Annotated in this window: 53 protein-coding genes and 1 tRNA gene (2 of these 54 only partly in view); 11 read left to right on the plus strand and 43 right to left on the minus strand. The window is 64.0% G+C overall.

Going from position 1 to position 57671, the window contains the following annotated elements:
* The 23 genes from rplI to AC1PPK_RS00145 all read right to left on the minus strand — a co-directional run.
* Positions 1–172, minus strand: partial view of a 50S ribosomal protein L9 gene (rplI, locus tag AC1PPK_RS00035; RefSeq protein ID WP_481115802.1) — the 5' portion only. Its footprint begins 278 nt before the window's first position; the window shows 172 of its 450 coding nt (coding positions 1–172); the start codon lies at positions 170–172; its stop codon lies beyond the left edge, outside the window.
* Between the two features lie 15 nt (positions 173–187).
* Entirely contained in the window at positions 188–457 is a 270-nt protein-coding gene (gene rpsR, locus AC1PPK_RS00040) for a 30S ribosomal protein S18 (protein WP_153162030.1), read from the minus strand.
* Positions 429–773: a primosomal replication protein N gene (gene priB / locus AC1PPK_RS00045; RefSeq protein WP_481115803.1), complete on the minus strand. Its 345-nt coding sequence runs from the start codon at positions 771–773 to the stop codon at positions 429–431. The genes rpsR and priB overlap by 29 nt, the downstream gene beginning before the upstream one ends.
* A gap of 1 nt (position 774) precedes the next feature.
* Entirely contained in the window at positions 775–1158 is a 384-nt protein-coding gene (gene rpsF, locus AC1PPK_RS00050; protein WP_481115804.1) for a 30S ribosomal protein S6, read from the minus strand.
* A gap of 156 nt (positions 1159–1314) precedes the next feature.
* Entirely contained in the window at positions 1315–2112 is a 798-nt protein-coding gene (locus AC1PPK_RS00055; RefSeq protein WP_481115805.1) for an aldolase/citrate lyase family protein, read from the minus strand.
* 362 nt (positions 2113–2474) lie between these two features.
* Positions 2475–2906, minus strand: a complete 432-nt coding sequence (locus AC1PPK_RS00060; protein WP_481115806.1) for a tautomerase family protein — start codon at positions 2904–2906, stop codon at positions 2475–2477.
* A 24-nt stretch (positions 2907–2930) separates the two neighbouring features.
* Positions 2931–3686, minus strand: a complete 756-nt coding sequence (locus tag AC1PPK_RS00065; RefSeq protein WP_481115807.1) for an SDR family oxidoreductase — start codon at positions 3684–3686, stop codon at positions 2931–2933.
* A gap of 14 nt (positions 3687–3700) precedes the next feature.
* On the minus strand, positions 3701–4636 hold the full coding sequence (locus AC1PPK_RS00070) for a catechol 2,3-dioxygenase (protein WP_481115808.1): 936 nt from the start codon (positions 4634–4636) through the stop codon (positions 3701–3703).
* A 63-nt stretch (positions 4637–4699) separates the two neighbouring features.
* Positions 4700–5752 carry a 4-hydroxy-2-oxovalerate aldolase gene (dmpG, locus tag AC1PPK_RS00075; protein ID WP_481115809.1) on the minus strand — a complete coding sequence of 351 codons (1053 nt, stop codon included), beginning with the start codon at positions 5750–5752 and terminating at the stop codon, positions 4700–4702.
* On the minus strand, positions 5752–6678 hold the full coding sequence (locus AC1PPK_RS00080) for an acetaldehyde dehydrogenase (acetylating) (protein ID WP_481115810.1): 927 nt from the start codon (positions 6676–6678) through the stop codon (positions 5752–5754). Before AC1PPK_RS00080 ends, dmpG begins: the two co-directional genes overlap by 1 nt.
* The gene (locus AC1PPK_RS00085; protein ID WP_481115811.1) at positions 6675–6893 is read right to left on the minus strand and encodes a tautomerase family protein; all 219 of its coding nucleotides are present in this window, start codon (positions 6891–6893) and stop codon (positions 6675–6677) included. The genes AC1PPK_RS00080 and AC1PPK_RS00085 overlap by 4 nt, the downstream gene beginning before the upstream one ends.
* A gap of 16 nt (positions 6894–6909) precedes the next feature.
* Entirely contained in the window at positions 6910–7713 is an 804-nt protein-coding gene (dmpH, locus tag AC1PPK_RS00090; protein ID WP_481115813.1) for a 2-oxo-3-hexenedioate decarboxylase, read from the minus strand.
* Positions 7710–8507 (minus strand): 2-oxopent-4-enoate hydratase, encoded by a 798-nt coding sequence (gene dmpE, locus AC1PPK_RS00095; protein WP_481115814.1) that lies wholly within the window; start codon positions 8505–8507, stop codon positions 7710–7712. Before dmpE ends, dmpH begins: the two co-directional genes overlap by 4 nt.
* A 21-nt stretch (positions 8508–8528) precedes the next feature.
* Positions 8529–9989, minus strand: coding sequence for a 2-hydroxymuconic semialdehyde dehydrogenase (locus AC1PPK_RS00100; RefSeq protein ID WP_481115815.1), 1461 nt, complete (start codon positions 9987–9989; stop codon positions 8529–8531).
* Between the two features lie 162 nt (positions 9990–10151).
* Entirely contained in the window at positions 10152–11207 is a 1056-nt protein-coding gene (locus AC1PPK_RS00105) for a 2Fe-2S iron-sulfur cluster-binding protein (RefSeq protein WP_481115816.1), read from the minus strand.
* A 10-nt stretch (positions 11208–11217) separates the two neighbouring features.
* Positions 11218–11574 (minus strand): phenol hydroxylase subunit P4, encoded by a 357-nt coding sequence (locus AC1PPK_RS00110; protein WP_481115817.1) that lies wholly within the window; start codon positions 11572–11574, stop codon positions 11218–11220.
* A gap of 55 nt (positions 11575–11629) precedes the next feature.
* Positions 11630–13150, minus strand: a complete 1521-nt coding sequence (locus tag AC1PPK_RS00115; protein WP_481115818.1) for an aromatic/alkene/methane monooxygenase hydroxylase/oxygenase subunit alpha — start codon at positions 13148–13150, stop codon at positions 11630–11632.
* Between the two features lie 14 nt (positions 13151–13164).
* Positions 13165–13434, minus strand: coding sequence for an MmoB/DmpM family protein (locus AC1PPK_RS00120; RefSeq protein WP_481115819.1), 270 nt, complete (start codon positions 13432–13434; stop codon positions 13165–13167).
* A gap of 9 nt (positions 13435–13443) precedes the next feature.
* The gene (locus tag AC1PPK_RS00125) at positions 13444–14436 is read right to left on the minus strand and encodes an aromatic/alkene monooxygenase hydroxylase subunit beta (RefSeq protein WP_481115820.1); all 993 of its coding nucleotides are present in this window, start codon (positions 14434–14436) and stop codon (positions 13444–13446) included.
* Between the two features lie 24 nt (positions 14437–14460).
* Complete coding sequence (locus AC1PPK_RS00130; protein ID WP_481115821.1) at positions 14461–14718, minus strand: phenol hydroxylase subunit; 258 nt, start codon at positions 14716–14718, stop codon at positions 14461–14463.
* 9 nt (positions 14719–14727) lie between these two features.
* Positions 14728–15657: a catechol 2,3-dioxygenase gene (locus AC1PPK_RS00135; protein ID WP_481115822.1), complete on the minus strand. Its 930-nt coding sequence runs from the start codon at positions 15655–15657 to the stop codon at positions 14728–14730.
* A gap of 38 nt (positions 15658–15695) precedes the next feature.
* Positions 15696–16022 carry a 2Fe-2S iron-sulfur cluster-binding protein gene (locus AC1PPK_RS00140; RefSeq protein WP_481115823.1) on the minus strand — a complete coding sequence of 109 codons (327 nt, stop codon included), beginning with the start codon at positions 16020–16022 and terminating at the stop codon, positions 15696–15698.
* A 77-nt stretch (positions 16023–16099) separates the two neighbouring features.
* Entirely contained in the window at positions 16100–16438 is a 339-nt protein-coding gene (locus tag AC1PPK_RS00145) for a hypothetical protein (protein ID WP_481115824.1), read from the minus strand.
* Between AC1PPK_RS00145 and AC1PPK_RS00150 the strand changes: the two genes are divergently transcribed.
* The gene (locus AC1PPK_RS00150; protein ID WP_481115825.1) at positions 16437–17558 is read left to right on the plus strand and encodes a sensor domain-containing diguanylate cyclase; all 1122 of its coding nucleotides are present in this window, start codon (positions 16437–16439) and stop codon (positions 17556–17558) included. The two genes, AC1PPK_RS00145 and AC1PPK_RS00150, sit on opposite strands and share 2 nt — an antisense overlap.
* Positions 17559–17573: 15 nt before the next feature.
* Here the strand turns inward: AC1PPK_RS00150 and AC1PPK_RS00155 are convergent, their stop codons facing one another.
* The 7 genes from AC1PPK_RS00155 to AC1PPK_RS00185 form a co-directional block, all read right to left on the minus strand.
* Complete coding sequence (locus AC1PPK_RS00155; RefSeq protein WP_481115826.1) at positions 17574–19253, minus strand: sigma 54-interacting transcriptional regulator; 1680 nt, start codon at positions 19251–19253, stop codon at positions 17574–17576.
* Between the two features lie 62 nt (positions 19254–19315).
* A complete protein-coding gene (locus tag AC1PPK_RS00160; RefSeq protein WP_481115827.1) occupies positions 19316–20740 on the minus strand; it encodes a methyl-accepting chemotaxis protein in 1425 nt (474 codons plus the stop codon).
* Positions 20741–20853: 113 nt separating this feature from the next.
* Positions 20854–21885 (minus strand): universal stress protein, encoded by a 1032-nt coding sequence (locus AC1PPK_RS00165; protein ID WP_481115828.1) that lies wholly within the window; start codon positions 21883–21885, stop codon positions 20854–20856.
* A 10-nt stretch (positions 21886–21895) separates the two neighbouring features.
* On the minus strand, positions 21896–24295 hold the full coding sequence (locus tag AC1PPK_RS00170; protein WP_481115829.1) for an efflux RND transporter permease subunit: 2400 nt from the start codon (positions 24293–24295) through the stop codon (positions 21896–21898).
* Complete coding sequence (locus tag AC1PPK_RS00175) at positions 24292–25404, minus strand: WD40/YVTN/BNR-like repeat-containing protein (RefSeq protein WP_481115830.1); 1113 nt, start codon at positions 25402–25404, stop codon at positions 24292–24294. The genes AC1PPK_RS00170 and AC1PPK_RS00175 overlap by 4 nt, the downstream gene beginning before the upstream one ends.
* Positions 25405–25553: 149 nt before the next feature.
* Positions 25554–26906 (minus strand): DUF1329 domain-containing protein, encoded by a 1353-nt coding sequence (locus tag AC1PPK_RS00180; protein ID WP_481115831.1) that lies wholly within the window; start codon positions 26904–26906, stop codon positions 25554–25556.
* Positions 26907–26933: 27 nt separating this feature from the next.
* Complete coding sequence (locus AC1PPK_RS00185; RefSeq protein ID WP_481115832.1) at positions 26934–28622, minus strand: DUF1302 domain-containing protein; 1689 nt, start codon at positions 28620–28622, stop codon at positions 26934–26936.
* A 202-nt stretch (positions 28623–28824) separates the two neighbouring features.
* On the opposite strand from AC1PPK_RS00185, the gene AC1PPK_RS00190 reads away from it, so the two are divergent.
* Positions 28825–29721: a LysR family transcriptional regulator gene (locus AC1PPK_RS00190; RefSeq protein WP_481115833.1), complete on the plus strand. Its 897-nt coding sequence runs from the start codon at positions 28825–28827 to the stop codon at positions 29719–29721.
* A gap of 6 nt (positions 29722–29727) precedes the next feature.
* Here the strand turns inward: AC1PPK_RS00190 and AC1PPK_RS00195 are convergent, their stop codons facing one another.
* The 10 genes from AC1PPK_RS00195 to acs form a co-directional block, all read right to left on the minus strand.
* The gene (locus AC1PPK_RS00195) at positions 29728–30183 is read right to left on the minus strand and encodes a flagellar basal body-associated FliL family protein (RefSeq protein ID WP_481115834.1); all 456 of its coding nucleotides are present in this window, start codon (positions 30181–30183) and stop codon (positions 29728–29730) included.
* Between the two features lie 62 nt (positions 30184–30245).
* Positions 30246–30336, minus strand: a tRNA-Ser gene (locus AC1PPK_RS00200).
* 56 nt (positions 30337–30392) lie between these two features.
* Positions 30393–32429, minus strand: a complete 2037-nt coding sequence (locus AC1PPK_RS00205) for a sodium:solute symporter family protein (protein WP_481115835.1) — start codon at positions 32427–32429, stop codon at positions 30393–30395.
* 12 nt (positions 32430–32441) lie between these two features.
* The gene (locus AC1PPK_RS00210; protein WP_481115836.1) at positions 32442–32705 is read right to left on the minus strand and encodes a DUF4212 domain-containing protein; all 264 of its coding nucleotides are present in this window, start codon (positions 32703–32705) and stop codon (positions 32442–32444) included.
* Positions 32706–32783: 78 nt separating this feature from the next.
* Positions 32784–34211 carry a DUF294 nucleotidyltransferase-like domain-containing protein gene (locus AC1PPK_RS00215; RefSeq protein WP_481115837.1) on the minus strand — a complete coding sequence of 476 codons (1428 nt, stop codon included), beginning with the start codon at positions 34209–34211 and terminating at the stop codon, positions 32784–32786.
* 4 nt (positions 34212–34215) lie between these two features.
* Positions 34216–36381, minus strand: a complete 2166-nt coding sequence (locus AC1PPK_RS00220) for a 3'-5' exonuclease (protein WP_481115838.1) — start codon at positions 36379–36381, stop codon at positions 34216–34218.
* Between the two features lie 43 nt (positions 36382–36424).
* On the minus strand, positions 36425–36799 hold the full coding sequence (locus AC1PPK_RS00225) for a response regulator transcription factor (RefSeq protein ID WP_481115839.1): 375 nt from the start codon (positions 36797–36799) through the stop codon (positions 36425–36427).
* 74 nt (positions 36800–36873) lie between these two features.
* A complete protein-coding gene (locus tag AC1PPK_RS00230; RefSeq protein WP_481115840.1) occupies positions 36874–39627 on the minus strand; it encodes an ATP-binding protein in 2754 nt (917 codons plus the stop codon).
* A 52-nt stretch (positions 39628–39679) separates the two neighbouring features.
* Positions 39680–39871, minus strand: coding sequence for a hypothetical protein (locus AC1PPK_RS00235; protein WP_481115841.1), 192 nt, complete (start codon positions 39869–39871; stop codon positions 39680–39682).
* Positions 39872–40215: 344 nt separating this feature from the next.
* Positions 40216–42174: an acetate--CoA ligase gene (acs, locus tag AC1PPK_RS00240; protein ID WP_481115842.1), complete on the minus strand. Its 1959-nt coding sequence runs from the start codon at positions 42172–42174 to the stop codon at positions 40216–40218.
* A 310-nt stretch (positions 42175–42484) separates the two neighbouring features.
* Between acs and mshL the strand changes: the two genes are divergently transcribed.
* The 6 genes from mshL to AC1PPK_RS00270 all read left to right on the plus strand — a co-directional run bounded on the left by mshL (position 42485) and on the right by AC1PPK_RS00270 (position 50662).
* Positions 42485–44329, plus strand: a complete 1845-nt coding sequence (gene mshL / locus AC1PPK_RS00245) for a pilus (MSHA type) biogenesis protein MshL (protein WP_481115843.1) — start codon at positions 42485–42487, stop codon at positions 44327–44329.
* Between the two features lie 10 nt (positions 44330–44339).
* A complete protein-coding gene (locus AC1PPK_RS00250) occupies positions 44340–46049 on the plus strand; it encodes a GspE/PulE family protein (protein ID WP_481115844.1) in 1710 nt (569 codons plus the stop codon).
* On the plus strand, positions 46046–47251 hold the full coding sequence (locus tag AC1PPK_RS00255; protein ID WP_481115845.1) for a type II secretion system F family protein: 1206 nt from the start codon (positions 46046–46048) through the stop codon (positions 47249–47251). Before AC1PPK_RS00250 ends, AC1PPK_RS00255 begins: the two co-directional genes overlap by 4 nt.
* A 41-nt stretch (positions 47252–47292) precedes the next feature.
* Positions 47293–48759, plus strand: a complete 1467-nt coding sequence (locus tag AC1PPK_RS00260) for a hypothetical protein (protein WP_481115846.1) — start codon at positions 47293–47295, stop codon at positions 48757–48759.
* Between the two features lie 26 nt (positions 48760–48785).
* Complete coding sequence (locus AC1PPK_RS00265; protein WP_481115847.1) at positions 48786–49346, plus strand: hypothetical protein; 561 nt, start codon at positions 48786–48788, stop codon at positions 49344–49346.
* Between the two features lie 119 nt (positions 49347–49465).
* On the plus strand, positions 49466–50662 hold the full coding sequence (locus AC1PPK_RS00270; RefSeq protein ID WP_481115848.1) for a glycosyltransferase: 1197 nt from the start codon (positions 49466–49468) through the stop codon (positions 50660–50662).
* 17 nt (positions 50663–50679) lie between these two features.
* Here the strand turns inward: AC1PPK_RS00270 and AC1PPK_RS00275 are convergent, their stop codons facing one another.
* Positions 50680–51363 (minus strand): acyltransferase, encoded by a 684-nt coding sequence (locus AC1PPK_RS00275; protein WP_481115849.1) that lies wholly within the window; start codon positions 51361–51363, stop codon positions 50680–50682.
* A 366-nt stretch (positions 51364–51729) separates the two neighbouring features.
* On the opposite strand from AC1PPK_RS00275, the gene AC1PPK_RS00280 reads away from it, so the two are divergent.
* From AC1PPK_RS00280 to AC1PPK_RS00290, 3 genes are all read left to right on the plus strand, one after another.
* On the plus strand, positions 51730–52872 hold the full coding sequence (locus AC1PPK_RS00280; RefSeq protein ID WP_481115850.1) for a PEP-CTERM sorting domain-containing protein: 1143 nt from the start codon (positions 51730–51732) through the stop codon (positions 52870–52872).
* Between the two features lie 192 nt (positions 52873–53064).
* Positions 53065–54300 (plus strand): ABC transporter permease, encoded by a 1236-nt coding sequence (locus tag AC1PPK_RS00285; RefSeq protein WP_481115851.1) that lies wholly within the window; start codon positions 53065–53067, stop codon positions 54298–54300.
* A gap of 8 nt (positions 54301–54308) precedes the next feature.
* Positions 54309–55523, plus strand: coding sequence for an ABC transporter permease (locus AC1PPK_RS00290; RefSeq protein WP_481115852.1), 1215 nt, complete (start codon positions 54309–54311; stop codon positions 55521–55523).
* Positions 55524–55544: 21 nt separating this feature from the next.
* On the opposite strand, the gene argJ is transcribed toward AC1PPK_RS00290, so the two are convergent.
* Together argJ and AC1PPK_RS00300 are read right to left on the minus strand one after the other, a co-directional pair.
* The gene (gene argJ, locus AC1PPK_RS00295) at positions 55545–56783 is read right to left on the minus strand and encodes a bifunctional glutamate N-acetyltransferase/amino-acid acetyltransferase ArgJ (protein ID WP_481115853.1); all 1239 of its coding nucleotides are present in this window, start codon (positions 56781–56783) and stop codon (positions 55545–55547) included.
* A 90-nt stretch (positions 56784–56873) separates the two neighbouring features.
* On the minus strand, positions 56874–57671 hold the 3' portion of the coding sequence (locus tag AC1PPK_RS00300; RefSeq protein ID WP_481115854.1) for an HDOD domain-containing protein. The gene runs 642 nt beyond the window's last position; the window shows 798 of its 1440 coding nt (coding positions 643–1440); its start codon lies beyond the right edge, outside the window; its stop codon occupies positions 56874–56876.

A 57671-nucleotide genomic window follows, 5' to 3' on the forward strand; every position in this document is an offset into this window, starting at 1 on the left:
CGATGCGCTCGAGCTCGGCACGACGGGCTTCGAACTCAGCCAGGTTAGCGGCGTTGGCACGCTTGGCCTTGCCTTGCGGGATCAGGAAGTTACGAGCGTAACCGTCCTTGACCTTGACCACGTCACCGAGGCCACCCAGATTGACAACCTTGTCCAAAAGAATGATTTGCATGCTGTCTCTCCGGAATTACTGATGCAGGTCGGTGTAGGGCAGCAGGGCGAGGAAGCGGGCACGCTTGATCGCGGTGGACAGCTGACGCTGGTAGCCAGACTTGGTACCGGTGATGCGCGCCGGCATGATCTTGGCGTTTTCGGTGATGAAATCCTTCAGGATGTCCACATCCTTGTAATCGATTTCTTCAATCTTCTCTGCACTGAAACGGCAGAACTTGCGACGCTTGAAAAGGCTGCGACCGCCACGGTCGTCCTTACGCTTCATTGCTGGCTTGAATGCCATGATTCATTCCTTCCAAAAATTCGATCGTATCGATATGCAATACAGGCGTCCGGCTACGCAGGCTTTTGGCGGCAAGAAATCCGACGACATGCGCTGGACATCCCAGACGGGCACTGGCGAGCAATTTCGCCTTGTCACCCAAAGCTACAACCTGCAGCTCGAGGCTTACATCCCGCTCCACACCTGCTTCGACCTGCCGGGACCGGTGTTCCAAGCGTCCTGCCAGCACCGGCACACCGCCGGGGGAGTAACGCAAGGCGCCGATTTCGGTCAGGACGCCATCAATCTCAAAACTGTTGCGCTGTGCTTCCTGCAACTCAGGCAGCGGGCTGCTCGGCAGCCGGCTTGGCCTCATCTGCACCGGAAGTCAGGGAACGAGCCTTTTCTTCCTTCATCATCGGCGACGGGGTGGTCACGGCGCGCTTGGTGCGGATGGACAGGTAACGCAGGACGGCGTCGTTGAACTTGAAGCCGTGCTCGAGCTCAGCAATGGTGGACTGATCGCACTCGATGTTCATCAGCACGTAGTGAGCCTTGTGGATCTTCTGGATCGGGTAGGCCAGCTGACGACGACCCCAGTCTTCCAGACGATGGATCTGGCCGTTCTGGGAGGTCACGAGGGAACGATAACGCTCGATCATGGCGGGGACTTGCTCGCTCTGATCGGGGTGAACGATGAATACGACTTCGTAATGCCGCATGGAATCTCCTTGTGGATAAAAGCCCCCCGTCATGCGAACGGTAGGACAAGGTTGCCCGTCGGCGGATAGTAAGAAGAACCCTTTCCTATCCCGAGGGAGCCGGCGATGTTGGCACATTCGCGGGCTTTTGGCAAGACCCGCCAGGCCGGAGCAGGGTCAACCGTAGCCGCCCACCCCGCCGAAACCACCGCCCTTGAAGGATGCGCAGAGTTCGGAGGTGGCTGCCGCCAGCAGCATTCCATCGACGCCGACGGCGATGAAGCGAGCTCCGGCATCCCGGTAGCGGGCCACCAGCTCCCGGTTGCCGCACAACACGCCGCCGGCCTTGCCACAGGCCGCAGTACGCTGAAGGCCATCCTCAATGCGCGCCACGATGTCCGGGTGATTCGGCTGACCAAGCAGTCCGAAGGACGCCGCCAGATCCACCGCGCCGAAGAACACCCCATCGACGCCTGGTACGGCCAGGATCGCATCGAGATTTTCCAGTCCGGTACGGGTCTCCACCTGCACCAGCAGACACATCTGGTCGTTGGCCCGCTCCGCGTAATCGGTGATCCGCCCCCAGCGGGCAGCACGGGCGATCGAACTGCCGACCCCACGGATGCCTTCCGGCGGATAGCGCATCGCCTCAACCAGGTGCCGGGCTTGTTCGCCCGATTCGACCATCGGGATCAGCAAAGTCTGCACGCCGGTTTCCAGCAACTGCTTGATCAGCACGTGGTCACCCTGCGGCGGCCGCACGACGGGCTGCGAGTCGTACGGCGCAATGGCCTGCAATTGCGCGAAGATCGAGCGCAGATCGTTCGGACCGTGCTCGGCGTCGATCAGCAGCCAGTCGAAGCCGGCGCCGGCGCAGATCTCGGCACTGAAGATCTCCGACAGCCCGAGCCACAGGCCGTACTGCAAATCGCCCGCCAGCAGGCGCTCCTTGAAGCGGTTGTTCTGTAGTTCCATGCGGTCCCCATCCTTCAAACTTTGTTGTTGTCCAATCATCTTTGCACACTGGCGCCAGCCGCCCGGCAAGGCAGAAAACGGACAGAGCCGTTCGCCACCACTGATGTAGCTCACATCATAAGCCACGTCCGGCAGCAGGACCGCGGGAGCCAACGCCCCTACCCCGGCTCACTGCCACTCCTTCAATGCGGCACTCGAGAAGCACCACTCCCGCGGGCAGCAGCCATGCCCATCATCATTTCGCCCTAAAAAAAGAACCCCTGTGCGGCAACAAGCCGCACAGGGGTCAAGCAACGACCGACAGATTCAGGGAGGAGAGGAATTAAGTCGGTCGGGGGAGACGCAAGGGCGAGGCCCGAAACTCACGCGGAGCTCGAGGCCGCCGCCCGGGCCCGCGCAGCCACCTCGTCCTTGCGCAACACACTGGCCGGCTCGCCGCCGATGGCCCAGTCCTCGGGCGGCACGCGCCGGCAACAACCGCGCACCAGATCGCGGCGCACGCCGAGCACATCCACCAGCAGATCGGTGAAGCCCCTCAGCAAGCGCTGGCGCTGCTCCAGCGAACGCCCTTCGAGCACGATGCAGTCGAACCACGGCGCATGCAGCCCGTTGTGCGCCACCAGATCGCCGGCAACCGCCATCTGCGACGGCCGGTGGGACGTGATGAACGCGCGCACCCGGTCCATCGGCGCGTCGAGCACTTCCGCATAGAACCGGCATGCATCGAGGAGCAGGCGCTCGTCCTGCTCGGGCGTGCTCATGCCTTCGACGAGATGAAAATTGACGATCGGCATCGGGAATCTCCTAGTCAACAGACTCTAGGGCAGGCCACGGCGGCGGCCGGAATCAAGCATCAGGCTCGAGCCGGTCATGGAGTCAGCCTCCGGGGCGAGCAGCAGGGCCACAGCCCAGGCCACCTGCTCCGGTGTGGTGAAACGACCGATGGACGAATCGGCGAGCATCTCGGCCAGCACCTCGTCCACCGTGATGCCACGCAGGGCGGCGCGGTCGGCGGCGACCCGGCGCAGGCGCTCGGTGTCGGCGGGCCCCGGCGCGATCAAGTGCGCCGTCACGCCCCGCGGGCCGTAGGCCAGGCTGAGCTGGCGCACCACATTCGCCAGCGCCGCATTGGCCACGCCGGCCGCCGCCGCGTAGGCCGTCGGTTCGAAGCCGTAATGGCCGCCGATGGCAACGATCCGCGAACCGGCCGACAGCAACCCGTCCACCGCCCGGGCCAGGCGCAGTAGGCCGCCAACCTTGATGTTCACCGCGTCCACCATGCTCGCCGTCGGCGCGCTGAGGATACCGCCCGCCACCGCCACACCAGGGCCATGCACCACCATCCGCACAGGCCGGTCGACCGCCGCAGCGATGGCGGAGATCGCCGAGTCGTCGCCGATGTCAGCCACGCAGGCCGTCAGGCCGGGCACCCGGTCCTGCAGGGCTGCTAGCGAATCGGCGCTGCGGGCGACCGCCACCACGCCGAGGCCAGCGGCCGTCAGGCGGTCCACGATTGCATTGCCAAAGGCGCCGGTGGCACCGACCACGATGGCCAGTTCTTCTGCCGTATTCATGTTCAGGGATCCTTTCAACCCGTCAGCACCGTCAGGAAACTCTCGCGCACTACGTTGTCCTGGGCGAAGGTCGCGTGGCCCAGCTCGGTGGTGTCCCAGGTGAGGGTCGGCGTATCCGGGTAATGCACGTAACCGCCGGAGAACACCTCGTTGCGGTTGCCCGACGGATCGAAGAAGTAGATCGTCGCGCCACGGGTCACCCCGTGCCGGTTCGGCCCCACATCCACCGGGATGCGGTACTTGCCAATCAGGTCCGCTGCGTGGATCACGTCGGTCACCGATTCGAGCAGGAAGGACACGTGGTGGAAACGCCCCGGCGTTGGTTGCAGCACGAAGGCGATGTCGTGGGGCGTGGTGGTGCAACTCAGGAACAGCGCCAGGGACTGGCCGCTTTCTGCGTCGATCAGGCGCTCGCTGAGGTCGAAATCGAAGACCTCAGTGAACAGGCGTGCCGATTCGTCGATATTCACGCCGCCGAGCAGCGCATGGTCGAGACGGTTGATGCGAAAGCCACGGATCACGCCCTCGTCCGGCAAGACGCCGGGATTGAGCAGCGGCATGCTGTTGCCGGTCTGCTCCTTGTGAGCGTAGAGCTGCATCACGTGGCCGCTGGGCAGCGTGAATTGCAGGCGCCGCCCGCTCTTCGGGTAGACGCCGGCCTCGATATGCTCCACCTGCAGGCCGAAAGCGCGGATCTTCGGTTCCAGCGTGTCGAGTGTTGCGTCGTCGAAGACCTTGAAGGCGAAGTAGTCGATGCCGGCCGAATCGGCCTCGCGCAGCACCAGGCAATGGTGGTCGTGCTCGTCCCAGGCCTTGTAGTACACCTGGCCGGCGGCGTCGGTCATCACCTCGTGCAGCCCCATGCGCTTGCCGTAGTGCTCGCGCGCCTCGCCCATGTCGAGCACGCGCAATGCGACCTCGCCCATGCGCAGCAGTCCTCTGAGTGCCATGTCTTTGTCTCCGTTGAAAGGTGTGGATCGCGGGGCGCCTGCGTGGGCGCCCCGTCGTGAGGGTCAGGCGGCAACTTCCTTCAGCAGGCCGCGCTCCTTGGCCATGGTCATCGCGGTGTCCATGATCATGTCCTCCTGGCCGCCGATCATCTTTTTGCGGCCCAGCTCCACCAGGATGTCCCGCGCCGGCACGCCGAAGCGCTCGGCGGCCCGCTTGGAATGGAGCAGGAAGGTCGAATAGACACCGGCGAAGCCGAGAGTCAGGGATTCGCGGTCGACACGCACGATGTGGTCCATCATCGGCACGATGATGTCCTCGGCGGCATCCATCAGCTTGAACAGATCGACTCCGGTGTCGATACCCATCCGCTCGCAGACCGCGGCGAACACTTCCAGCGGCGTGTTGCCGGCGCCGGCGCCCAGCCCGGCCACCGAGCCGTCGATGCGGCTCGCGCCGGCCTCGATGGCGGCGATGGAGTTGGCGATGCCCATGCCCAGGTTGTGGTGGCCGTGAAAGCCGATCTCCGTCTCCGGTTTGAGCACGTCGCGCAAGGCCTGCACGCGGGCCTTCACGTCCGCCGGCAGCATGTAGCCGGCCGAGTCGGTGACGTACACCGTGTGGGCGCCGTAATCCTCCATCAGTTTGCCCTGCTTGGCGATGCCGGCCGGGTCGTTGAGGTGGGCCATCATCAGGAAGCCGGTGGTGTCCATGCCCAGCTTGCGCGCAAAGGCGATGTGCTGCGGCGAAGTGTCGGCCTCGGTGCAGTGGGTCGCCACATGCACGCTGCGAGCGCCGCAGTCGTAGGCGGACTGCAGCTCCTTCATGGTGCCGAGGCCCGGAATCAGCAGCACCGACACCTTGGCCTGCTTCATCTTCGAGGCCACCGCCGAGATGTACTCCTCGTTACTGTGCGGCGCAAAGCCGTGCTGCAGGGAATTGCCCCCCATGCCTGCCCCGTGGGTGACCTGCAGATAGGGCACGCCGGCGCCGTCGAGGGCGGTGGCAACCTTGACCATCTGGTCGACACTGATCTGTTCGCGCTTGGCATGCATGCCGTCGCGCAGGCACATGTCGTGCAGGATGACCTTGCGGCCCTTCAGGCTGGATGCGCTCATTACGCCACCTCCATGGATTGCAGCTTGATCTTTCCGGCAAGGATCTCCTCGGCGAACATCTCGGCGGTTCGGGTCGCCGCCGCGGTCATGATGTCCAGGTTGCCGGCGTACTTGGGCAGGTAGTCGCCGAGGCCGGCCACTTCCATGAACACCGACACGCGGTGCCCCTTCGGCGTTTCGTCGAACACCGGGCCGTTCACCAGCCGGTAGCCCGGCACGTACTTCTGCACTTCCTTGATCATCTCCAGCACCGAGGCGGTGATGCGCGCCTCGTCGGGCACCTCGTCGGTGAGGCAATAGATGGTGTTGCGCATGATCAGCGGTGGCTCGGCCGGGTTGATGATGGCCAGCGCCTTGCCCTTGCGGGCGCCGCCGACGACCTCGATGGCGTTGGACGTGGTGTAGGTGAACTCGTCCAGGTTGGCGCGGGTGCCGGGGCCGACCGACTTGGAGGCCAGGCTGGCGACGATCTCCGCGTAGCCCACACTCTGGATGCGCGACACCGCATTGACGATGGGAATCGTCGCCTGGCCGGCACAGGAGATCATGTTGACGTTCATCTCCAGCTTGTCGGCGTGCTCGCGCAGGTTCACCGGCGGCACGCACAGGGGGCCGATGGCGGCCGGCGTCAGGTCGATCATCAGCACACCCAACTCGTTGAGCTTGCGGCTGTTCTCCGCATGGACGTAGGCACTGGTGGCATCGAAGGCGATCTGGATGTTGTCTTCGAGCACGTGAGGCAGGAGGCCGTCCACGCCTTCGGCGGTGGTCTTCAGGCCCATGCTGCGGGCGCGGGCGAGGCCTTCGGATTCGGGGTCGATGCCAACCATCCACACCGGCTCCAGCACCGGGCTGCGCTGGATCTTGTAGATCAGGTCGGTGCCGATGTTGCCGGAGCCGATCAAGGCACAGCGGATCTTCTTCATACGTTCTGCTCCTGGGCGGCCCGCGCAGCGGCGCGCTGGGCCATGGTCTGTCCGGCGACGTAGAAACCGTCGGTGGCGTGTTCGGTGATCAGGATGCGGACGGTATCGGCGCTGCAGTCGAGGCTCTTCGCGACCGCCTCGGTCACCGCCGCGGCAACCTTGTGCTTCTGCTCGGTGGTGCGGCCCACCATCATGTGCATTTCGATAATTGGCATGGGGTTCTCCTCGGGCTTATTCGACGAAGCGCATCGATACGCTGCCCAGTTCCTGGAAACGGGCGATCACGCTGTCACCCGGCTTCACGGCAATGGCCTCGGTGATGCCGCCGCTCATCACGAAACTGCCGGCGGGCAGGCTCTCGCCGAGCTCGGCGAGGATGTTCACCAGCATCGCGATGGCCTCCGCCGGGTGACCCAGCACGGCGGCAGAGGCGCCCATGGCGACGATCTCGCCGTTCTTTTCCATCACCACGCCAAGGGTCCGCAGGTCCAGATCCTTCGCATAGCGGGCGCGGCCGCCACCGACGAAGCGGGCCGACGAGCCGTTGTCCGCCACCACGCTGGGCAGGTCGAACTTGAAGCCGGAGAAGCGCGAATCGATGATCTCCACCGCCGGCAACACGTAATCCGTTGCTGCCAGCACGGCGCCGGCGGTGCAGCCCGGCCCCTTCAGCTCGTCCTTCATCACGAAGGCGACTTCGCACTCGACGCGCGGATGGACTAGGTCGGAGGTGGAGATGGCGGCATTCTCCGGCCGCGCCATGCGGTCGGTGAGAAAACCGATCGACGGCACGTCGACGCCCATCTGCTTCATCTTAGCCTTGGAGGTAAGGCCGGCCTTCCAGCCGACCTGCTTGTGGCCGCGGGCGAGGAAACGCCGGCGCAATTCCAGCTGCACGGCGTAGCCGTCGCCGATGGTCATGCCGGGATATTCGTCGGTCAGCTTGGGGATGGCGTAGGCGCGGGTCTGGGCGCCTTCCACACGCTCGCACAGGCGAACGATGTCCTCACGGTTCAGGGTGATTTCCATACTCATACCGCGCTCCTTCCTGCAAACTTGACGCGGCAGCTGCCGAGGCCGCCCACCGTACACACCAGTTCGTCGCCATCGGCGACCGGCACCAGCGCCGACTGGGAGCCGGACAGAATCACCTCGCCGGCCTTGAACGGAATGCCCAACTCGCCGAGGGTGTTGGCCAGCCAGGCCACCGCGTTGGCCGGCGAGCCCTGCACCGCGGCGCCGACGCCGGTGGAATGCAGCTCGCCGTTCTTCTCCAGCACCATGCCGGCCAGTGTGATGTCGAGCTTGCGCGGATCACCCTTGGTCTTGCCGAGCACATAGACGCCGCAGGAGGCGTTGTCGGCGACAGTGTCCTGGATGCGGATCTTCCAGTCGGTGATGCGCGAATCGACGATCTCGAAACACGGCACCACGTAGTCGGTGGCGCGGATCACGTCCATCGCGGTGACGCCCGGCCCCTGCAGGTCAGCCTTCAGCACGAAGGCCAGCTCGGCCTCGGCCTTGGGCTGGATCAGCGTGCCCAGGTCGATCACGTCACCTTCCTGATAGACCATGCCCGACGTGAGCTGGCCGAAGTCCGGCTGGAACACGCCGAGGAAATCCTGTACCGGCTTGCTGGTCACGCCGATCTTCTTGCCGACGATGGTCTCGCCGGCGGCCACGCGGCGCTCGACGTAGCGCAGCTGGATGCGGTAGGCGTCGGCGAGGGTGATCTCCGGTTCTTGCTCGAGCAGCGGCGCAATCGTGCGGCACTCGCGCCACGCGTCGTACAGCGCGTCGCCGTAGTGTTGGATCTGTTCTTCGTTCATCTCTCTGTCCTGGGGGATGCGTCAGAGCTTCACGCAGATGTTGCGGGTCTCGGTGTAGAACTCCAGCGAATGCACACCACCCTCGCGGCCGATGCCGGATTGCTTGGAACCGCCGAAAGGCGTGCGCAGGTCGCGCAGGAACCAGCTGTTGATCCAGGTGATGCCGACCTCGATGCGCGCCGCAACGCGGTGGGCACGCGCCAGATTGGTGGTCCAGATCGTCGTGGACAGGCCGTAGTCGGTGTCGTTGGCGAGTTGCACGACCTCGTTCTCGCTGTCGAACGGGCGGATGTGGCAGCACGGCCCGAAGATTTCCTCACGCACCACGGCGGCGGTCTCGGGCAAGCCGGTCCAGATCGTCGGCTGCACCCAGGCACCTTCGGCCAGTTCGGCCGGCATGTCGGGCACACTGCCGCCGGTCACCACCGTGGCGCCCTCCTCCACCGCCTTGCGGTAGTAGGACAGGACCTTCTGGCGGTGCTCCTGGCTGATCAGTGGGCCGTAGTTGGCGTCGTGGTCTTCCGGGCGACCGAACTTGACCGCTTCGACCCTGGTCTTCAGCGCCGCGACAAACTTGTCGAAGATCGGCCGTTCCACATACACCCGCTCGGTACCCAGACAAACCTGCCCGGTGTTGAGGAAGGCCGAGCGGAAGATGCCATCCACCGCCGCGTCGAAATCCGCGTCGGCGAAGACGATGCCGGCGTTCTTGCCACCGAGCTCGAAGGACACGTCGCGCATGCCGTTCGAGGCGGCCTTCATGATCGCCGAGCCGGTGCGCGTCTCGCCGGTGAAGGTGATCGCGTCAACGCCCGGATGCTGAGTCAGGAACTCGCCCGCGGAATCCGGCCCGAAGCCGTGGATCACGTTGTAGACGCCCTTCGGGATGCCCACCGCGTTCATCACTTCGCCGAGCAGAGCCGCGGTGTGCGGCGACTCTTCGGACGGCTTGACGATCACCGTGTTGCCGCAGGCCAGCGCCGGGCCCACCTTCCAGGTCATCAGCAGGAAGGGCGCGTTCCACGGGCTGATCACGCCGATCACACCCTTGGGCACGCGGATCGCGTAGTTCAGCGCGCCACGGCCGTCCGGCGTGGACATCTGGAAGGACTCCGCCGGCACGTTCTTGACCATGTCGGCAAAGACCTTGAAGTTGGCCGCGCCACGCGGAATGAACACCTGCCGCATGACGTGGGACGGCTGGCCGGTGTCGGCCATCTCGGCGGCCACGAAGTCCTCGAAGCGGCGGGTGATCTCGTCGGCCACGCCGTACAGCAGGTCGACGCGCTGCTCCAGCGTCAGACCGCCCCATTCCCCTTGGAGGGCTGCCCGCGCGGCCTGCACGGCCGCATCCACCTCACCGCGGCCAGCCTCGCTGATCCGCGCGATGACCCGGTTATCCACCGGCGAGCGCTTCTCGAAGGTTTTGCCGCTGAGGCCGGCGGTGTATTCGCCGCCGATGAAATTCTCGATGAGACGCATGCTTACCTCGGTATGTTGTCTGGATGCCATCCGGGCCGAGCCGGTATGGAAGCCAGTCTAAGAACGGGTCTCTATACCGTCCAATACTTTAGTTTCTAGCACTGAATACCTTTTAGGTATGAAAATCGGCGCGCGAAATCTGCGTCCCGCGCACCGATCCGCTCAGATCGCCTTGAACAGCGGACTGCGCACCTGCTGGGCGTCGGCCGCGGAGATGAACTTCTCGGTGTAGATGTCCCGCTCGAACAGCCGCCCCTGCATCAGTGTGGTGATGCAGGCCTCGATCATCAGCGGCGGGCCGCACAGGTAGGCCTTGTTGCCGCGGAAGTCGTTGTCGAAGGCGGCCTTGGCAGCCTCATGCACGAAGCCGCGGAAGCCGTTCCAGCCGGAACCGTCCGGCTCGTTCGACAAGGCCGGTACGTAGCGGAAATTGGAGTACTTCTCGGCCAACGCCAGGAAGTCGTCGTGGTAGTACAGCTCGTCCCGCGTGCGCTGGCCGTACACCAGCGTGATCGGCAGCTCGAAGCCCTCTTCCAGCAGGTCGAGGATCATCGAGCGCGGACTCGACAGACCCGAACCGCCGGCCATGAAGAGCACCGGCACCTGCGCCGACTTCTTCACGAAGAAGCGCCCGTAGGGGCCGCTGATGCGGACCTTCTCGCGCGCCTGCATCTTCTCGTGGACGTAGGTGGTGCCCTGCCCGCCCGGCACGATGCGGATGTTGAGCTCCACCTCGCCGTCCGCCGAAGGAGGACTGGCGATGGAGAAGGCGCGGGTGCCAATGCCACCGGGCAGCTCCAGGTTCACGTACTGGCCGGCCTGGAAGCGCATTGGCTCGTCGAGCTTGAGCCACAGGCCCTTGATGGTCGGCGTGAGGGATTCGATGCGCGCCACGGCGCCGTCGAAATCCCGCACCGGCAGGTTCTCGGCGTCCGGGTCTTCCTCGATCTCCGCCTCGATCACCAGGTCGCTCTGGGCCGTGGCGCAGCAGGCCAGGCACTTGCCCTCGTCCCGCTCGAAGTCCATCAGCGCGAAGCTGGACGCCTCGCCGTGTTCCACCTCGCCGTCGCTCACCTGCACCTTGCAGGTGGCGCACAGGCCGTGACAGCAGGCGTGGGGCAGGTAGATGCCGGCGCGTAGCGCGGCATCGAGGATGGTCTGCCCCTCCTCGATCTCGATGGTCTGACCGAGGGGTTCGATGGTCAGCTCGTAGCTCATCGCAAACTCCTCAGGCCGCGGCCGACAGGCTGTTGAGGCCGGCCGTGCGGAAGCGCAGCTGGTCCTTGTGGCCGATGCCGTTGTCCGCCAGGCTGCGCTCGAAGTCCGGCGTCCACGGCTGGTTGTCCTTCAGCCACTCGACCGTCGTCCAGTCGAGGGCGGCGGCGTCCGGGTCGGCCTGCATCAGGGCCGTCAGCGGACCTGCGACGAGATCGCGGAAAGGCGTCTCGGGCGGCAGGCACAGCAGGAAAGGCGCGGCGAACAGCAGGTGGCGGTCCCAGCTGGCGTACACGATCTGCTTGCCGCCGAAATTTTCCACGCTGTCGCGCGGCACGCCGATGTATTCACGGATTGCAGCTACGGTCATTTGAGTCTCCTCGTCTAGTCGGGGGGCTGGGGCCGGCCGCCCCGAGCGGTCTGTCTTATTGGTTGGTGGTGGCCAGGCCGCGCCAGGCCTCGAAGTTCTGCTGGTCTTCGGAACCGGCGTAGTCACCGTTGTCCTTGCCGTCGCGCAGGCTGACCCATTCCATCCACGCGCCCAGGTCGCCGTTGATCGGCGCCTGGAACAGCTGCGGCATCGGCAGCCAGGCCTGCACGTATTTCTCCGGTTCGTTGTCGAAGACGTGCTGGCAGCCGTCGGAGCAGAAGTGGTACTTCTGGCCCTTGTAGACGCTCTGCCGGTGGCAGGTCAGGGTCGGGTCGTCCGGCTCGGTGAAGACCGTCGGCAACTGGCAGGTCTGGCACAGCTTGGCGAGACCGTAGTTCTTGAACGGCGTGCCTGCATCGGCCAGCTTCTTGATGTGCTTCCAGCGCGGGCGGTAGTACTTGTCGAAGGTGGCCGGATACTTGGCGGACAGCCAGTTCATGTCCTCCTCGGACGGAATCCAGCTGTGGAAGGCAGTCCCGAAGCTCCACTGGTAAAGGCCCAGCATGAACTGGTGGGACATGTGGTCGATGGCCTTCTCGGCGTCGTCCCAGCCCTTCGGCGGCTTGATGCCGTAGCGGGCCAGGTCCTTGAACAACGCGCCGCCGTTCTCCACGCCGTAGATGTCCCAAGCCTCGCGCCAGGACATGACGCGTTTGGGCAGCATGTAGTCCATCATCGTGCTGACCAGGCCGAGCACGCGGAAGCCGCGCCAGAACCACTTGTCGATCCAGTTCTGGACGATGGGCAGGTTGTCCGGGTCCTGCTCGAGCATGAACTTGATGCACTCCAGGCCCAGCGTCATGTGGCGGGCTTCGTCGGACTGGGCCGAGAAACCGAAGGTCACCGTCGCCATGTCGCCGTTGTAGGCCGCGCCCGACATGAAGGGCACGAACAGCAGGTTGGTCAGCACGTACTCGAAGCTGAAGCCGATGGCGATCATGAACTCGAAGGGGCCGGCCGACATCGCGTCGTCGAAGAAGGAGCGCGCCACCGAGGTGTACCAGATGCGGTCGCGGGTATCCGCGAAGGCATGGAAACCGTTGTAGTAACGGTTGTAGTTGGACATCGCGTGGATCTGCGTCTGGGCGTGGCGGATCTCGTCGATGGCCTGCATCTGGCACGCCACCTGGGTCCCGACGCCGGGGAATTCGCGGCCAACGCGGGCAAAGCCCTTGTGGGCGGCGTATTCGCCGGGGCTGATGGCCTGCAGGAAAATCTTCAGCGCCGACAGATAGCGCGCGTCGGTAAGGTTCAGATGGCCGTTGTTCTGGGCGTGGGCGTCGATGATCGCGTAGAACTTGCGCTCTTTCTCGGCCTGGTATTTCCAGTAGGCGTCCATGGTCAGGCGGAAGGGGTCTTCCCACTTGTCCCAGTCGTGGATCTTGATGCCTTCGTAACCGACGTAGGGGAAGACGGCGTCCTTGGTCTGATACGTGGTGTCCCAGCCCAGGTCACGGGTCAGCGTGCGGTATTTTTCCTTAAGGCCGAGTTTCTTCTTGGCTACTTTCATGTCCATGGCGGTCTCCTCGCTCAGCTGTTCCAGCTCAGGGTCAGGGTTTCGTCGTCCTCGCTCACGTTGCCGGTGAGGGAGATCAGGTTGATGTGCAGCTCCTGCAGGTCGAAATCACGGCCGAGCTGTTCCTCGATGGTCGATCTGCGGATCACCAGTTGGCCCTGGGCATCGATCTTGACCATCGCCGGCTGGCGATTGACGACCGCCTGCGGATTGTCGATCTCGATCGCTTCGATGATCGGGCGGGTTTCTTCGTTGGCCTGGAGGGCAATGAATACGGTGGACATGGGGACCTCTCAGAGGGGAATGCCGGTTTTCTGGATGCGCGCGGTGAGCGCGGTGAGCTGCTGGCCGACCGCCTCGTCGGCCTCGGCACCAAGGGCCAGCTCGACGATGGGCACCATCGCCGAGGCGGCGCGGGCGCTCCAGCTGCGGGTCCAGTCCTGCAGCACGTCACGGTTGTGCTCCGACTCGGCGGCCGCCACCTTGAGCACCGCATCGACCCACTTGCGGGTCTCGTCGAACCAGTCGCTCATGAACTGGGTCAGCATCGCCACCGCCGAGGCCCCGCGCACCGACAGGTGCTCATCGACGATGCGCTCGTACACCAGCGGGTAGAGCAGGCCGTCGAGGGCCACGTTCTGGGCGACGAACAGCTCGAACGGGTCGCGCAGCACCAGGCAGTCTTCGACGTAGCGACGCAGCGGCTGCCACGCGGCATCGTCCAGCCAGGCCTGCTTGCCCGCCTCCAGCGCCTCTGTGTCGCCGAGCAGCAGGCCCAGGCGGGACAGGTACTGGGCGATGCCCAGGTTGTCCATCGCGTGGTACATGCAGGGCTGGGTGAAGGCGGTACCGTAGCCGTAGCCACAGATGAAGGTGTTGTGCTGGTTGGCTCCCCAGGCGGCGTGACGCAGCGGCACCAGCACCTTGAGGGCGACGTCGCGCAGTTCGTCGGACAGCATGTCGGCCAGGCCGCGCGATTCGACGAAGGCGAAATTGGCCTCGGCGGTCTCCTGCTGGCGCGCACGGGTCAGCGTGTAGGTGCTGTAGTAGAACTGGCGCGGGTCCTTCAGCGCGTACCAGTCCTGCATCACGATGCGGGTCAGGCTGGCGTCGTACAGTTCCTTCTCCGGTGCCCAGGTGGGCTTGTAGTGGAGGTTCTCGGCAGCCTGGATGTCGTAGCTGCCTTCCTGGTAGCGGGAGGCCGGCTTGTCGCCGAAGCGGCGCACCAGGTGGTCGAAGGCCTGGCGCTGGGGCTGGATGGCGACCGTGCGGAGGTCGATCTGCATGTTATGTGTCTCCGGGTATTCGGTTTATCTGAAGCGGGTGTGGGTGGCGTCGGCGAGACGCCAGTCCCAGTCGTCCGCCGGGGCGTCCGGGTCGCGCGGCGGCAGCATCTCCACCCGGTTGGCGGAACAGAATTCGGCGAAGGCCTCGCGGCCGAGGATCATCTCGACGAAGATCTCCGGCTCGCCGATAGCGAACTCGAATTCGACGAAGCCGTTGGGACGTTCGCCGCTGAGGCGCACAAAGCGCCGTGCGGTGTCCAGCGGCGGGTGGATGCTCGTCATGGCCGGCGCTCAGCTGACGACGGACAGGAAGGTCTCGTGCAGCTTGCGCTGCGGGTAGTCGAGGCCCTGGCCGAAGTTGTCGAAGGTCCAGGTCATCGTTTCGTAGTCCGGGTACGGCAGGTGACCGCCCATAAAGGTCTCGAAACGGTTGCCGGACGGGTCCCAGGCGTAGATCGTGCAGCCGCGGGTCACGCCGTGGCGGGTCGGGCCGATGTCTACCGCCACCTGGTTCATCGACATGATGTCGCCGGCGCGCAGCACCTGGTCCCAGCTCTCCATCAGGAAGGAACAATGGTGCAACTTGCCGGGCTCCGGGTACTCGGCGAAGGCGATGTCGTGCACCTTCTGCCCGCAGGACAGCCAGATTGCCGCGTTGGCGTTGCCGTCCGGCGTCAGGACCCGTTCGACGAGGTAGAAACCGAGCACCTCGGTGAAGATCTTCTGCACTTCCGCCACGTTGGGCCCGTAGAGCAGTGCGTGGTCGAGGCGCACCGGCGCGATGCCGTGGTCACGGGCCTTGCACCACGGGGCCGGATTGACGAGGGGAATGCCGTTACCGACCTTGGTCTTGTCGGCAAACAGCTCCATCACATGGCCGGACGGCAGCGTGAAACGCACTCGCTCGCCGGTCTCCAGCATCTCGCCGGCAGGGATGCGCTCGGTGGCGAGGCCATAAGCGCGCAGGTCGGCGTCAAATTTGTCGAGGGTCGCCTTGTCGAGCACACGGAAGCCGAAGAAATCGATGCCGGCCCGGTCCGCCTCGCGGATCACGTAACTGTTGTGGTCCCGCTCGTCCCAGCACTTGAAATAGACCCGCCCCTGGGCGTCGCGGCCGGTTTCCACCAGGCCCAGCACGTCACGGTAAAAGCGCACGCTTTCTTCCAGATCCAGCACGCGAACCTGGGCATGGCCAGGGCGAAGAACGCCGGTAAGCGCCATATCTCGTCTCCTCTTATATGGATGTATCGAACGGTGTTTCAGGGAAGCGGGCGATCGGCGGCGGGCGTGCAGACCTTCTTCTGCAGCTTGCCGATCACCTTCAGGGAAAGGTCGCTGGAGGGGTACACCCGGCAGGCCAGCAGCCGGCGATGGGCCAGGTCGTCGTCGGAGACGTGGTCCCGGCTCATCGTACGGGTGCTGAACTCGCCTTCGGTGATCTCGACCTTGCAGACGCCGCAGCCGCCGCCGCGGCAGCCCACCGGAATGCCACGCAGGCCAAGCCGGTGGAGGCCGGAAAGCAGGGATTCCTGCGGTGCGCAGGCGTAGCGGACATTTGCGTCTTCGATGCGGACGGTGTGGGCCATGACTCCTCCAGATGTGTATCGACGTTTTCGTCAATCGGCGGCTTTGATCAACTTCATTTATGCCGCGCTTAACTCATCTAATGCAGGTGTCGTGCCATTCCGCTAAACATCTGATTATTAAGGCCTCTCATGAAAAACGGCGCTACTGCCCTTTTTGGGCGCCTGACGCTTTTGTCGATGGGGATTTTTTGCCCGACAAAAGCGTCAAGCTGCACTGCAGCATGCGAAAAAATGAAAATTCCGGCGCAAACGGCAAGCCCTAATTGCGGTCCATTCCGGTTCTTTGTCACATCAGCATGCAAATTGACATGACGTACACGCACATTGGCATAAGGCAACAGGGATAATCGCGCGATGCCACCGCCCCCGACCGCCTCTCGCCACCCCCACTGGATCGTCCGAGCGCACTGGGTCATGCGCTCGGTCTCCTTCGTCAATGCCTTCGCGTTCCTCTCCCTACATCTGGTCGGCAAGGGGTATGCGACGTGGGTGTGGCTACTGCTGGCGCTGCAGTTCCTCGTCTATCCGCACCTGATTTACCGACGCGCCTGCCATGCGGAAAACTCCCAACGGGCGGAACTGCAGAATCTGGTTCTTGACTGCTTCCTGGTCGCAATCTGGGTTTCCGCGACTGGCTTTCCACTGTGGATCACCTTCACGTTACTCATCAGTACGGCGATCAACAACGCCATCAGCCAGGGCTACCGCGGCATCTTCCTGGCCCTCGGTGCCTTTGGCCTGGGCACCTTGCTTGGCGTGGGGATTAGCGGCTTCCAGCTCATCCCGGAGGACAATCCCTGGATCACCGGCCTCTGCGTGTTCGGCCTCAGCTGGTACCTGCTGGGCATCGGCAGGATCGCCCACACGCGGGCGTTGCTGCTGCGCACCGTGCGCGAGAACCTCAAGCAGCGGGAACAGGAGCTGCGCCAGGCCAACGACTCGCTGCAGCAGCAACTGGCCGAGAACCTCGTGCTACAGCGTAGCCTGCATGAACAGGCCAACCGGGACGCCCTCACCGGCCTGTTCAACCGGCGCTACCTGATCGACACCTTCGAGCGCGAGCTGGCCCGCTGCACACGCGAGGGCCAGCCCCTGTGCCTGATGCTGATCGACGTGGACCATTTCAAGCTGGTGAATGACGGACATGGACACCAGGTCGGCGATCTGGTGCTGCAGGAGCTCGGCCAGTTGCTGGCCCGCGAAGCACGTCAGCAGGACGTGGCCTGCCGCTTCGGCGGCGAGGAGTTCGTGATGCTGCTGCCCGGCCTGCCGGAATCGGCCGCCCATGAGCGGGCCGAGCAATGGCGGCAGGGCTTTTCCGACTTGGGCCAGGTCCGTGACGATCTGCCGGGCACACTGAGCCTTTCGATCGGCGTGGCGCTCTTCCCAGCCCATGGCACCGATCCGGAGACCCTGCTCCGCGTCGCCGACCAAGCGCTCTACAAGGCCAAGACCAGCGGCCGCAACCGGGTGGTGATCCACTCCCCAACCGAGTCGGTAACGGCCATGCCAGCCCCGCAGCCCGTCGCGGGTTGATCTGCCCCGGACGCGTCAGCCTTCTGTCGCCACCGCCCCCTGACGCAACCTGTAGGCCAACTGACGCCGCGTGATGCCAAGCAGGCGCGCGGCGTGGGTGAGGTTGCCATTGGCGCGCTGCACCGCCAGCTCCAGCAACTTGGCCTCGTGTCGCTCCAGGTCGAAGCCTTCGTTGAGAATCGCCTCGTACAGGCGGTTGCGACTATCGTCGCGCTCGTTGCCGACCACCCCGGCCCGGTCCACCTCCGCCCCAGGCGCATTCGTCGGCGCGCCGCCAGCGAACAGGTGCTCGATCTCGATGAGCCCGCCGCTGGGGGCCAGCAGCACGCCGCGCTCGATGAGGTTCTGCAACTCGCGCACATTGCCCGGCCACTGGTAGCCCATCAGCGCCTGCATGGCCCGGTCGCTGATGCCCTGCAGCTTCTTGTGGTAGGACGCCTCGTACTTCTCCACCAGCGCCGCCGCCAGCAGCGGGATGTCGCTGCGCCGTTCGCGCAGCGGCGGAATCAGCACCGGGTAGGTCGCCAGCCGGTAATACAGGTCGGCACGAAAGCGCCCGGCGGCGATGGCCTGCTGCAGGTCCACGTTGGTGGCCGTCACCAGGCGTACGTCCACCTTGCGCACCTGTTCGTCGCCGAGACGCTCCACCTCGCCGGTCTGCAGCACCCGCAGCAACTTGACCTGGGCCGCCAGCGGCAGGTCGCCGACCTCGTCGAGGAACAGCGTACCGCCGTGGGCCCGCTCGAAACGCCCCGGTCGCGAGGCCTGGGCGCCGGTGTAGGCGCCCTTCTGCACGCCGAACAGCTCGGACTCCAGCAGGTCGTGGGGGATCGCCGCACAGTTGACAGCCACGAAGGGCTTGTCGGAGCGGCTGCCATGATCGTGGATCCACCGCGCGAACATCTCCTTGCCGACGCCGGTCTCGCCGAGCAGCAGCACGGTGATGGGGCTGGCCGCCGCCTTGCTGACCAGATCGAAAGCTGCCTTGAAGCCCGACGACGCGCCGATCAAGTTGCCGGCGGAGCGGGACGCACAGAGCGTCTTGCGCAGGCGACTGATCTCCTCACGCATCTCCTCCAGCTGGCCCTGCAGGTTATCGGGCTTGAAGTAGTCCAGGTAAGCGTCATCGCCCCACTCCTCGGCCGGCTTGCCGACAATGTGGCAATGGGCGTCGCCGCGGGCGATACAGCTGGTTTCGCGGAAGACGATCAGGCGGTTGAAGAACTGCGTGACGTAGCCGGACGCATAGCCGACCAGCGTCCAGCAAGCCGGGTCCTCGCCGATGCCGAATTGCTGCAGGTGGGAATCGGCCTCCCAGGAATTCTCCCAGTCCACCTCGCCGGCAAAGCTGCCGCGCTCCCAGTCGAGGTCGGATTGCACGATGTTGGCCCGCACCAAGCCTTCGAAGGCGTGCAGTTCGGGGCCGATGCGGAAGACGTCATCGGGGTCGCCGCTGCCAAACAGCTTCTTGGCCAGCTCGGCGTCCTGCTGGCCCGACGCAAATCCCATGCGGATCAGCAGGCCTCGGGCCCGCTCGACGCCAAGGGAGTCGAACAGCTCCCGGCGCAGCGCACCCATCGCGCGGGCGTGGAACAGCAGCATGCGGTTCTCGTCGAGCCAGATTTCTCCCTGCTCGAGGTTGAAGCGCAGGCGCGAGCGCAGGTTGAACTGCTCGATCAGTCTGGTTTTCGTCATTCCCCTCTCCGCGGCATCGGACGTGCCGTTCGTGGGTGTACTGTACTCTGCCACTTCTCCGACTAGGCGATACTGGCGCTGCGACCGGCGGCCAAAGCCCCGTAGGCGTCCTTCAGCGCCCGGTACGCCGGGCGTACCCGTTCGATACCTTGCGTGCGGATCCACGCCAGATCGCCGGCGCGGGCCCGCTCCAGCATGCCGCTGCGGACGCGGCGGTAATCCTGCAGGCAGCCCTTGAAACCCTGCACCGCCTGCCGCCCGGCCGCGTCCTGCACGCTGCGCTCGATCTGCGCCAGCTGCGCATCCACGACCCCGTCCAGCGCCTCGATGCGCTCCACGTGCGGCAGCGCCTGCTCGCGGTTGCGGGAATTGACCACCAGGATGCTGTTGGTACGCGTCTCCTCGATGGCGTCGAGCAGCGCCACCAGCGCGTCGCGGCGCACGTCGAGGGCCACGCTGAGGCCGTTCAGTTCCACAAGCCCCGTCATCAGCTGGCGCAAGCCCTCATCGCAGCCATTGACCCGCTCGTCCAGGGCTCGCGCCAGGCCCGCCACGCCGCCCATCTCGTCCACCAGGCGGCCGCCGGAGGCGGCTTCGCCGTTGGCCCGGCTGACGATGTTCTCCACCGCCGCCATCGTCTGGCTGGCCCCGTCGGCGATCGCCGCCAGGGTCTGGGCCGCCTCGCCGGTACTGTCGGCGCTGGCGCCGGCCTGGGCCTTCACACGGCTGAGCAGCACGTTGAGCCCGTCGCTGCCGCTCTCAATGGCGGCGATGATCTCGCCAACGCTGACCGTCGCCTCGCTGGTGCGCTCGGCGAGTTTGCGCACCTCGTCGGCCACCACCGCGAAGCCGCGCCCCTGCTCGCCGGCCCGCGCCGCCTCGATGGCCGCATTGAGGGCCAACAGGTTGGTCTGGCTGGCGATGCCCTGGATGATCTGCACGATCTTGCCGATCTGCTCGATGTGCGCGTGCACACCGGCGAATTCCTGCCCCACCGCCCCAACCACGCCGGCCAGTTCGCGCACGCTGTCCGACATCTCGGCCACCCGGCCGCCGCCGGACGAGGCCCGCGCATGGGCGTCGGCGGCGATGCCGAGCAGTTGCCCGGCCTCCGCCGACACCGCACCGATGCCGGCCGCCATGCCATCGACCGCCGACGAGGCGGCAATCGCCAGTTCCGACTGCTGGTCGGCGGTCTGCACCACGTCGGTGAAGGACGACACCAGCGTGCCGGAGGACACCATCAGGTTGCGGGCCAGCTCGCCCATGCGGCGGGCGGCGGCAACCTTCTGCTGCAGCAGCCCTTCGAGGCGGCTCACCGAGTCGGCGGCGCTGGCCGACGCGCTCGGGTCGTCGAGCAGGCCACGGATGTCGTCCAGTTGCCGCTGCACCTGGCGCAGCGGGCGGTGCGCCAGCACGAACACCAACCCGCAGGTGGCCAGCACCAGGATCAGGCCGATCCCGGAAACGAGAATCTCAGTCGTCATGGAATACCTTCCTTAGAACGGCGGATGGGAATGACAGCTGCGGGGGCCGACGTGTAGGCACGCCCCCGCAGGATCACCGGCACTCACTCAGCAGGAATGCGCCTCGCGGCTCTTCAAGCCGTCACGCCGCCCGCCTCGTCGTTCATCAAGCGCACGAACAGCTGCCGGAAGGCCAGGTCCTGCTCGCCGCCGACGCGGCAGTCGCCGTTCTGCCGGAAGGCGTCTTCGATAGCGCGCCAGTCCTCGTCACCGAGAAGGCGACGCGCCGCCGGCAGGATCAGCTTCTCTTCCGTGCTGATGTGCTGCCACTGGGCGTCGGCAAAGCGCTCGATCGCCGCGGCCAGCTCGCCCTGTCGCGCGGCGTCCTGGCGAACCTCCACCAGCAGCGCGTCGATCGCCGCCAGCTGGGCGCCACCGTCCCGGTGCTCCTGCTCCAGCGTGGCAATCAGCGCATCCAGCTCGCCGTCACGCTGGGCCAGCCGGCGGAACAGATGACGCTCTTCCTTCGGGTGATGCAGCACGTCCGGAAAGGCGCGGATGTAATGCAGCAGCGCCGCGACGAAATCCAGATCCGGCGCTTCGGCCGTGTCAGCCTTCAGGCGCGCAGCCTGAAGGCGCAGGCCATTGACGACGGCGGCAATGGCGCGGTGCTCGTCCTTGATGATGTCGATGGCCGCGCGGGCCACATCGTTGGCGACGTTACTCTCGATGCTGGCCACCAGCACCGGCAAGCTGCTGTGAGCCAGCACCTTCTGGGTCTGGGAGCCGAGCACCAGGCCGCGCAATCCGCGATGACCATGGGAGGCCATGAAGATCAGGTCGCAGCCGCACTCCGCGGCGACGGACAGGATCAGTTCGTAGGGCCGTGCGCCGCAGCGGGCCAGCGCCGCGCAGTCCAGTCCGACGGCCCGCGCGGCCACCAGGGCCTTGGCCAGGATCGCGTTGGCCTCGCCGGCTACCGTGGCGGCAAAGTCCTCTGGCGCCAGGGTGCGCAGCAGCGCCCCGTCGCCGCTGCCGCCCACGTCCTCGCGGGCGGTGAAGAAAGTGATCCGCGCCTTCAGCGCACGGGCGAAATCGACGGCCTGAGTCACCAGGCTGGAGGACAGTGCCGAACCGTCCAGGGGTACGAGTAGATGCGTGTACATGACAGTTCTCCTAGACGACCACGGCCTTTTTCTGGCGCAGCAGGAAGTGCCCCAGCGCCGGCAGCAGGATCAGCGCTCCGAGCATGTTCCAGATGAACATGAAGGCCAGCAGGATGCCCATGTCGGCCTGGAACTTGATCGGCGACCAGGCCCAGGTGGCGACGGCGATGCCCAGCGTGATGCCGGTCAGCACCACCACCTTGCCGGTGAAGGTGAGGGCCTTGTAATAGGCTTCCGACAAGCTCATGCCCCCCTTCAGGCGGGCCAGCGTGACGGTCATGATGTACAGCGCGTAATCCACGCCGATGCCGACGCCGAGGGCGATCACCGGCAATGTCGCAACCTTCACGCCGATGTTGAGCGCCACCATCAGCGCCTCGCACAGCACCGAGGTCAGCATCAGCGGCAGCACCGCGCAGATCACCGCCCGCCAGGAGCGGAAGGTGATGAAGGCCAGCACCACCACCGCCAGATAGACCAGGCCGAGCATCTCCACGTTGGCCTTCTTGACGACGATATTGGTGGCCGCCTCGATGCCGGCGTTGCCTGCGGCGTTGAGGATGCGCAGATCGTCGGTGGCATGCCGCCCGGCGAAGTCCTCGACCACCTTCACCACGCTGGTGAGGGTGTCGGCCTTGTGGTCCTTGAGGTAGGCGTACACGGTCAGCAGGTCGCAGTTCTGGTTGAACATCTCGCGCGGGGCGCGGGTGATGATGGCGTTGAGATTGTCCTGGGAGCGGGGAATCTCGAACCACTTCAGGCTGCCTTCGTTCATGCCAGCGTTGGCAACCTTGGCCAGGCCGGCCAGCGAGCTGGTGGCCTCGACGCCGGGCAGCTGCTGCAGCTCGCGCTCCAGCGCATCGACGGCGGTCAGCGTGTCGTAGTGGGCGCAGGCATATTGCGGCGTCTTCACCATCACGATGTACACGTCGCTGCTGGCCGCGTAGTTGGCCACCATGTAGGCGTTGTCCCGGTTGTAGCGGGAGTCCGCGCGCAGCTCCGGCGCGCCTGGGTCGGTGTCACCGATCTTCAACTGGAAGCTCACCACCAGGCCGGCGAGGCCCATCGCGGTGCCGGCCAGCACGGCGATGGTCGCCCACTTGCGCTGGGTAAAGAGGTCGAGGAAGGCCCAGAACGGGTGCTTGCGGTGCGCGGTGTCGCCGGCCTCGGCGATCTCCGCCTGCAGGCTGCGACGGGCGGCCTCCGGGCTGACCCCGGTGTAGGACAGCAGGATCGGCAGCAGCACCAGGTTGGTGAAGATCAGCACCGCCACGCCGATGCTGGCGGTGATGGCCAGATCCTGGATGACCTGGATGTCGATCACCATCAGCACCGCGAAGCCCACCGCGTCGGCCAAGAGCGCCGTCATGCCGGCCAGGAACAGGCGGCGGAAGGTGTAGCGGGCGGCCACCAGCTTGTGGGTGCCGCGACCCACGTCCTGCATGATGCCGTTCATCTTCTGGGCGCCGTGGCTCATGCCGATGGCAAAAACCAGGAAGGGCACCAGCACCGAGTAGGGGTCCAGCTCGTAGCCGAGGGTCGGCAGCAGGCCGAGCAGCCACACCACCGCGATCATCGAGCACAGCACCACCAGCAGCGTGCTGCGCAGGCAGCGGGTGTACCAGTAGAGCACGGCGGTGCAGATGGCGATGGCGGCGGCGAAGAACAGCAGCACCTGCTGCAGGCCTTCGATCAGGTCGCCGACCACCTTGGCGAAGCCGGTCACGTGGATGGCGATCTTGTCCGACTCGTACTTGGCGCGCAGCGCCTCGATGCGCTGGGACAGCTCGTGGTAGTCGATGCGCGCGCCGGTCTCGGCGACCTTGTCCTGCAGCGGCACCAGCACGATGCTCGATTTGTAGTTGGCCGCCACCAGCTGGCCGACCTCGCCGGAGCGCTCGACGTTGAGGCGCACCTGGGCCAGGCTCTCGGCAGAGCCGTCATAGTCGTCGGGCACCACCGGGCCGCCGTCGAGACCATCTTCGGTGACGCCGGTCCATCGCACCGACGGCGCCCACAGGGACTTCATGTAGGGGCGGTCGACGCCGGGCAGCAGGAACAGCTCGTCGGAGATCTTCTTCACCGTGTCCAGGTACTCGGCATCGAAGATCGTGCCCTCCTTGGCCTCCACCGCGATGCGTAGGCTGTTGCCCATGCCGGCCAGCTGGCTGCGGTTTTCGAGGAAGTTGACGATGTAGGGGTGCTTCGTCGGGATCATCTTCTCGAAGGCCGCGTTCAGCGACAGGCCGAAGGCCTTGTAGCCGAGGAAGACGCTGACCAGCGCGCAGAGGACGACGATAACGAGCCTGTTGTTGAACAGCAGGCGTTCGGGCAGGGAGCCGGAGCGGGGATCGAAGGCCGTGAGGTCGCGGATCACCACGCCGTCCGGAATATCGTGGGCGTGACTCATTTCTTTGCTTCCGCAGTGAGGGTGGCAGGCTCCACGCGGCTCAGGCCGCGGGTGCCGGAAACGACGAGGGCGCCGTCGGCGGCCTGGACCATGCCGGTGAGGCCGGTGGGCAGGGAGGTAGCCAGCGGCGTGAAGCGACTTGCCGCCGCGTCGCCACGCAGCAGGCGGCCGCTTTCGTCGGCCAGCAACACGGAACCATCGGCCAGTTTCAGGCCGGCGGTCAGCGTGACGGGCTGGGCCAGTTCGACCTGCGCCCAGTTGGCCCCGTCGCCGCGCCACACGTTGCCGCGCAGGCCGTAGGCCAGCAGGCTCTGCCCGCCGAGGCCCAGCGCGCCGAAGAAGGTGCCGGCGTACGGCGTCTGCAGGCGCTGGAAGCTGGTGCCACCGTCGGTGGAGCGGAACAGCACGCCCTGCTCGCCGGCGATCAGCACGCCGCCGGCGTCCTGGCCGACCGCGTAGAGATGCTTGCCGCCCGGATTGGGGATGCGCGTCATCAGGGACTGCCAGCTTTTGCCGCCGTCAGCGGTGGTCAGCGCCAGGCCGTAGGCACCGACGATCCAGCCGTGCTGCGCATCGGTGAAAAACACGCCGAGGAAGGGCTTGTCCGGCCCGTCCTGCAGCAGGCCTTCGGCTTCGCGCAGATGACGGGCCGCCCCTTCGCCGCCGGTAGCGAGCTGCGCGCGGGCGTTCTCGGCGACGATCAGCGCCGCCTGGCGGCCGTCGAGCTGGCGCTGCCATGTCTCGCCGCCGTCCGCGCTATTGAGCACCACACCGCTGTGGCCGACCGCCCAGCCGAGCTTGTCGGATACGAAATGCACTGCCGTCAGCGCCACGCTGACCGGCACGCCCTTGGCCTGCCGCCAGCTGCGCCCGTCGTCGTCGGACAGCAGCACCAGACCTCGTTCGCCAACCGACACCAGGCGCTTGCCGGCCCGGCCGACGGAGAGCTGCAACGAATGGGCGGCACGCGCATTGAGCTGGGCCGGTTGCACCAGCAGGTCCGGCACCGCACGGCTGTCAGCCGCATCAGCGGCCGGCGTCAGCAACGCGAGCAAGGAAATGGTCGCGGCGAGGCGCAACGACCGACGACCGGAGAAAGAGGATCGCATCTTGAACACCTGTTCCGCGGCACCGCCGCGCGGTACCGGTGTTCGCGACACCGGCCACGGCAGGCCGCCGGGAAACCAAGGGAAGAACCGGGGTCGGCCGGACCCGGCACGGATTGCGCGCCAGGCCGGCCTTCCTGGGGAGGGAGAACTCAGCGGGCCGCTTCGGCCGCCACCGCGTCGCCGGTGAAGTAGGTTTCCTTCTTGCGCGGCACGATCTTGAAGTCTTCGTCGTTGAGCGCCTGGATCACGCTCATCGTTCCCGCCTGCAGGTTGAAGACGGTGGCGGTCTTCATCATCGTGCCCGGCAGCGCCGGCACCACGAAGGGGGTGACCTGGGTGGTGCGCCACAGCTTGCCCTCGGCGTCGAAGCCGTCAGCCAGCGCGATCAGCCAGGTGTCCTCGTCCAGGTAATAGCGACGCTTGGGCACCGCATGGCGCTTGCCCGGTGCGACGGTGGCCTCGACCACCCACACGCGGTGCTTTTCCCAGCGCACGTGGTCCGGGTTGAGATGGTGCTTGCCGATCGCGTCGTCCAGCTTGGTGCCGATGAAACCGTTGTCGTTATACGGAATCAACAGCTCCTTCTTGCCGATCAGCTTCCACTGGAAGCGGTCGAGGGCGCCGAAGAAGCCCTGCACCTCGTCGAAGTAGTTGGCGCCGGAGGCCACGAAGTCCGGTGTATCGTAGGACACCGTCGGCGCGCGGCGCACGCGGCGCTGGCCGACCAGGTACTGCCAGGCCTGGCGGGACTGCTTCATGTCGATGCTGTCGCGGATGACCAGCGACTCGCCGGCCTTGAACGGCGGCTCCAGGGTGTTGAAGCGGAACATCGCGTACTCGCCGGACCAGCTCTCCGGCGTGGCGTCCTTGTAGTACTGCGGGTACTGGAAGGCGATCTCGTTGCGGGTCGCCAGGGTCTTGCTGCCGTCGGCGTTGCCGACGATGTTCTTGAAGCGGTACTCGATGGACTCGGCTTCGAGGCGCATCAGGTAATTCCACATCACCTCCACGCCCTCCTTCGGAATCGGGAAGGGCGTACCGCCGATGCAGCCTTCGAGGGAATAGCCGCCGTCCTTGGTCTTGCAGCGGGTGGCATTCTTGAAGACGTTGTCGTACACCTCCTGCGGTGCAGCGGCGGTGCGGTGGGACGGATAGACGTCGACGCGGAAGCTTTCGGGGTACTTGGCGAGCAGCGCCTTGGTGCCGTCGGACAGCAGGTCGGCGTACTGGCCGGCGTTTTTGGCGGTGACCTGGAAGAGCGGCTTTTCGTCGGTGAAGATCTGGGTCGGGATCACGCCCAGCTTCTTGCCCGGCAACGGCTTGGTGATGCCGCCATTCCACGCAGGGATGCTGCCGTCCTTGTTGGCGGCCTTCTCGCCGCCCAGCGGGGTCAGCGTGCTCTTCAGCTTGGCAGCTTCGTCGGCGCTCACCGCGGCGTGGGCAGCCTGGCCGCCAGCCAGCAGGGCCACCAGCGCGGTGGCAAGAATCTTGGTCTGGTTCATGTTTGTCTCCTCGTTGCTTGAAGCGAATCAGAAGCTGCGCTGGATCGACAGAGACACGAAGTCGCGGTCGCCATGGAAGTTCTGGTAGGACAGCTCGGGCACCGCGGTGCCGTAACGCACCACCGAGCCGGCAGATCCGATGTAGTGGGTGTAGTTGAGGCTGCCCTGCCAGGTCTTCTGGTAGTCGGCCTTGACACCGATGCTGACGTTGCCGCCGTGCTCGGACGGGAACAGCGCGCCATTCACCGACGAGCGGCCACTGATGCCATAGCTCATGCCGATCGGTACCTGCAGGTCGACGCCGGGCACCACCTGGAAGTACTCGGGCTGGAAGATGAACTGCAGCGCGCTGGCGTCCTTGGTAGCGAGCGGGTCGAGCTGGTCGGCGTTGTCGCTGATCGACAGGCGCCGGTTGTAGGCCAGCTCGCCAAGGAAGGACGCGCCTTCCCACAGGGCGCTGGCGCCGAACACGCTGATCGCCGACATGTTGAGGTGCATCGTCTTGCCGACCGGATAAGCCGCGCGGCTCTTGCCGTTGGAGTCGGCGCCGGTGATGACGGCGTTGCCGGAGGCCACCAGCGGCATGTTGTCGCGGAAGGACAGCTCGGCCGCCACGTTGGTCTCACCGACCAGGGTGCTGACGCTGGCGCCGACGGTGCGGATGTTCTCGCCGAAGACCATCACGTAATCACCGACGCTGCCAGCGCGCACATTGACGCCGGGGCGCGCGTAGAACTGGGGCATCTTGTCGTGGAACTGAGCCGCATAGAAGCCGTACTCCGCGTCGCCCGATTTGAACTTGATCTGGAAACCGCCCTGGCCGGAGTTGCGCGGCTCGATGTCCTGGCTGCGGTAGAGCACCGCGCCGGGGCCGAGGATCAGGGATTCGCCACCCACGTCCACGAAGTCGGCGAAGCTGAAGTAGCTGCCCGCCGCCGGCAGGCGCGTCTTGCGCCATTCGAGCTGGTAGTAGGCGCCGATCGACACGGTCGGACTGAGCTGAACCTGGGTGGACAGCTGTCCGACCGGACGAGCAATTTCCTTGAACTGGGAGTTAGGAACCGACAGGGCCTTGATCAGGTCGAGGGGTGTCTGCGCGCCTGCAATGCCGTTGTTGCCGAAGAACAGACTCTCGCCGTAGAGCTGCGTGAAGCGGCCGCCCTTCACATTGACGTTCATGTCGCCGGGCGCGAAGTTGATGTAGCCGAAGGCGTCCATCAGCTCGGCCTTGCGGCCGTGCAGCTGCTCAGTGCCACGGGTGAACTCGTCGTAGCGGACGGAGCGGGAATTGACCAGTGCCCCACCGAGCGCGCCAGGATTGTCGTTGCCGCGGTTGTAGACGTCGTCATACCAGGCCGCGCCGCTGAGACGGAAGCCGAAGTCCTTCTTGTAACGCATCTCCAGTTCGGACAGCAGGTCGAGGCGGTTGGAGATCAGTCCTTTGCCGAAATTGAGGTCACCGTCGTTGGTGTTGGCCTGGGGGCCGATGGAATTGTCGGCCACCGAGGAGTTGGCATTGCGCACGCGGAAGGCGGTGCTGTACTTGACGGTGTTGTCCCAGGTCAGGGCCACATCGGGGTTGCCCGTGTCGAAGGTGACCGCTTCCGCCCCACCGCTGCCCAGCAAGGTGAGCGCCAGCGCCGTGGCGAGGTGCAGCCTGGCTTGGCGCAGGCGAAACGGGGCCGCATCGGCGGTCCGGAAAGGACGCTTGTTCATGTCTTCCTCCTCATGCGTGATGTGTCTTGCGTCTGCTTGCCCGTCTGGTGGCGAAGGGCGCGGGCCTGAATCGCAGCGGGTTGGTGCGCAAGTTATCGAGCGGGAGGATTACCGTCCAATACCATTATTTCCCCTTCTCAATACCCTACAGGTATCATCAAAAGGACAGGCTGGCCGCTACATGACAAGGGGGAATCGAAACGTGGATCTACGTCACCTGCGCTACTTCGTCGCCGTTGCCGAGGAGGAGAACATCGGGCGGGCGGCGGCGCGGCTGCACATCTCGCAACCACCGCTGACGCGCCAGATCCAGCAACTGGAGGAGGAACTGGGCGTCACGCTATTCACCCGCACGCCACGCGGCATGGAACTGACCCAGGCGGGGGAACTGTTCCTGGAGGAGGCGCGCAACATCCGTGCGCTGGTGGAGCAAGCCACCGAGCGAACCCAGCGTGCCGGCCAGGGCAAGCTCGGGCGGCTGGACGTGGGGATCTTCGGATCGGCGATCCTGGATGCGATCCCGAAGCTGCTGCTGGCTTTCCGCAACCGCTATCCGGACGTGAAGGTGGTGCTGCACACGATGACCAAGGCCGAGCAGATCGAGGCCCTGCGCCAGCGCCGCATCTCGGTAGGCTTCAACCGCATGCTGGCCCCGCTGGCCGACCTGGAGATCAAGCAGGTCACCACCGAAACCCTGCTGCTGGCCGTTCCGGCCGAACATCCACTGGCCGCCCAACCGGTGATCCACTTCGCCGAACTGCAGGATCACCCGATGGTGCTGTTCCCTACCGGCGCGCGGCCGAGCTTCATCGACAAGGTGATCGGCCTGTGCACCGACAGCGGCTTCCAGCCGCTGATCTCCCAGGAGGTGGGCGATGCGGTTACCGGCGTGGCGCTGGTGGCCGGCGGCTTCGGCGTGTGCCTGGTGCCGGACTCGGCAACCACGCTGCAGTTTCCCGGCGTGATCTACCGGCAGTTGGCCGACACACCGCCGAACTTCTATGTGGACCTCAGCTGCATTTACCGCAAGGACGACCAGTCGCCGATCCTAGCGGCCTTCCTCGATACCGCGGAGCGCTACCGGGAAGAGACGACCTGAGCCGTCTTACTGGACGATGAAGGATGTGAACAGCGCGTGCTTGACCGGCCCCTCGGCCGGCTTGCGGCGCCCCTGCTTGTCGATCCTGCCCGGAGTGCCGATGGTGGAATTGACGGCATCCTTGACCTCTTCGACAAGGTCTTCGCGAGCCTCGGTCGTCTTCAACTCCGCCCCTGAATGGGAACCGAGCAGCAGCAGGATCTTGTGGCGGATGATCGGCATGTAAGCGGTGATGATCGACCCCATCGCCGGGTCGCTGAGGCGGAGGGTGATCGCGATCTGGATGAAATGGCTTTCCCCGCCCGGATCCGGCGCCAGATTGGTGGTGATCACCTCCAGCGGCACGAACTCACCGCCCCCCCCTTCTCCTCCACCGTGTTCATTGGCGAACGCCGGCACCGCCGTTCCCGATATGAACACACACAGCAGTAAAGCTCGAAGGATCGCACGGACGCTCAGCATGGACGGAAGCCTCTTCGGTCGGTACATAGCAAAAACGCCCCTTCCGGGGCGTTTTCTGAATTTGGCGGAGAGGGCGGGATTCGAACCCGCGTCAGGGTATTACCCTGAACACGCTTTCCAGGCGTGCGACTTAAACCGCTCATCCACCTCTCCTAAGTGGAGGCGGCACTATATATTAGATTTAAAAAAAGTCAAAGCTTTTTTTGAAATCATCTCGATTGGCCCTCCCCGTCCGGCTGTCGCACAAAGTCCACCAGAGCCTGCACCTCGGCCGATGGAGGCGGGGTCAGCAGGCTGACGACGGCGGTGACAATGAAGCCCACCGGCACGCCGAAGACGCCGCAGGAGATCGGATTGATGTCGAACCAGGCCGCCTCCATGCTGCCGCCGAAAAAGGTATGGGTCCGCGCGATGTAGAACAGCGTGACGCCCAAACCGGCCACCATACCGGCCACCGCTCCCCACTTGTTGGCCCGCTTCCAGAAGATGCCGAGCACCAGCGCCGGGAAAAAGGCCGACGCGGCAATCGAGAAGGCCAGGCCGACCATGAACAGGATGCTGTCCGGCCGCATCGACGCCACCCATGCAGCAACCACCGCCACCACCAGCAGCTGCGATTTGGTGATCACCAGGCGGCGCTGGGTGGACGCGTGGGGATTGATCATCTGGTAGTACAGATCGTGGGACAGGGCGTGGGAGATGGTCAGCAGCAGCCCGTCCGCGGTGGACAGCGCCGCAGCGAGTCCACCCGCCGCCACCAGGCCCGACACCACGTAAGGCAGGCCGGCGATCTCGGGCACCAGCAGCAGGATCGCATCGCTGTTGATGGACAACTCTGCCAGTTGCAGGATGCCGTCGCCGTTGATGTCCTCCACCCGCACCAGACCCGTGCGCGCCCACGATGCCACCCAATGGGGCAGCGTCGCGATGCTGGAGCCGACCAGATTGCTGTACACCTCCCACTTCGCCAGGACCGCGTAGGCCGGTGCAGTCAGGTACAGCAGGGAGATGAAGAACAGCGACCAGAACACTGAGTGGCGCGCCTCGCGAACTGTCGGCGTGGTGTAGTAGCGGGTCAGGATGTGGGGCAGCGCCGCCGTACCCACCATCAGCACAAAAGCCAGCGCAAGAAAATTGTTGCGCGCACTTGCCTTGCTTTGTGCATCGTTGCCGGGAAAGGCCTCCGCATGGGCCACCGGATTGACGGATCTCGCAAGGCTGTCCTGGCGGACTTTCTCCCACTTCAGACGCGCCTCGTCGGGCGAGTGCGGCAGATCCCGCAAAGCGCGCTCGGCGGCGGCGATCTCCCGCGCCGACGCACCGGTGATGCGCAGCTCATTCACGCGCTGGACTTGCGTGATGCGCTCGGCTGCCAGGGACTCGGGCAGATCGGCGATCTTCCGCGCGTACTCGTCGGCCCGTGCCCGGTACTGGGCATGTACGGCGTTCTCCCGCGGCTCGGAAAACAGTTCGAGCTCCTTCACGCCCAGCTCCTGCAGCACCCGGCCATACACTGCCTGAGGCACCGGCACGCCGGTGATCTTGTAGGACAAGATGGTCACCGGCACCAGATAGGCGACGATCAGGATCACGTACTGGGCGACCTGAGTCCAGGTCACCGCCTTCATGCCCCCGAGGAAGGAGCACACCAGCACGCCGGCCAGGCCGACGAACACGCCGATCTCGAACTCGATGCCGATGAAGCGGCTGGTGATCAGGCCGACGCCGTAGATCTGCGCGACGACATACACGAAACTGGCCAGCACGCCGGCAAACACACCGACAACCCGCGCGAAGTGCCCTTCATAGCGTGCACCGAGGAAGTCCGGGATGGTGAACTGGCCGAACTTGCGCAGGTATGGCGCCAGCAGGATCGCCACCAGCACATAGCCGCCGGTCCATCCGATCACGAAGGCCAGACCCTCGAAACCGGCGTAATACAGGGTGCCGGCCAGGCCGATGAAGGACGCGGCGCTCATCCAGTCCGCCGCGGTAGCCATGCCGTTGAACACTGCCGGAACGCGCCGGCCGGCGACATAGTATTCAGACACGTCTGAGGTGCGGCTCATCACGCCGATCGACGCGTAGATGGCGATCGTCGCGAACAGGAAGATCTGTCCGATCCAGTGGGGTGTCAGCCCGAAACGCTCCCCCACCGCCAGCAAGCCGACGAAGGCCACGAAACCGAGGGAATAGAGCAGGTAATAACGGCGCAGACGGCGGGAGAACGCGGCAAGGGAAGTCATCCGGCAGGGGCCTCAGCGATCGTCGCGCACACCGAACCGGCGATCGAGCCGATCCATCCAGTTCGCATAGACCCAGACGATCGCCAGGAATATGAGCAACGCTCCCTGGGCGGCCATGTAGAAACCGAGTGGCCAACCCATGAAGTCGACGGTATTCAGCTCTCCAGCAAACCAGGCCGGTAGGAAACTGACCGCGGCCCACAGCAGCAGCAAGGCGCCGGTGAGGCGCAGCGTGGCCCTCCAGTAGGCCTGCCTTCTCGCGTCGATATCACTCATGCATCACTCCCCTGTGCGGCGACGGCGTCTGACTGGCGGGCCCGGACAAGGCCCGAGTATAGCGTCCGGCCGTATGACTCATAGTTGGTAGCGCAGCGCAAGCAACTGCTGCAGGCGGCGCCCCTGGCGGAAGGATTCTTTCAGGCGGGCCCGCTCCATCTCGTTAAGCTCGGCCGGCGCCACCTGGTTCGGCGGGTGGGTTGCCGCCCGCTGGCGGCGCAGACGCAACAGCTGGATGAAATCGAAGGCCTCCACGAAGGCTTCCACGTCGCGCGGAGCCCAGCCCAGCGCGGCCCCCGTTGCGCGCAGGCGCCCGACCGTCGAGGTATCGCCAATCCCCAGCGACAAGGCAAGGATGCGCGCCGCATCGACGAAGGGCCGGCTGCCGTCGCGCTTCAGGTCAAGCAGGCCGCTACGGCGATCGACGACGAAATCACGCACCCGACCCAGCGGAAGCCCGCTGCGCAGCGCATCGGCGGCCATATGGCGCAGGAACAGCCCGTTGTCTGATGCACTGTCCAGCAGCCAGCGCATCAGGCCGGACGCCAGCGCGGCGTCGCCGGCCAGCGCGCGCAGATCGAAGAAGATCGTGCCGTTGAGCAGGCTCTCCGGGCTGGCCGCGCACATCCATTCGGCGAACTGTCCTCGCCATTCATCCACGGACAGGCACCAGCGCGGGTTACCGGCCATGATCCCGCCACGGCACAGAGGATAGCCGCAGGCATCGAGCAGCCCATTGATGCGCTGCGCAAACGGCAGGAAACGGGCACGTAGCGCATCGGTGTCGTCCCGCCCTCCCGGCAGGAAGACCAGACCATTGTCCTGGTCCGTGGCCAGGGTCTGCTCGAGCCGCCCTTCCGAACCGAAACCCAGCCAGCACCAGCGCACAAGCGGCAGTTCGAACTCGCCTTCGGTCAGCTCGATGGCCTTCTGCACGATCAGATCGTTGAGGATGGAGATCCACTCCCCCAACTGCTGTGCTCCCTCACCCGTATCCACGCGCCCTGCGGCCTCCGCGCGCAAGCGCTGCGCTGCCGCCGCGAGGGCCTCGGGGCCATCGACAGCGTGGATCGTCTCGATCAGGTCATCGGTTACCCGCCGCCCGCGCGCATAGAGGTCGCCGCTGCACAGCACACCTGCAAAACGCCCCTCGTCATCCACCACCACCAGGTGCCGCAGGCCATGGCGCGCGAGGGTCAGGCGGGCCTGATGCACGCTGGCGTCGAGCGGCAGCGCAACCACGCCACCAGTCATGACGCCAGCCACCGCTTCGTCGAGGTTACCGGCCGGCAGCGCCACCCGCTGCAGCGCATCGCGCTGGGTCAGGATGCCCAGCGGCAGGCTGCGCAGCGGATCGGTCACCACCACCGTGCCGACGCGCGCCACGCACATGCGGCCGAGGGCATCCCGGACACTGGTTTCAGGCGAGACGGCCACCGGCACACGGCGCAAGAGAGCCCCCAGGCTGTCGGTACGCACGCCCGTTACAGCCCCGGACATTTCCATGGCCTCAGTACCTGACCCGCGCGTAATAGGTCTTCTCGGACGCACGGCGAGCCTCGCCGAGCGTCCTGATGCCCATTTCCGCCAGCAGCGGGATCATGCGCAGAAACACCTCGCCGGTGACGATCGCGTCCCCCAGTGCGGTGTGCCGCCCCATCACGCTGACTCCCATTCGCTCGCTGATCGCTTCGAGGCGGTGGGACTCCTGGGATGGATGCAGCACAGCCGACAGCAGCAGCGTATCGAGCACCGGCTGCGCAAAGCGGATGCCAGTGCTCGCCTCCTTCAGTTGCAGGAAGCGCATGTCGAAGGCCGCGTTGTGGGCCACCAACACGGTGTCTTCCGCAAAAGCGTGAAAAGCCGGCAGCACCTTGCCCATCGTTGGCTGGCCAGCAAGCATGTCCGGCGTGATGCCGTGAATCCTGGTCAACGCCTCCGGCAATTCACGCTGCGGGTCCACCAACTGGTCGAAGGATTCCGACTTGCGCAGCTTGCCATTGACGATGCGGGTCGCGCCGATCTGGATGATCTCATCGCCTTCAGAGGGATTGAGCCCGGTGGTTTCCGTATCGAAGACCGTGAAGGTCAGTTCCGACAACGGGCAGTCGTCCAGCTCGTGGCTCGCCGGCGTCTGCTTGAAAAGGTCGAAATCGTAGTATTCGGGCCGGCTGTCGCCCTTCAGGTAGGCCGCAGCCTCGAGTTGTTCCTGGGGGATCGCCGATGGCAGCAGCAGGCGGAAGAAGGCGCGGTGCTGGGTCTTCTCCCGCTGCAGCCAGATCTCGCCGTCGTGGCGCTCAATCACGTCGCGTACCGTCAACGGCGAGTTCTCGCCGGCGAAGGTCATGGGCTCCAGTTCCCAGGCCATCACCGTCTCGGTGCTCATCGCCTGGCCAGACCAGATCAGGTCCAGGTGAGCCAGGCGCCCAGCGGCACTGAGGCGGAACCGCACCTCGCGCACCTCGAACTCGTCGGACAGGCGGCTGGCCAGGTAGCCGATGGCCTGAAGCAGCGAGAAGCTGTCCACCTTTACCCACACCTGCGCGTCCACATCCTCCAGCTTGGTAGGCAGCCCCAGCTTCTTCTCGATACGCCGCTGAGCCGCAGCGATCAGGTCGGCGCCCAGCATCTCGTCGAGGGGCCAGCGGGTCTTGAGGGAGTCGGCAAAGGCATTGGCCGTCTCGTCAAGGCGCGTGCTCATGCCCTGCACCTCGTCGCGGATCACTTTCAGGAAGCGGTCCTTCAGTTCGGCGTCGAGGTCCGGGTATTCCAGCATCTCCGCCGCTGCCCGCAGGTTGGCCAGCGCCGAGCGGCTGCCCTCGGTGAGGGTATGCAGCATCTGGTCACGGCGGGTTTCCACCTCGAAGTTGCGCGTGATGTTGTCGAGCATCAGCACGAAGCCTGAAACGGTCGGCTCGCCCTCCGCCTCCCCGCTGCCCAGCACCGGCGCCATCTGCACGCGCAGCAGCTGGCCGGCACGGGTGGTGGTCACGAAATTCGCCACCGGCTGGGCGCTGCGCTGGCGGATGCGCTCCTGCACGCTTTCAAGGGCATGGGCGATCAGGCTGCGCTCGAAAACCATGTAGATCGAGCGACCGAGCCCGATGATCTCCCCGCCCCCCGCCGCCGTCGGGGTGTCCGACATGGCCTTGAACTGCAGGCGGGCACGGTTGTTGTAGAGCAGGATGCGGCCGTCGAGATTGCAGACGACGACGCTCTGGTTGAGCTCGGACATCAGCGCCGCCAGCCGGTTGCGCTCCTCCTCCACAGAGCGACGGGCCTCGACGATGCGCACCTCCACGTCCTCCTGCAGGCTACGCCGCTGGTCCGCCAGTTGATTGACCGACTCAGCGATGCGCTGCAGCTCCGGCGAACCCATCGGCTTGACCCGGCGGGCTGGATCGGTGCCGACGATCAACCCGACTTCGTCGGCCAGCTTGGCCGGCGCCATGAAGGCCTCCTCTGCGAAGGACTTCATCAGCGCAGCGGCGGCCCCGGCCCCCACCAGTCCGATCATGATCAGCAGGCCGATGCGGGGGTTGAGGATGGGCTCCAGCACTTCACGCTCGGCGGGTGCGAGATCGCGCCACAGGGCAACGCCGGTCACCGCAAGAACGCCCACGACCAATGCGCAGGCGGCCAGGATCGCCAGCCCCTGCCTGGATTTGACACTCACGATGAAACCTCCCGAACGACGCGCCTTGTCCCTTCGACGGGGCTCAAGCCGGGAGCTCCAGCAAGGCCTTGACCTTGGCCACCAGTTCCCGCGTGGAGAACGGCTTGGTCATATAGGCATCGGCGCCCATCGCCAGCCCTTTGGCCACCTCGGTCTCGCGCCCCTTTGCGGTCAGCATCAGGATACGTGTCCCCTGCAGCGCAGGCTCGGCACGGATTTCCTGGCACACCTCGTAGCCGTTCTTGCGCGGCATCATCACGTCGAGCAGCACCAGATCTGGCGCTTCTCTGCGCACCAGATCGAGTGCTTCCTGCCCGTCGCTGGCGATGCACACGGTGAAGCCTTCGCGCTTCATCAGGAATTCCAAGGAAATGACGATGTTCTGCTCGTCATCGGCAATCAGTATTTTTTTAGTCATCTATCCCCTCCCTCTTCGTCATCCAGGCGGGAAGCGCAGACGCGCGGCTCCGGCCGGATGCGAGACTTTGTAGTTTATCTTGCCTCATCTTTCGTTTCTGTTGATTTGCCGCAAGGCAACAGAAACGAGAAACATGCGCCCGCCCCCAGCGAACTCTCAACCCATAACCGGCCGCCGTAGTGCTCGACGATCTGTCGGCTGATCGGCAGCCCAAGGCCGGTTCCTTGGGGCTTGTCCGTCATCGCGTCTCCTCCCTGACGGAATTTCTCGAAAACGATGGCCTGCTCTTCGAGACTCAGCCCCGGCCCATTGTCGCGCACATCGACACGCAGGCCTTCTGCCGTCTCGCACAACACGACGGTTACCCGTCCCTTCCCCTGTAATACGAACTTCACCGCATTGGAGAGCAAGTTGAGCACGACCTGCACGAGACGATCCCTGTCCGCCAGCAGGAGCGGCACCTGGACGGGCAGTTGCACGTCGAGTTCGACCTTCTTGTCTTTGAACAGCTGACTGGTGGCAGCGACAGCCTGCTCGACCACGTCGACCAGATTGACCTCTCCGTTGTGCCATTCGGCGTGACCGGACTCCAGCTTTGCCATGTCGAGAACCTGGTTCACCAGACGCGTCAGGCGTTCGGTCTCGCTGACGATGATGCCCAGGAAACGGGTCCGGTCGGCCACGTCGATGTCGGGATCTTCCAGCAGCATCTCGGAAAAGGCCCGGATCGAGGTCAGCGGCGTACGCAGCTCATGGGTTACCGACGACATGAAATCGTCCTTCAGGCGGTCCACTTCCTTGAGACGTTCGTTGGCCGCGCGCAGCTCTCGCGTGGCGGCCTCGAGCTCCTGCGACTTCTGCTCCAGCCGACGGGAATAAGCCAGGATCTGGGATGCTTCGTCGAGAATATCCATCACCTCGTCGAGACCCAGCGGTTCTTCCTGAACGACCGAAGCCACCATGACCCGTGCCGATGCGCTGCCAATGGCCCCTGCCAGCGTGGTTTCGGCAAAGTGCACCAATCCCGCGTCCGCCTGCAGGGCCTCCACTCCGGCAACTCCGCGGCTCTCCGCGTAGTCCGCAAAAACCTTGTAGGCCCGCTCCCGTCCGATGAAACGCCCGATCAGCGGCAGCAGGTCATCAACTTGCGCACGACCTCGCCAGAACGCCTCCCCATCGGGCCTGGACTGCTTGAAGACGTCCACGAACAGTGTGGCCTGCCCCGCCTCCACCGCATTCGGGCGCCGCTGCAGAGAAACCCAGACATAGGCGCCGATATTGGCGAAGAGACTCCAGAACAGGCTGTGGGCGATCGGATCGATCCCTTGTAGCCCAAACAGTTCCTGCGGACGCAGAATTTCCACGCCCCACAGCCCGGAGTGCGGAAAATCAGCCGGCAACCAACCCGACTTGGCAAACGAAGGCAGCAACAGCGTGTACAGCCACACCGCAAAACCACAGGACAAGCCCGCCAGCGCCCCGCCCCTGGTCGCATCCCGCCAGTACATGCCGCCGAGCATGGCCGGCGCGAATTGGGCCACCGCGGCAAAACTGATCAGGCCGATGCTCACCAGCGCATGGGCCTCACCGGCGAAGCGGAAATACAGATAACCCAACAGCAGGATCAACACGATCGCCAAGCGTCGGACTCCCAGCAAGAAGCCGGACAAATCCCCCTCCCCCTGCAGCGGCAACCAGCGATAGCGCAGCAGGAAAGGCATCACCAGGTCGTTGCAAACCATCGTCGACAACGCGATGGTCTCGACGATTACCATACCGGTCGCCGCCGACAGGCCGCCGATGAAGACCAGCACCGCCAGCCAGCCATCCCCGAAGGACATCGGCAAGGTCAGCACGAAGGTGTCGGCATCCACGTCCTGTCCTGCGAAATGCATCAGCCCGCCCAACGCGATGGGCAGCACAAAGATGTTGATCAGCAGCAGGTACAGCGGAAATTGCCAGATCGCCCGGCGCAGGTGGTTCTCATTGACGTTCTCGACCACGCCCACCTGGAACTGGCGCGGCAGGAACATTACGGACAGCATGGACAGCAAGGTCATTGCGAACCAGTTGCCATAACTGTTGCCGTTCGCCCCCATGGTCATCAGGCGTGCCAGTTCGGGATAGGCGGCCGCACGGGAGAACAGATCCCCGAAACCGTCGAAGATCCCGAAGGTGACGTAAACGCCGACGGCCAGGAAGATCAGCAGCTTGACCAGGGATTCGAAGGCCACCGCAGCCACCATGCCTTCGTGGCGCTCGGTGGCGTCCAGGTGGCGGGTGCCGAAGAGGATCGTGAAGGCGGCCATGATCAGCGCGATGTACAGTGTCGTGTCCGTCAGCCACGGCAAGTTTGCCGTCTTCGCCGGCATGACGATCGCCGGATACTGCATGAGGATCGCAAAGCTGGTCGACACCGCCTTCAACTGCAGCGCGATGTAGGGGATCACGCCAAGCACCGCGATGACCGTCACCAGGCCACCGAGCAGCTGGCTCTTGCCGTAGCGGGACGCGATGAAGTCGGCGATGGACGTGATCCGCAATGTCTTGCTGATCCGCACCATCTTCAGCATCACGAACCACCACAGTCCGACGACCAGGGTTGGCCCCAGGAAGATCGGCACGAAGCCGAGCCCCGACGAGGCGGCCCGCCCGACGCTGCCGTAGTAGGTCCAGGTCGTGCAATACACCGCCAGGGACAGGGCGTAAATGGACGGATTGGCAATGATCGAACGCCCGGCATCGGCACGCTTGTCCCCCGCGTAGGCCACAGCGAACAGCAGCAGCAGGTACAGGAAGGACACGACAACGATCATGGTGCCAGTCATGGCGTCCCCCCCGCGACAAACAAGCCTGGCGCGTACATCGATGTTTGTCCGACTAACGTTCAATGATCCAGGCCATCAGCGCAATGAGCGCGGCCCAGATCCCGAACACGTAAAGGTAGAGGATGGGGATGCCCACCAAACTGGCTTGCATATCAAAAATGGCCAGTATCGGGTAATTGATCGCCATGCAGCCGAAAAGGAATAACGCCACCAGGCGCTGCGCGGTCAACGTCGCCTTGATCATCTCCCCTCCCCGATGCTGCGGTTGTGCTTGCGGTCTTTTTATAAACCGAAATACCAGACTTGGCGAGCCTTTCGGGCCGCATCACGGCACGGCGCGATAGCGCTGGCGACGACCGGCACAGTCCCGCGCACATGGAACCGATGGACGAAAAAAAGGCGCGATGAACGCGCCTTTTTCTCCCCCTCAACCCCCGGTCGAACAGCACCGGGTTCCTCCCCTGTTTTTCGTCGACCAGTCCGCGGTCTCCATGTATTTAGTTTTGCGGCAGCCCATGGGCCACCTGTTGCGGACTGCCCGGCATCGCGGCCGGGGATGTCGCGCCCGGCAAATTGCCGGGCCTGAAATTACTTGAGTTGCTCGAGGATCGCCGGGTTTTCCAGCGTCGAGGTGTCCTGGGTGATTTCCTCGCCCTTGGCCAGCTGACGGAGCAGACGGCGCATGATCTTGCCGGAGCGGGTCTTCGGCAAGTTCTCACCGAAGCGGATGTCCTTCGGCTTGGCGATCGGGCCGATTTCCTGGCCAACCCAGTTCTGCAGTTCCTTGACCACCTTGGCGGCATCCTCGCCAGTTGGGCGAGCACCCTTGAGCACCACGAAGGCTACGATGGCTTCGCCGGTCAGATCGTCCGGACGGCCAACCACTGCAGCTTCGGCAACCTTCTCGTGGGCCACCAGGGCGGATTCGATTTCCATCGTGCCCATGCGGTGACCGGAAACGTTCAGCACGTCGTCGATACGGCCGGTGATGGTGAAGTAGCCGGTGTCCTTGTCGCGGATCGCGCCGTCGCCCGCCAAGTACAGCTTGCCCTGGAAGTCAGCCGGGTAGTAGGACTTCACGAAACGGTCCGGATCGCCCCAGATGGTGCGGATCATGGACGGCCACGGACGCTTGACGACCAGGATGCCACCCTGGCCCCAAGGCACTTCGGTACCGGTCTCATCGACCACCGCAGCCTGGATGCCCGGGAAAGGCAGCGTGCAGGAACCGGGGATCAACGGGGTGGCGCCGGGCAGCGGGGTGATCATGTGACCACCAGTCTCGGTCTGCCAGAAGGTATCGACGATCGGGCAGCGGCTGCCGCCGACGTTTTCGTAGTACCACTCCCAGGCGGCGGGGTTGATCGGCTCGCCGACGGACCCCAGGATGCGCAGGCTGGACAGATCGTAGTTCTTGGGATGCACGGCCGGGGCATTGTCCGCGGCCTTGATCAGGGAACGGATGGCGGTCGGCGCGGTGTAGAAGATGTTGACCTTGTGGTCCTGGATCATCTTCCAGAAACGGCCGGCGTCCGGGTAGGTGGGCACGCCTTCGAAGACGACTTCGGTCGCGCCGCAGGCCAGCGGGCCATAAGTGATGTAGGTGTGACCGGTGACCCAGCCGATATCCGCCGTACACCAGAAGACATCGTCAGGCTTGATGTCGAAGGTGTACTTCATGGTCAGGATGGCGTGCAGCAGGTAGCCGCCGGTGGAATGCTGGACGCCCTTCGGCTTGCCGGTGGAACCGGAGGTGTAGAGCAGGAAGAGCGGGTGTTCGGCTTCGACCCATTCCGGTTCGCAGACGTCAGACTGCTGGGCGAGCAGGTCGTCGGCCCAGATGTCGCGGCCGGCGACCATGGCGGTTTCGCCGCCGGTACGCTTCACGACGAGAACGCTCTTGATGGTCGGGCAGCCGCTGGCCAGCGCTTCGTCGGCGATGGACTTGAGCGGGAGGGCCTTGCCACCACGGTTCTGGCCGTCGGAGGTGATCAGCAGCACGGCGCCGGCATCGTTGATGCGGTCGGCCAGGGACTGGGCGGAGAAGCCGCCGAAGACGATGGAGTGGGTGGCGCCGATACGGGCACAAGCCTGCATCGCGACGACGCCCTCGATGGACATCGGCAGGTAGATGACAACACGGTCGCCCTTCTTGACGCCCTGGCTCTTCAGCGCGTTAGCGAACTTGCTGACGCGGCCCAGCAGGTCGGAGTAGGTGACCTTGGTGACGTCGCCCTTGTCGCCTTCGAAGATCAGCGCGATCTTGTCGCCGAGACCGTTCTTGACCTGACGGTCGAGACAGTTGTAGGAGACGTTCAGCTTGCCGTCGGCAAACCACTTGAAGAACGGAGCCTGGCTCTCGTCGAGAACCTGGGTGAACGGAGTCTGCCATTCGATCAGCTCCTTGGCGCGCTTGCCCCAGAAGCCCTCGTAGTCCTGCTCGGCCTCGGCGCACAGCGCCTTGTACGCTTCCATGCCCGACACGGCAGCGTTCTTGACCACCTCTTCGGACGGATAGTAGAACTTCTGGGTGGTTTCGCTCGTCATTTTTTCACCTCTCCTCGTGTTATTGAGTGTGCAACTTAGCTTGCGATAAAACCTTGGCTGGGTGGGGAACAGGACCTTCGCGGCGCGCCTGCTTCTAATGGCTTTTTCTGGCGGGCCAATCCTACTTCCGGGCGCCATTAGAAGTTATCAATCTTACACATGACTTACACCCGCTCCGGCCAGAGCTGGCACAGCCGGAGCCCATAGTGCTCCTTTATCCCGAAGCAAATCCTGCAAGCCCGCGTCACCCATTTGCAACAAAATACTTTTGTCATAAACTCGGATGACATAAATTTTCAGCCCTGCAACCATGCTGCGTCGTTCCAGCCCGTTCCTGGCGTCCGCCCTGCTCCTCGCCGCCTGCGCCTCCGTTCCACCAGAACAACGAGCCGGCACGCACATCGGCGCCGCCAGCCTGGGTCAGCGCCGCGACGCAACTGCGACACCGCCCGTGGCGGCCGTATCGCCACCGCGGCCCCAACGACAGGAAACCTATTCGGTCGTCGTTACCAACGTACGCGTCCAGGATCTGCTGTTCGCCCTAGCGCGGGATGCCCGCATCAACATCGATATCCACCCGGGACTGAGCGGCACGATCACTCTCAACGCCATCAACCAGACGTTGCCGCAGCTGCTCGCCCGCATCGCCAAGCAGGTGGACATGCGCTTCGAACTCGATGACCAGACCCTGCTCGTAATGCCCGACGCCCCCTACCTGCACCACTACCGCCTCGATTACGTCAATCTCAGCCGCACGGTTTCCGGCACTGTCTCCACCAACACACAGATCGCCACCAGCACCAGCGGCGTCGCCCACGCTGGCGGCACCGCCACGCCCGGCACTGCGCTCGTCGGTGGCGGCAACGTCTCCGCCACGCGCATCGAGAACACATCCCGCAACCAGTTCTGGGAATCCGTCGAGAAAAATATCCGCGATCTGCTGCACGAGACCGACAAGATCCTGCCGCCGGGCTCGAGCGATACCCTGATCGAAAACACCGAAACGAGCACCACCACCGGAACTGTCCCTACAAGCACCCCGTCCGTCTCCCGCACACGGAACACACCGGCGCAGCCGTCGCGCAGCAACGTGCGCATCAACGCCACCCCGGGTCCAGCGGCAACGCAGAACAGCAGTACGACGGTGGTCCACAAATCGACCTTCCGCGAGGCCGCGTCGGTGGTCGCCCATCGGGAAAGCGGCATTCTCAGCGTACGGGCCACGGGGCGTCAGCATGAAAAGGTCCGCGAATTCATCGAGCAGGTGATGGCGGCCGCACGTCGGCAAGTACTCATCGAGGCCACCATCCTGGAAGTCAGCTTGTCGGACACCTTCCGGCAAGGCATCGACTGGAGCCGGATCCTGGCCAGCGGCACCCACTTCGGAATCACCGGGCCGAATCTGGGCAGCAGTGCCGGCAACACGGTGACGCCCTTCAGCGCCACATTCTCGAGTGCAGGCGGCGTCGATGCGACGGTGAAGCTGCTCGAAGGCTTCGGGACCGTCAAGGTGCTGTCGAGCCCCAAACTGTCGGTTCTCAATAACCAGACCGCGGCGCTGAAGGTCGTCGAGGAATACGTCTACTTCAACGTCAAGGCCGACACCACGCAGACCACCAACGCCGGCGCACTGACGACCGTCAGCACGACGCCTCAGGCGGTGTCCGTCGGCCTCGTGATGACCGTCACCGCCCAGATCAGCGAAAGCGGCGAAGTCATCCTCAACGTCCGCCCGACGATTTCCAGCATTTCCGATTTCCGGCGCGACCCGAACCCCAACATCCCGACCGGCATCGCCAACCTGGTCCCGCAGATCAGGACCCGTGAGATCGAGTCTGTCCTGCGCGTCGCCAACGGCGAAACCGCCATTCTCGGCGGCCTGATGGAAGACCGCATCGATTACAAGACCGGCCGGGTGCCACTGATCAGCAGTCTCCCCCTGCTGGGCGAGCTGTTCACCAACCGGGACAACGGCATCCAGAAGACAGAGCTGGTGATCTTCCTGCGGCCGGTCGTCATGCGCGGCCCCGACGTCGTTGCCAGCACCGAACACCTGCGACGCCTGCTCCCGGACGAAAACTTCCTCAGGGAATCTCCCCACCCAGGCGAACGCAACTTTCCATCCGCGACTGCAGAGCAAGCAACGCAACCATGAGCCGCACGCCATGAAACCAGACACCATTTCACTGCCCATCGGGGCGACGCTCATACAACTCGGCCTGATCAGCCAGGACCAGCTCCAGATCGCGCTGCATGAACAACGCCGCGACAGCGGCCTGCTCGGCCAGCACCTCGTGCGCCTCGGCTTCCTGTCCGAGGCCGTGCTGCGCGATGCGCTGGCCGACGCGCTGGAACAGACCAGCGTCGACCTAAGCACCCAGATCCCGGACGGCGAAGCCCTGGCCCTGATTCCCCACGAACTGGCCAGCCGCCTCAAGCTGATGCCCCTCAGCTATGACGCAGCCCGTCGCCACCTGCTCATCGCCACCGGCAACAGCAACGATGCGGCCACCCACGACCCGCTGCTCGGCGTCCTTCCCCCCGGCACGACCATCGAGACGCGCCTCGCCGGCGAATCGGAAATCGCCCGAGCCATCGACCAGTTCTACGGCCACACCCTGTCCATCGATGGCATCCTGCACGAGATCGAAACCGGCGTCCGGGACGGGCGCAGCCGGAGCAACAGCCGCGGCGAGTATGCGCAGCCGGTGGTGAGGCTCGTCGATTCCCTGCTGACCGATGCCGTCAAGCGTGGCGCGTCGGACATTCATTTCGAACCCGAAGCCGGCTTCCTGCGCATCCGCTATCGCCTGGACGGCCTGCTGAGGCAGATCCGCGCCCTGCACAAATCCCACTGGCCTGCCATGGCCGTCCGTCTGAAAGTAATGGCCGGCCTCAACATCGCCGAAACCCGCGCGCCCCAGGACGGACGCATCTCCCTCCAGGTCAGCGGACGCCCGGTGGATTTCCGCGTCGCCAGCCAACCCACCATCCATGGAGAGAACATCGTGCTACGTGTCCTCGACCGCCAAAAGGGCATCGTCAGCCTGGGCGAGTTGGGGTTGGCGCCAGCCGCCTTCGAGCAGTTGAAGCTGATGATCTCCCGCCCCGAGGGGCTGATCCTCGTCACTGGGCCGACCGGCAGCGGCAAGACCACCACGCTTTATTCGATCCTCAATCACCTCAACACCGAGCACGTCAACATCATGACGCTGGAGGATCCGGTCGAGTACCCGCTAGCGATGATCCGCCAAACCGCCGTTGCCGACGCGGCCCGGCTGGACTTCGCCAATGGCGTGCGCTCCATGCTGCGCCAGGACCCCGACGTGATCCTGGTCGGCGAGATCCGTGACACCGATACCGCGCGCATGGCCCTGCAGGCGGCCATGACCGGCCACCAAGTCTATTCGACGCTGCACACCAACTCGGCGGTCGGCGCGATCCCACGTCTGCTGGACATCGGCATCCTGCCGGACATTCTGGCCGGCAGCCTGATCGGCATCGTCGCCCAGCGGCTCGTGCGGCGCCTGTGCCCCGCATGCCGCGAAGCATATCCCGCCGAAGCACACGAACTGCCGCTACTCGGCCTCATCCCGAACCAGCCCCCTCCCGTTCTATACCGTGCCATCGGCTGTGCACAATGCGGCTTCCAGGGCTACCAGGGGCGGCTGGCGATCATCGAATTGCTGCGCCTGGATTCCGGCCTGGACGAACTGATCGCCCATCGCGCGTCCGCACGGGAAATCCTCGCCATGGCTCGGGAGCACGGCTTCGCCAGCCTTGCCGAAGACGGCGCAAGACGGGTCCTTGAAGGCAATACCACACTCGCGGAACTGGCCCGGGTAATCGACCTGACCACTCCCTCCCTGCCATGATCGACTTCGCCTATCGGGCTCTGGATGCAGACGGACGGCGGATCCGTGGACGCCTGCTGGCCACCGACCTTCCGGATCTCGAACAACGCCTGCACGATCTAGGTCTCGAACTCCTCCACGGCAAGCCGGCCGCAGCCTCCCGCGTGCTTCGTCGTCAGCGCCCCGTCTCCCGCCGGGAACTGATCAAGCTGTGCTTCCACCTGGAGCAATTCCTGCGCGCCGGCGTACCTATCATCGAAAGCCTGACCGACCTGCGGGACGCCATCCACCACCCGCCGTTCCGGCAGGTCATCGCCGACACGGTACAGGCCATCGAAGGCGGCGCCACCCTGTCGGAAGCCTTTGCCCACCATCCCCGCGTCTTCGATCCGGTGTTCCGCAACCTGATCCGGGCCGGCGAGTTGTCCGGCCGCCTGCCGGACATCCTCCACACCCTTGCCGACGCCCTCAAGCGCGACGATGAACTGGCATCCCATTCGCGCCGCCTGGCGATCTACCCGGCCATCGTCACCGTGGTCATCCTGGCCGCACTCAGCGTCGCGCTGCTCTACGTCGTACCCGAACTCGCCCGCCTGTTCCACAGCACCGGCCAACCCCTGCCGTGGCAGACCCGCCAGCTCATCCTCCTGTCGGGCCTGCTCTCCGAGTACGGCTGGCTGCTGCTCGGCAGCGTGCCAGCCAGCGTTCTGGGCGTGCGGCTGGCACTGCGCACGCATGCCGGGCTGCGCCTGCACTTCGATGCCGCACTCCTGCACCTGCCTATCATCGGCACCATCCTGAACAAGATCATCCTGGCCCGCTTCACCGGCCTGTTCGCCATGATGTACGCATCCGGCATCACCATCATCGATGCCCTGAAGACCGCCGAAGACGTGGTCGGCAACACAGCCCTGCAACGCGGACTGCAAGAGGTCGGACGAGCCATCGAGGATGGCCGGCAGGTATCGGAGGCGTTCATTGCCGTGAACCTGTTTCCGCCCCTGGTTACCCGCATGCTGCGGGTCGGCGAAAGCACCGGCGCCATCGACACGGCCCTCGCCAACGTCAGCTACTTCTACGACCGGGACGTCCGTGAGGCGATCGAACGTCTGCAGGCCAGCATAGAGCCGGTACTGACGCTCGTCCTCGGCGCCCTGCTCCTGGGCGTCATGAGCGCAGTCCTGATGCCGGTGTACGACATCATCACCCACATGCCATTCTGACCATGGGCCGCCCGCCACTCCTTTACCTCGCGCCTGACGGCTTGCACTGCTATCGCCTGCGGAGACGCACGACAGAACATATCGGACAGTTCGCGCCCGACACTGTCGGCCAGGAGGCCTTTTCACAGTGGCTGGAAGAATCCTGGGCGAATACGGCATTCACCCTCCTGGTGGATCTGCCCGATGAGCGCTTCAGGATCGAAACCCTACCCCATGTTCGCGGCCCTGACCGCAGGCGCTTACGGGAACGCCGACAGGCGCAGATCTTCCCCGATACCCCTTACGTAGCCCACCAGTACCTCGACTCCAGGCCATCCGGGAGGCGAGAGGAGCGCGTCCTGTTCGCAGCCCTGAACCGCCCCCCGACCATCGATCCCTGGCTCGCCATCATTGAACGTCATGGCCACCGCCTGAGACGGCTCATTCCCATGCCTTTTCTCGCGGCCACCGTCATCCCTCACCTTCCTGCCGCACCAGGGACATTCCTGCTGGCCCTGCAGACACCTGCCGGTCTGCGGGTTTCATGCTTTGATGGTTGCAAGCTCCTGCTCAGCCGATTGCACCCTTTGCCCTCCCACCTCACGCCACAGCTGTCCGAATGGATGGCAGAGGCCCAGGAAGCTCACCGCCACCTACTCAGCCAACGCCTCATCGCCCATGACACGCAATGCACGTGCTATCTGCTGACATCGCCGGAAGACAATATGTCCCCAGCACTGGAGTTATCCATTCCCCACGGCGATCTGCATTTCATCCTGAAGGATCCTGCGCACCTGCTCCCAGGCACGTCCCCATCCGCTTCTCGTGCCGAAGGCTGCCTGCCCATGCTGCTGCCCCTGCTCCAGCGGCACTCCCGATTACCGCAGGCCACTCCCGGTAGATTTCTGCTCACCCACCAGCTTCACCAGATCGGCCGGGCACTCCAGGCCACATCTGCCGTCATCCTGCTCGCTTGCGCAGCATTTGCCATCGCCAACATGCGGGAAATCCAACCCTTAGAGCAGCGGAGCAGTACCGCCAAAGCCCGTGGCGACGCCACCGAGCAAGCCTTGACGACACTGGTAGCGACCAGTCCGACGCCTCCCCATTCGCTGGCGCAGCTCCAGATCACCCTGGAGACCCTCCAACACCTGGACACGGCAAGCTCAGGCCCCGAGCCTGCCCTGCGCCAGTTGGCCGTCGCCCTGAACCCGCTACCGGACGTCGTGATACGCAGGATCGACTGGAGTGCCAATAGTAGTAATGCGGGTGCAACAAAGGAAACGCCAACGTCTGGCGAAACGCTGACCCTGCACTTCGCCCTACCCCGTGAAGGAACACGAGAGCGGACAGACCACACGCAGCGCATTCTCACAGCACTCAGCACGATTCCCTACGCTCACCTGCACACCGAACAAGTCCCCGTTGAAATGATGGCCAATCGGCCTCTCAGCCCTGCTGTGCTCGAGAAAAACGCACAAGCAGCCGATCTCGTCATCCGTATGGAATTTCCGGTCACCAAACCATGAGGTCACTGCCACCACACCTCCGACCGTTGCTGCGCCCCCTGTCGGTTGCAATCCTTCTCGTTGCCGCAGGCGTGGCCCTCCAGGCGGTCAGCCTTCAGTGGTACACGGAGGCCCTACAGGCAAGCATTGCAGCTGAATCCCGCCTTGCTCAACTCGAAGCCCATTACCAGCAGGTGTTGAAGACAAACCAGGCGACCGACGACGCACTGGCCTCATGGACTCGTTACCGGCATGAAGAGCTTTCGACGACACCCGACCGGGTTGGCTGGATCGAAAGCATCCAATCCCTGGCGGCACGACCGGGCTTGGCTGTCACCGACTATGAATTCAGCCCCGATGTCGCTCTGGATGAACGGCAACGGAATGCACCGCCAGCACTGATCGGTCTGACCCCTCTACGCATCCGTGCCACGGTAGACCATGAAGAAAAATTCATCGAGTTGCTGGCAGCCATCCGGAAGACCGGAAAGGCCACTGCACAGCAATGCAGTCTTTTCGCCCCCGATATGGGCGATGGAAAGGCCAGCCAAACTCAAGGCCTGGGCATGGAATGCCGCTTCATGCTGGTTTCCCTGCTCTCCCGATAGAGGCAAACCCGGCAGAGAACCGCTCACCCCGGCTCGCTCCCGCTGGACATCAAACGCCGCAAGCCTGCAGAATTTTGCGGACGACTCACAAGCCGCACTTCTTTCCAAGACATGCCGTGATGCCCAAGAAGATCCTGTTGATGGCCCATGACGTCACTCTGGCGCATCTGGGCCGCCCCCTGCAGCTGGCGCGCTATCTCCAGGAAGCTGGTCACAAAGTCATCCTGGCAGCCTCTGCGGATTCCGCCCGTTTCCTGCATGACTTCTCCGGCCAGACTCACCTTCTCAAACCCACCGGCAAGGCGAAGTTCATCGACAATCTGGCCAAAGGACGCCCAGTATTCGATTTCTCCACTCTGCGGCAATACGTGGAAGAGGACGAACAAGTACTGTCGGCCTACCGCCCCGATATGGTGATCGGAGACTTCCGGATCACGCTCTCGATCTCGGCACGTCGCCTGCACATCCCTTACGCAACCATCACAAACGCCTACTGGAGCCCGGCCTTCTCGCCGCGCTTCGTCGTACCTGACCTGCCAATGGTCAGGTATCTGGGTATAGGCCTTTCCCAACTTCTCTTCGACATAGCACGGCCATTCGCCTTCGCCTATCACTGCCGACCGATGAATGCGCTGCGCCGTCATTACGGCCTGCCATCCCTCGGTCACGATCTCCGCAATATTTACACGGATGCGGACCTTGCCCTGTTCAGCGACATTCCCGAAGTGTACGGGCTCGATACCGACCTACCCGATGGCGTTTTTCTAGGTCCGATCCAGTGGGCTCCCGACCTCCCCTTTCCGCCTTGGTGGGATGAATTGGATGCTGGACGACCAATCATCTACCTCACGCTGGGTAGTTCCGGCGATGAAAGTACGTTGCCGGAAATTGTCAGGCAACTAAGCTGCACCGATGCACAGATCATGGTTGCAACGGCCGGAGCCAAACACCTGCCCAAGCATCCACGTGTATTCAGCGCCGAGTATTTACCTGGAACTCTGGCCGCAAACCGCGCCGATCTCGTGGTCTGCAACGGCGGAAGTCCCACTTCATACCAAGCCATCGCCTGCGGAACCCCCGTCCTCGGCATACCGAGAAATCTGGACCAGTTCCTCAATATGCACTACCTGGAAAAGAACGGCCTGGGGACCGTCATCCGCAACGACGCCCTCGTCCGAGGGCGGCTTGGCCCGCTAGCCAAGCAGATGCTCGCAGCCCCGGAGTTGGTATCGAACGCTTCCGTCTTTGCCAGGACCATCAGCCGCTACAACCCCAGAACCCAGCTATCGGCGGCCATCAGAACACTCATCCCATGACCACTGCCCAGCGCCATCTAAGCATCGGGCTCTGAAGTACTGGCAGCCCGGATCAAGCGCGCCGGCACCCCACCCCACACTTCATCCTTCCGGATATGGGTGCCCTTGGTGACCAGGGAACAAAATCCAACGACAGCGCCATCTTCGATGACCGCCCCGGCCATGATCACGGAACGGCCGCCGATCGTCACATTGTCGCCAATGCACACCCGATGGTGGGCCAGCTTCCCCGCCGCCTGCGCATGGGGAATGATCAAGCAATCGATACCCAGCTGGGTTCCGGCACCAATACTGACCAGATGGGGGTCGAAGACAAGTCCTGACGAATACGTCCCGTCTCCTACCTTGCCGCCCAATGCAATCAGGACCAGCCGCGACAGCGGCACGGGAATGATGCATAAGCGCAGAATGGGCAAGAAGATCATCAGCCAGAACATGATGTACACGAGGTAACGAAACTCTTCCGTGGACCCAACTGCGAGTTCCCCCTCCGGAAAGGGGAAGAAACGGATATACGCCCGATAAACCAACACTGTCAGTGCAAGAAACACGGACACCACCGACAACGCGAGCAGTATTTCCCCCCCGAAGCGACCATCAAGCCATTTCATCAGGAGGAATGCACAGCCTCCGGTCAGCAGCACCGGGAAAGACAACAAGGCAAAGAAAACCAAAATTGGGAGAACAGTAACTTTGCGCATCGCCTTCCTTTCCACCTCACCTTGTCATACGAGGTCAAGCCACGGGCGAATTGACCAGCCCCATCACCTGCACTCTCACCCGAGCGCGGGTAACCCGAGCCTCCGGACCGCCGCACCAAGCACGCTGGCATGCAGGATAGCGCATGCCAGCAAGGCTGCACACGCCATACCAATGACTACTGGCCGACGGGAGCAACCGATGGCTGGCAGCACAGCATAAGGCCACCCGCACCTCGCTAGCGTGCGAGCTCACAGTCAGTCCCTGTTTGGCCGGCAGCACGTCGTCAGCATGTCGAAAAATTTTACAAGCGTCCGTCGGACACACACCCATGCGCCCCCCCAAAACATCTACACTGCTGTAAACAAATGGAATTTTTTTTCTGGCACGGCTCTCGCTTAAAGTCTTCGCAAGGCGATGAACAAAAGAGACTGCCTAACCCTTTACGCAACACCGTTTTCAACTGGAGAGCTTCCATGAAAAAAATGCTTAAAATCGCAGCAGCCCTGGCTGTCATTGGGGCCGCGTCCCAGGCACACGCAGATTTTTCCGCTCAGACCGTCACCATCGACCCCGATGGGGCCGGTGGTGCGTTCGGCGATATTTCCGTCACCTCCCTGAACTGGCTGGCCGGTAACGCTGTGACCGTTGGCGCCGGCGGCAGCACGGGCCAAACGATCGCATCCCTGAACAGCTCGCTGTCCAGCGGCACTGCTGTCTTCCAGAGCTACTACCAAGCCCAGCTGAACACCTTTGTGTATAACAATGGTGGCTCTTCCAGCACTTACACCCCGGTCGGCCAATGGACTGTCCAGGCCAGCTTCCAGGAAGCCGCCACGGCCACCAGCGTGGGCGCCGCCAACATTGCCCTGAGCCCGATCAGCGGCACGGTTTCCATTTTCTACAACGCTGTCCAGACGGCCAACGACATCACCGGCACCGGCTACAGCGACGGCATCAAGATCCTGCAAGGCACGATCGTCGGCGGCTCCGGGACTTTCCAGAACAGCACCTTCATCAATGATCTGCTGGTTTCGCTGGGTGTTATCCCGAGCAATCCGACCCCGATCACCGACTTGGATCACTTCGGCGCCAACGACGCCCCTGGTATCAAGTCCATCCAGGGTAACGGTCAAAGCTCGCTGGTGGTCGACATCGGCGCATCGGTTGGTGACTTCATCGATACCAACTTCTTCAAGACCAACATCACGTCGCTGTCCCTGGTTGACGGCGGCGACGTGAGCGATACCGGCCAGCTGGTTGATCCGTTCTCGCAAGCCAACCCGTCCGATCAAGTCGTCGGCTATACGCCGCAATACGGTGGCGCACTCGGCGACACCAACGGCGTTATTGCTGCGAACGACGGCACGACCTTCACCGGCAACAGCGACTTCCAGTTCCAGACGACCAACGTCACCTCGTTCCAATACAAGGTGCCGGAACCCGGCTCCCTGGCCCTGGCTGGCCTTGGTTTCGCTCTGACTGGCGCCCTGCGCCGCCGCAAGGCCTAAGAGAGGTCGCAGCCCTTAGGGCAGCTTTCTCATGCAGTTAAAAAGCCGCCCGGTTCGAACCGGGCGGCTTTTTCATTTATGTCGTTCCATCAGCTCCGCAAGAGACTCAGCTCCAAGCCCAGCGGTTGATCAGGTCATGCACAGAGTCTATACAATGGCGATCTCCGCCTCGACAAGCCGCACCCGATCAACATGTCGCTAGATATCTACCTTCGCGATCTGACGCTTGCATCCCGAAATGTCATTCGGCAGCGTCGGCGCTCACTGTTTGCGTTGGCGATCATTTCCGGGGGAGTCATCGCGCTCATGCTGGCGGGTGGATTCGTCCAATGGATCTTCGATAACATCCGTGAAACCACCATCCGGGCCCAACTCGGCCATGTCCAGGTGGTGCGCCCAGGTTATTTCGAGAAGGGCATCGCGGACCCTTACTCTTACCTGCTTCCAAAGAACGACCCGCTTTTCGAGCAACTCAGCCAGGCCCCTGGCGTCCTGACCGTCACACCCCGTCTCGTCTTCACAGGATTGATCAGCCATGGAGACGCCAGCATCGGGTTTTCAGGTGAAGGCGTGGATCCTGTGCGGGAACGGGATCTCAGCAAGGATCTGCACATCGTCGAAGGAGAAGCGCTCTCCGCGAACGAGCCGCAGGGAATCATCGTCGGAGAAGGCTTGGCCGCCAATCTCGGCGTAAAGGCCGGAGACACGGTGGTGCTGCTGAGCGCCAGCAAGAAAGGGAGTCTGAGCGCCGTCGAATGCCGGATCCGCGGCCTGTTCATGACATCCACCAAAGCTTATGACGATGCCTTCCTGCGCGCACCGTTGCCAATTGCCCAGCAACTATCCAAAGTCAGCGGTGCCACCAACTGGCTCATCCTTCTGAAGCACACCGACGACACCGACTCATTCATCAGTCAAGCCAAGACCGCCCACCAACGCAACGATATACAATTCGTGGCCTGGCATGAGCTGGCCGACTTCTACAAGAAGAGCGTTGCCCTGATGTCGAGGCAAATTGGCGGTGTGGAATTGCTGATCGCATTCATCATTGTCCTGTCGATCAGCAACACCCTGTCGATGGCGGTAATCGAGCGGACGGGCGAAATCGGTACCGTCATGGCACTAGGCGTCAAAGCCAGCGGAGTGCTGCGCACATTCCTGCTCGAGGGCCTACTGCTTGGCGTTATCGGGGGGCTGATCGGCATTGCGATCGGCTCCACGCTTGCTGCCATCATTTCCCACTTCGGGATCCCCATGCCGCCGGCACCGGGGATGGCTCGCGGATTCACAGCCCAGATCAACATCAACTCGAGAATCCTCGCTGAAGCGATGACCATGGCCGTTCTCACCACACTGCTGGCCAGCATCGTCCCGGCCTGGAAGGCGTCACGCATGAACATCGTGGACGCACTGCGTCACCAGCGCTAGGAGCCGCCATGTATCTCAAGCTCGCGCTCCGCAATGTACTCCGACAAAAAACCCGCACCGCGATGACCCTTGCGGCCATTGTTTTCGGCGTCATCGGCCTGATTCTGGCGGGTGGCTTCGTGCAAGACACCTTCATCCAGTTGGGCGAGGTCATCATCCACTCGCAAACCGGGCATCTGCAAGTCTTCAAGAAGGATTTCGTGGAAAAAGGCACACGCTCCCCTGAACGCTACCTCATTGATACGCCGGCCAAACTGGCCTCCAGCATCGAGAAACATGCAGGCGTCGATCAGGTCATGGGACGCATCTATTTCTCGGGTCTGCTGAACAACGGCAAACGGGATCTTTCGATCATCGGGGAGGGGGTCGAACCAGACAAGGAAACCAAACTCGGCAGCTTCATCATGATCTCCGAGGGGCGCCACCTGAAGGATAGCGACCACGAAGGCATCCTCGTCGGCCAAGGTGTTGCCAGAACGCTGGGACTGAAGCCCGGTGACCGCATCACGCTCGTCCTGTCGGCAGCAGAAGGCGCAATGAATACCCAGGACTTTGAAGTCATTGGCGTGTTCCAGAGCTTCTCCAAGGACTTCGATGCGCGAGCTGTTCGCATTCCCCTCGCAGCCGCTCAGGAGCTGATGTTCACAAAGGGCGCCAACATGCTCGTGGTGTCGCTACACAAGACCGACGATACTGACCGGGTTCTTGGTGAATTACGCGCTGAACTCCAAGGCAGCCCATACGACGTTCGCAGCTGGAAAAACCTGTCCGATTTCTACGAAAAAACGGTTCAACTCTACGATCGCCAGTTCGGCGTTCTGCAGTTGATCATCTTGTTGATGGTGCTGCTGTCGGTGACCAATAGCGTCAATATGAGCGTCTTTGAGCGTCAGGGCGAATTCGGCACCATGCAGGCGCTCGGCAACAGCTCAAGAGACATCATTCAATTGATCCTTACCGAGAGCGCCATCCTGGGCCTCGCGGGAGCCGTGATCGGAGTTTTTCTCGGCGTAATGGCGGCGCTGGGAATCTCAGCCATCGGCATCCCGATGCCACCGCCTCCGAATGCCAACGTGGGCTATACCGCGTTCATCCGCATCGTGCCGATGACTCTTTTGACATCGGGTTGCGTCGGATTCCTGGGAACCGTACTGGCCTCAATCCTGCCGGCCTTCAAGGTAACCCGACTACAGGTCGTCGATGCCCTGCGCCAGAACGTCTGACGCAGGGCGTGACCACATGGATCAGGAGCGATAGTCCGCGTTGATCTTCACATAGTCATAGGAGAAGTCGCAGCTCCACAAGGTGGCTGCGACGTCGCCTCGGGCCAGGTCCACCCGGATTGTGATTTCGGCAGCGGCCATCACTCGGGCGCCGGCCTCTTCCTGATAGCTCGCGGCCCGTCCGCCTTTCTCCGCAACCAGGACTTCCTCCCCGTTGCTGGCCAGCCAGACACGCAGCGCGGAAACGTCCAGATCACCGATACCGGCATAGCCGATGGCGGCCAGGATCCGGCCCAGATTGGGGTCGGACGCGAAAAAGGCGGTCTTGACCAGCGGCGAATGGCCGATTGCGTAGCCCACCTTGCGGCATTCTTCGCGGTCCCTACCACCTTCGATCTGCAGTGTAATGAACTTGGTCGCGCCCTCGCCATCGCGCACGATGGCCTGAGCCAGCCAGATCGAGACGTCCAGAACTGCGGCGCGGAAGGCCGCGTAGTCCGCCGAGGTCGTATCGGTGATGGTGGCATTGCCTGCCTGGCCGGTGGCAATGAGGATGTAGCTGTCGTTGGTGGAGGTGTCGCCATCCACGGTGATGCTATTGAAGGACAGATCCGCCACCTCCTTCAGCAAAGCATCCAGGACCGACTGAGCCACATCTGCATCCGTGGCCAGAAAGCCCAGCATGGTCGCCATATTGGGCTTGATCATGCCAGCCCCTTTGGAAATACCGGTCAACGTCACCGTCTTGCCGCCGATCTGCACTTGGCGGGAAGTGGCCTTGGCCACCGTATCGGTAGTCATGATGCCGTGGGCTGCGTCATACCACCCATCCGCCTTGAGGGCTGCCTTGGCGCCCGGCAGTCCGGCCACCAGCCGTTCCACCGGCAGCGGCTCGAGGATCACGCCGGTCGAGAACGGAAGCACCTGACCAGGCTCGACAGCCAGTTCCGCAGCGACCGCAGCACAGGTCTCACGAGCCGCTGCCAGGCCCGGTTCTCCAGTACCAGCATTGGCGACACCGGTATTGATCACGAGCGCACGGATGTTCCCGGATGGGAGATGCGCCTTGCACACCTGGACGGGCGCGGCGCAGAAGCGGTTTTGCGTAAACACGCCAGCAACCCGGGAGCCCGGCGCCAATTCGATCAGTGTGAGATCCTTCCGGTTAGCCTTGCGGACACCGGCCTCGGTCACACCGAGACGGACACCGGCAACGGGTAAGAGGGCTGCAGCATCAGGGGGAGAAAGCAGAACGGGCATGACAGGGCTCCGGAAACGAGTGCGGATGAATAAAGACCCGCAATGATAATCCTGGAGTCCTTACCGGCGCACCCGCGACCTGTACCTGTCTCACCACTTGGCCTGAGAATAATCGCTGTCTGACGCACGCATCCCGACAGCCAGGCTTGCTTGCAATGCGAAATGCTGGACGGCACGCCAGCTCTCATCGTCAAGCGGTTTTCCCCCCCGATCGGCATACAGCACGCCGATCCATCGGTTGGCCATGCCGAAAGGCACGACAAAAGCGTGGTTACAAGCGGTCACCCGTAACAGACGACGGATCTCCTTCTGACTGCGCTTTGGTGTAACCCAGCCAGCCACTCCGCTGTCGATCGCCGCATCGATCACATCTTCTGGATCGCCGTCCATCCGGAACGCAAACTGGGCGCACAAACTCTCGCCACCAACACCCAACGCAGCCTTACCCTGCAGTTCACTCCGGTCTGGCGTCAGCAAGGCGACAACCACGCGCTCGAAGCCGACACCGCGATACACGCCTTCGAGCACCAGTTGAAGAATGTCGGCAATGCTCGCACGGCTCAAGGTCAGTGCAGTCAGGTCATGCAGAATCCGCAACTGCAAACCAGCATCCGGCCCCGCCGGAACCACGACCGCAGGCACATCAGGCTCAGCGGGCAGGTCTCGATGCGGAATGATCCTGGCTGCCTCCGGCGCCCCGAAGGTACCGGCCACCCGCGCGGCTTCATTGGCATTGGCAATCACCTCCGCCTGCACGATCGAAACACTTTGCCCGAGGTAATCAGCCACATCGCGGACGGCCTGCCTACCGGCCGGAGAATCCCAGCCGCTTTCCGCGGCACGGGCCAGCCGATGCCCAAGGACAACAGCCCGCTCCGGTCCGCGGCT

This window comes from Zoogloea sp. JDB1 (assembly GCF_056724025.1).

Excerpts from the sequence above, each read along its gene's own strand:
- rpsR (WP_153162030.1), bottom strand. The coding sequence starts at position 457 with ATGGCATTCAAGCCAGCAATGAAGCGTAAGGACGACCGTGGCGGTCGC.
- rpsF (WP_481115804.1), bottom strand. The coding sequence starts at position 1,158 with ATGCGGCATTACGAAGTCGTATTCATCGTTCACCCCGATCAGAGCGAG.
- AC1PPK_RS00055 (WP_481115805.1), bottom strand. The coding sequence starts at position 2,112 with ATGGAACTACAGAACAACCGCTTCAAGGAGCGCCTGCTGGCGGGCGAT.
- AC1PPK_RS00060 (WP_481115806.1), bottom strand. The coding sequence starts at position 2,906 with ATGCCGATCGTCAATTTTCATCTCGTCGAAGGCATGAGCACGCCCGAG.
- AC1PPK_RS00065 (WP_481115807.1), bottom strand. The coding sequence starts at position 3,686 with ATGAATACGGCAGAAGAACTGGCCATCGTGGTCGGTGCCACCGGCGCC.
- AC1PPK_RS00070 (WP_481115808.1), bottom strand. The coding sequence starts at position 4,636 with ATGGCACTCAGAGGACTGCTGCGCATGGGCGAGGTCGCATTGCGCGTG.
- dmpG (WP_481115809.1), bottom strand. The coding sequence starts at position 5,752 with ATGAGCGCATCCAGCCTGAAGGGCCGCAAGGTCATCCTGCACGACATG.
- AC1PPK_RS00080 (WP_481115810.1), bottom strand. The coding sequence starts at position 6,678 with ATGAAGAAGATCCGCTGTGCCTTGATCGGCTCCGGCAACATCGGCACC.
- AC1PPK_RS00085 (WP_481115811.1), bottom strand. The coding sequence starts at position 6,893 with ATGCCAATTATCGAAATGCACATGATGGTGGGCCGCACCACCGAGCAG.
- dmpH (WP_481115813.1), bottom strand. The coding sequence starts at position 7,713 with ATGAGTATGGAAATCACCCTGAACCGTGAGGACATCGTTCGCCTGTGC.
- dmpE (WP_481115814.1), bottom strand. The coding sequence starts at position 8,507 with ATGAACGAAGAACAGATCCAACACTACGGCGACGCGCTGTACGACGCG.
- AC1PPK_RS00100 (WP_481115815.1), bottom strand. The coding sequence starts at position 9,989 with ATGCGTCTCATCGAGAATTTCATCGGCGGCGAATACACCGCCGGCCTC.
- AC1PPK_RS00105 (WP_481115816.1), bottom strand. The coding sequence starts at position 11,207 with ATGAGCTACGAGCTGACCATCGAACCCCTCGGTCAGACCATCGAGATC.
- AC1PPK_RS00110 (WP_481115817.1), bottom strand. The coding sequence starts at position 11,574 with ATGACCGTAGCTGCAATCCGTGAATACATCGGCGTGCCGCGCGACAGC.
- AC1PPK_RS00115 (WP_481115818.1), bottom strand. The coding sequence starts at position 13,150 with ATGGACATGAAAGTAGCCAAGAAGAAACTCGGCCTTAAGGAAAAATAC.
- AC1PPK_RS00120 (WP_481115819.1), bottom strand. The coding sequence starts at position 13,434 with ATGTCCACCGTATTCATTGCCCTCCAGGCCAACGAAGAAACCCGCCCG.
- AC1PPK_RS00125 (WP_481115820.1), bottom strand. The coding sequence starts at position 14,436 with ATGCAGATCGACCTCCGCACGGTCGCCATCCAGCCCCAGCGCCAGGCC.
- AC1PPK_RS00130 (WP_481115821.1), bottom strand. The coding sequence starts at position 14,718 with ATGACGAGCATCCACCCGCCGCTGGACACCGCACGGCGCTTTGTGCGC.
- AC1PPK_RS00135 (WP_481115822.1), bottom strand. The coding sequence starts at position 15,657 with ATGGCGCTTACCGGCGTTCTTCGCCCTGGCCATGCCCAGGTTCGCGTG.
- AC1PPK_RS00140 (WP_481115823.1), bottom strand. The coding sequence starts at position 16,022 with ATGGCCCACACCGTCCGCATCGAAGACGCAAATGTCCGCTACGCCTGC.
- AC1PPK_RS00150 (WP_481115825.1), top strand. The coding sequence starts at position 16,437 with ATGCGCTCGGTCTCCTTCGTCAATGCCTTCGCGTTCCTCTCCCTACAT.
- AC1PPK_RS00145 (WP_481115824.1), bottom strand. The coding sequence starts at position 16,438 with ATGACCCAGTGCGCTCGGACGATCCAGTGGGGGTGGCGAGAGGCGGTC.
- AC1PPK_RS00155 (WP_481115826.1), bottom strand. The coding sequence starts at position 19,253 with ATGACGAAAACCAGACTGATCGAGCAGTTCAACCTGCGCTCGCGCCTG.
- AC1PPK_RS00160 (WP_481115827.1), bottom strand. The coding sequence starts at position 20,740 with ATGACGACTGAGATTCTCGTTTCCGGGATCGGCCTGATCCTGGTGCTG.
- AC1PPK_RS00165 (WP_481115828.1), bottom strand. The coding sequence starts at position 21,885 with ATGTACACGCATCTACTCGTACCCCTGGACGGTTCGGCACTGTCCTCC.
- AC1PPK_RS00170 (WP_481115829.1), bottom strand. The coding sequence starts at position 24,295 with ATGAGTCACGCCCACGATATTCCGGACGGCGTGGTGATCCGCGACCTC.
- AC1PPK_RS00175 (WP_481115830.1), bottom strand. The coding sequence starts at position 25,404 with ATGCGATCCTCTTTCTCCGGTCGTCGGTCGTTGCGCCTCGCCGCGACC.
- AC1PPK_RS00180 (WP_481115831.1), bottom strand. The coding sequence starts at position 26,906 with ATGAACCAGACCAAGATTCTTGCCACCGCGCTGGTGGCCCTGCTGGCT.
- AC1PPK_RS00185 (WP_481115832.1), bottom strand. The coding sequence starts at position 28,622 with ATGAACAAGCGTCCTTTCCGGACCGCCGATGCGGCCCCGTTTCGCCTG.
- AC1PPK_RS00195 (WP_481115834.1), bottom strand. The coding sequence starts at position 30,183 with ATGCTGAGCGTCCGTGCGATCCTTCGAGCTTTACTGCTGTGTGTGTTC.
- AC1PPK_RS00205 (WP_481115835.1), bottom strand. The coding sequence starts at position 32,429 with ATGACTTCCCTTGCCGCGTTCTCCCGCCGTCTGCGCCGTTATTACCTG.
- AC1PPK_RS00210 (WP_481115836.1), bottom strand. The coding sequence starts at position 32,705 with ATGAGTGATATCGACGCGAGAAGGCAGGCCTACTGGAGGGCCACGCTG.
- AC1PPK_RS00215 (WP_481115837.1), bottom strand. The coding sequence starts at position 34,211 with ATGGAAATGTCCGGGGCTGTAACGGGCGTGCGTACCGACAGCCTGGGG.
- AC1PPK_RS00225 (WP_481115839.1), bottom strand. The coding sequence starts at position 36,799 with ATGACTAAAAAAATACTGATTGCCGATGACGAGCAGAACATCGTCATT.
- AC1PPK_RS00230 (WP_481115840.1), bottom strand. The coding sequence starts at position 39,627 with ATGACTGGCACCATGATCGTTGTCGTGTCCTTCCTGTACCTGCTGCTG.
- AC1PPK_RS00235 (WP_481115841.1), bottom strand. The coding sequence starts at position 39,871 with ATGATCAAGGCGACGTTGACCGCGCAGCGCCTGGTGGCGTTATTCCTT.
- acs (WP_481115842.1), bottom strand. The coding sequence starts at position 42,174 with ATGACGAGCGAAACCACCCAGAAGTTCTACTATCCGTCCGAAGAGGTG.
- mshL (WP_481115843.1), top strand. The coding sequence starts at position 42,485 with ATGCTGCGTCGTTCCAGCCCGTTCCTGGCGTCCGCCCTGCTCCTCGCC.
- AC1PPK_RS00250 (WP_481115844.1), top strand. The coding sequence starts at position 44,340 with ATGAAACCAGACACCATTTCACTGCCCATCGGGGCGACGCTCATACAA.
- AC1PPK_RS00255 (WP_481115845.1), top strand. The coding sequence starts at position 46,046 with ATGATCGACTTCGCCTATCGGGCTCTGGATGCAGACGGACGGCGGATC.
- AC1PPK_RS00270 (WP_481115848.1), top strand. The coding sequence starts at position 49,466 with ATGCCCAAGAAGATCCTGTTGATGGCCCATGACGTCACTCTGGCGCAT.
- AC1PPK_RS00275 (WP_481115849.1), bottom strand. The coding sequence starts at position 51,363 with ATGCGCAAAGTTACTGTTCTCCCAATTTTGGTTTTCTTTGCCTTGTTG.
- AC1PPK_RS00280 (WP_481115850.1), top strand. The coding sequence starts at position 51,730 with ATGGAATTTTTTTTCTGGCACGGCTCTCGCTTAAAGTCTTCGCAAGGC.
- AC1PPK_RS00285 (WP_481115851.1), top strand. The coding sequence starts at position 53,065 with ATGTCGCTAGATATCTACCTTCGCGATCTGACGCTTGCATCCCGAAAT.
- AC1PPK_RS00290 (WP_481115852.1), top strand. The coding sequence starts at position 54,309 with ATGTATCTCAAGCTCGCGCTCCGCAATGTACTCCGACAAAAAACCCGC.
- argJ (WP_481115853.1), bottom strand. The coding sequence starts at position 56,783 with ATGCCCGTTCTGCTTTCTCCCCCTGATGCTGCAGCCCTCTTACCCGTT.